Origin of the sequence: Sphingobacterium sp. UBA7249 (assembly GCF_002472835.1) — a bacterium.
GTDB lineage: Bacteria > Bacteroidota > Bacteroidia > Sphingobacteriales > Sphingobacteriaceae > Sphingobacterium > Sphingobacterium prati.
The window spans coordinates 634,386-681,501 of sequence record NZ_DKST01000001.1 but is presented as its reverse complement, the minus strand read 5'-3'; the positions used below and the strand labels follow the sequence as shown (position 1 = coordinate 681,501).

Below are 47,116 nucleotides of genomic sequence, written 5' to 3'. Positions count from 1 at the left end.
ATTTTTATGGGACACTAGTGAACAAATCTATTAAATAAATAAATTCGATATGAATATGTAACTTTGTAATGTTATGGCATTAAATCTAACAGTAGACATCGATAAAGATTCAGGCTTTTGCTTTGGCGTGGTATACGCTATCGATATGGCGGAAGAGATTTTGGAAGAGGATGGTTACCTCTATTGTTTAGGTGATATCGTACATAATGATGAGGAAGTGGCCCGTTTGAAAGCCAAAGGATTGCGTATTATTGATCATGCTGTGCTTCCGACCTTACAAAATGAAAAGGTGCTGATCCGTGCACATGGCGAAGCTCCGGAGACCTATCGTACCGCTTTGGAAAACAACATCACTTTAATTGATGCTTCTTGTCCGGTCGTGCTCAAGTTGCAGAACCGGATCAAGACCTCTTTTGACCAGGATGAGAAGATTTTGATCTTCGGAAAGCACGGGCATGCGGAGGTTATCGGTTTACAAGGACAGACCAATAATGAAGCGCTCGTTTTTCAGGATATTGCTGAACTGGATGATGCCGATTTACCAAGTTCATTTACCCTCTATAGCCAGACGACAAAAAGTGTGGATAAATTCTACGCCATCAAAGAGGAGCTGATCAGAAGAGGGTACGAAGTCAAGGCAAATGATACCATCTGTAGACAAGTTTCTAACAGGTATGAAGATCTTGGCACATTTGCAAGGCAATATGACAAAATTGTTTTTGTGTCCGGGAAAAAATCTTCCAATGGAAAAGTTTTGTTTGAAGTTTGTCAAAAAGCTAACCCTGAAAGTTACTTTATTTCTGATGCTGCCGAACTGGACGCGTCGGTTTTTGCCGAGGGCGACCGTATTGGTATATGCGGAGCAACTTCGACACCAATGTGGCTGATGAAAGATGTAAAAGCCGCTCTGGAAGCACTCTAGCCTAATCTACCCGTCATAGATATTTCATATTATCGCGAGTAAATCCGCAGTAAGTGCTTTTTTGTTTATTTTTGTAGGCTATGAGCAATAAAGCCAAAAAAGGTATTCTTTTAGTACAGTTAGGTACACCCGATAGTCCAACTACTCCAGACGTAAAAAAATATTTGACCGAATTCTTAATGGATCCCCGTGTCATAGATATCCCTTATTTCCAACGGACTTTATTGGTGAAAGGAATCATTGCTCGTACCCGTGCACCAAAATCAGCAAAGATTTACGAAACAATCTGGGATAAGGAAACTGGATCGCCATTGATGTATTATAGTATACTGCAGCGCGACTTATTGCAGGAATCTTTAGGCGAAGAGTATCATGTGGAATTGGCCATGCGTTACCAAAATCCATCCATAGAATCTGCGCTGAACAAGATGGAAGGTATGCTACTCGAGTCTATCCGTGTCATTCCATTATTCCCTCAGTATGCTTCGGCTACCTCCGGTTCAGTCATCGATCGTGTTATGGAACTCATTCGCAAGTGGAATTATCTTCCTGAGGTGAGTTTTGTAAGCAATTTTTGTACGGATGATTTGATGGCTGAGACCATTGCAGATCATGCCCGAAAACACGATCTTGCACATTTTGACCATTTTGTTTTTAGCTACCATGGTCTTCCTGTTAGGCAATTGGGTAAGGTGGACCCCTCGGGCAAACTAAAATGCCCTGAGTCTGGCTGTGATTCCTGTAAAACAAATGTCAATACATATTGTTATGTTTCTCAGTGTTATGCAACTACCCGGACCATCGTTGAAAAATTGGGCTTGCAGAAAGAGCAATATTCGCTGTGTTTCCAGTCCCGGTTGGGCAAAGAACCATGGATTCAACCCTATACTTCTGATTTGTTGCATGACCTCGCAAATAAAGGTTATAAAAAATTATTGGTCTTCAGTCCGGCATTTGTGGCCGACTGTATAGAGACGATTGATGAAATTGGCGTGGAATATGCTAATGAATTCAAGAATTTAGGGGGAGAGGAAGTCTGTCTGGTTGAAAGTCTCAATGACGATCCCAAATGGATCAAATCTCTGAAGCAATTGGCACTCAATGCCAAAAATTAAAACGAATTGATGATGTTGTTAGTAAATGCATGTGTTTTACTCATTTTAGATTTTTATATCTTTTTCGCCCTTCGCGCTACGAAGATTAAATTTCCCAAGACAAAAATATTCACCGTGTTGTGGTGGTCGTATACCGTCCTCCTGCTATTGGGTGTTTTTATATCTGCCAAATATAATATTCCGCTGATTGTAAGATCTGTTATTTTGGTTGGATTCTTTCTGACTGCAGCTTCAAAGATATTCTTCTTCCTGATCCTCCTGATCGATGATATCCGCCGGGGTGGAGTCTGGATCAAACGTTTATTCAGCAAGAAAGAGTCTGTTGAGGATCTTGTTGAAGATGCTGGCGATCCATTGCCTGAAAATCCGGTGAAGGGAATCAGCCGATCTGATTTTTTGACCAAGGCTGGTATATTAATAGGTGCTTCACCGCTTATTCCGCTGAGCTGGGGAATTATTTCCGGGTCATACGATTATCGTGTCAGGCGGGTGCCGTTATATTTACCTAATCTACCCAAAGCATTTCACGGCATGACCATCGCACAGATATCGGATGTACACTCGGGATCTTTCTATAACAAGACTGCTGTGACCGGCGGGATAGATATGCTGTTAAAAGAAAAGGCAGATGTTACATTCTTTACAGGTGATATCGTGAATGCGCAGGCATCTGAAATGCGGGATTACCAGGATATTTTTGCAAGAGTGAAGTCTGATCTGGGGGTATTTTCTACCTTGGGTAACCATGATTATGGAGATTATTATTACGGAAAAGAAGATTCTCCGGCAAAGCGAAAAAATTTAAAGGATGTGATCGATGTGCATAAAGTCATGGGCTGGGACCTGTTGATGGATGAGAATCGTAAGATCAAGGTGGATGGCGAAGAACTGTGCATTGTTGGGGTTCAGAACTGGGGAACTGGTCGTTTCCCAAAACATGGGGATATCAAAAAGGCTTTAGCCGGAACCGAGGAACAGGCTGTTAAATTGCTCTTGTCCCATGATCCTTCCCACTGGCGTGCACAAGTATTGGATACTGATGTGGATGTGATGTTTGCAGGACATACACATGGCATGCAGTTTGGTGTTCGTTCTGAAATGCTGCAATGGAGTCCTGTACAGTATATCTATAAGGAGTGGGCGGGATTATATCGTGCGCAGGAAAACAAGCGCTTATATGTCAATGTTGGATATGGATTTTTGGGTTATCCTGGCCGGGTTGGTATCCTGCCTGAAATTACAATCTTTGAACTGATCAAAGGACAGGATCCGAAATCTAAGGCTTAGTGTTGCATATTTTAATTTTTACTTTTGACTTAAAAAAGCTAATATTGTGTATTCTGTACACCAGTTATACATGACATGCAATCAACTTTAAACTTTGGGGACTCTCCTCACACACGCGTTAATATTCTTACCGGGGAAAAAGTACTTGTGTCTCCACATCGGAGTAAGCGACCTTGGCAGGGTCAAGTGGAAGATCTACCAGGTGATAATCGGCCTGCCTATGATCCCCAATGCTATTTGTGCCCAACCAATAAAAGGGCAGATGGTGATATCAATCCAGATTATAAAGAAAGCTTCGTTTTTGTCAACGACTTCTCGGCCTTATTGAAAGATACCAGTCAGCAGGAATTTAATGAGGACGAATTGTTTATTGCGGAGACTGAAAAAGGAATCTGTAAAGTTATCGCGTTCACTCCACGTCACGATCTTACGTTGCCTGAAATGGAACAATCTGCTATAAAAGCTGTTGTTGACCTTTGGCAGAAGGAATTTGAAGAACTTTCTAAGGTGGAATGGATCCGTTATATTCAGATTTTTGAAAATAAAGGCGCTATTATGGGCTGCAGTAACCCGCATCCACATGGGCAGATCTGGTCTCAAAATCATTTGCCGGTAGAGATTCAAAAAGAATGTGTCCAGCAAAAGAAATATTTTGACAAATACCAGCGTACCCTGCTATCCGATTATATCAACGCTGAATTAAGAAAAAAAGAACGTATTATTGATGAGAACGATTCTTTTGTTTCTTTGGTTCCTTTTTGGGCGGCTTGGCCTTATGAAACTATGATCGTCAGCAAACGATCTGTTCAGAACATTGCCGCGTTCGACGAAAAGGAAAAGGAGGATTTCGCAGCAATGCTCAAATTATTGACCACACGTTACGACAATCTGTTCAAAACTTCTTTTCCCTATTCTGCAGGAATGCATCAAGCTCCAGTAAACGATGGAGATCATCCTGAATGGCATTGGCATATGCACTTCTACCCTCCATTATTGCGCTCAGCAACCGTGAAGAAATTTATGGTCGGCTATGAAATGTTGGCAAATCCACAACGCGATATTACACCAGAAATTGCAGCAGAACAATTGCGGAGTTGTGCTACTATACATTATAAATCTATATAAGAATGATCGCAAAAGAAACTATAGTAAATAAATTTAAAAGCTTATATCAAGAAGATCCTATTGTTGTAACATCTCCGGGTCGGATTAATATTATCGGCGAGCACACCGATTATAACGACGGGTTTGTCTTACCTGCGGCTATTGATAAGGCGATCTATGTCGCTGTCAGCAAGCGCGCTGATGACAATATTGTGCTTTATGCCGAAGATTATCAGGAAAGCCATGAGGTCAAATTAACAGATATCGCTATTTCAGAAAAGCATTGGCCAAATTATATCCTTGGTGTGGTGGATCAATACCAGAAAAGAGGAGCAGCACTGGGCGGATTTAATCTTTATATTGATGGTGATGTCCCGCTAGGTGCAGGATTGTCCTCTTCGGCAGCAGTAGAATGTGCCGTTACTTTAGCGCTTAGTGAGCTGTTCGGTTTGGATGTCAAGCAGATTGATATTCCGCAGATCGCACAAAAGGCTGAGCATACCTATGCCGGCGTGATGTGTGGTATCATGGATCAGTTTGCTTCTGCCTTTGGTAAAGAAAAAAATGTCATTAAGCTCGATTGTCGCTCCTTGGGATTTGAATATGTACCACTTGACCTCAAAGGTTATGAAGTTGTTCTGTTGAATACGAATGTGAAACACTCCTTGGCTTCCACAGCGTACAATAAACGCCGTGAGCAATGTGAGCAGGCATCGGCATGGGTGCGGGAGAAATATCCGGACGTTAAAAACCTGCGTGATGTTACGGTGGATATGCTGGACGAACTGGTAAAAGAGAAAGATGCAGATATCTACGCCAAGGCAAGTTTTGTTGTCCGCGAGAACGAACGGGTAGAGAACTCTTGCGCTGCATTACGCTCGGGCGATATTGCTCAGCTAGGACAATATATCTTCCAGAGCCATGAAGGATTGAGCAAAGTTTATGAGGTCAGTTGCCCCGAGCTGGATTATCTGGTTGATTATGTCAAGCAATTCCCCGAAGTGATCGGCGCACGGATGATGGGTGGTGGATTTGGTGGTTGTACCATCAACATTGTTAAAGAAGGAGCTTTGGACTCTATTTTGCCGGCATTGGAGAGAGAATATCAACAAAAATTTGATAAGGAACTTTCGGTTATTCAGGTCAAGATTGCAAATGGTACGCGTGTACTTTAGATAAGAATCGCCTAAAACAAAAGAGAGTGGGTAGTATGATAACTATTCACTCTCTTTTGTTTTATCCTCTACCAGAAAGTAGGTCTCTAAATTTTTAACCAAGTTTCCTTAAGGCTTGATCTAAATCGTCAATCAAGTCTGCAGCATGCTCAATACCGACGGAGATCCGCAACATACCCATTGTGATTCCCGAGATTTCTTTTTGCGCTTTGGTATGGTGTCCACCCCACATGCTTGCCGGATGTACGATAAGCGACTCGACACCGCCCAGACTGGCGGCATTGATAAATATGCTGAGGTTGTTGATCAAAGCCTGCGCATTGTTGAAGGCCTTTTCTTCGTCCTGTCCATCAACCTCAAGGCAGATCATTCCGGAGAAGCCTTTCATCTGGCGGGTCGCCAGTTCATGCTGGGGATGGCTGGGAAGCCCCGGATAACTTACGCTCTTGATCTTCGGATGCTGATCCAAAAACTCAGCCAGCTGCAGGGCATTGGCATTGATCTGTTTGACACGCAAGCTCAATGTTTTCAGCCCGCGGAGCAACAGCCAGGAATCCAATGGAGCCAGCGATGCGCCCAGGGTCACGGATCGTTTCCAGACTTTTGCGATATATTCCTGACTTCCACAGACAATTCCGGCAGTTAGGTCACTATGACCGCCCAGATATTTTGTGGCACTATGCACAATGACATCAATCCCAAAATCCACCGGTGTCTGATTGATAGGTGAAGCAAAGGTATTGTCAACCATACTCAAAATACCCTGCCGCTTGGCAAGTTCGCCGATAGCTTTGAGATCGGTGATATTTAAATTCGGATTGGAAGGTGTTTCAATATAGATAAGTTTGGTATTTGCCTGAATAGCCTGTGCAAAGGCTGCGGTATCCGTTTGGTCCACGGCAGTGACTGTAATACCATAGTCGGTCAAGAATTCCTTAAAAAAAATCGCTGTACCAGAATAATGGGCAAGTTGTGCAACGATATGATCCCCAGACTTCACAATGGCCAATATGGCGTTACTGATCGCGGCCATGCCTGTGGCAAAGACAAGCGCATCTTCCGTTTTTTCCAGTTTGGCAACCACTGCCGCAACCTGGCTATTCGTTGGATTGCCATGCCGGTGATAGAAGTAAGGGTGTTTGGCTTCTGTCGCTGCTTTGATGTATTCCGCAGGATCACTGTCCGCAATATAGGTTGAAGTCTGAAAGATAGGGGCCGTTACTGCAGCAGTTGAATTGAAGTGTTGTCCTTCATGGACGAGAATCGTTTCGGTATTGGATGCCATGCTAATTTTATGGATAAGTGTTCTTTTTTTCGGTACAAATCAACTTGTTGCACGCTAATATTCAATGTGCTTGTTCCTGATAGCCAATCATAACCTTCCATAGCCCTTCAATGCAGCCTGCATGGATCGCTTTAGGAAGGTTTTGTTGCTTAATCAAATATAAATAAAATCTACGCAATAAGTAGATTTTATTTATAGCGCGTGTTGAGAATACTAGGATAACATCTGTTTGAGCAGGTTTAACGCATAACTTATTGTGTTTACATTGCTCAATGCAAGACGAAGTTGCCCTTTAACTTCTTTGAGGTTGCTGATCTCCGGGTGGGACTGTACAAAAGATAGCACCCGGCCAAATTGATCCGATTCGAAATAGCTCGATTTGGGGTTATTGACAAAATACCCTTTTAAAGTATTTTTCTTGTAGGATATCTTTTCAAACCCAATTGTTTTTCCAAACCATTGCAGGCGTAAAGTATTGAACAGTTCGAATACTTCGTGCGGGATAGGGCCAAAGCGGTCTTCGAGTTCTTTTTCAAAAGCCGCGAGCTGCTGTTCGTTTTCAAGTTTGGAAAGTTCTGTATAGAGATTATAACGTTCGGTAATATTGGTCACATACTCATCGGGGATCAATACCTCCAGATCTGTGTCTATTTGTGTAAAATTAACGTATTTGCGTTCTTGCTCATCGGCAAATACCTCTGAAAACTCATCATCTTTTAATTCTTGAATAGCCTCATCCAGGATTTTATGGTACATCTCAAACCCGATTTCAGCGATAAAGCCCGATTGCTCACCACCCAATAAATTTCCTGAACCCCGGATATCCAGATCGCGCATAGCAACATTAAAGCCCGAACCTAATTCCGAAAATTCCTCGATGGCCGAGAGGCGTTTATAGGCCTCAGGGGTCAATGTCGATAACGGTGGACTCAATAGGTAACAGAATGCTTTTTTATTCGAACGACCCACACGACCCCGCATCTGATGCAGGTCACTGAGGCCGAACATATGGGCGTGATTGATGATAATCGTATTGGCATTCGGAATATCCAGACCAGCTTCGATAATTGTCGTTGCAATCAGCACATCAAAGTCATGATTAATAAATTTGAGCATTACATCTTCCAATTCATCCCCCTCGAGCTGCCCATGAGCAACACCAACGCGTGCTCCGGGAACGAGCTTGCGAATTAAATTGCCTAGCTGGGGAAGATCTGCGACACGGTTATGGATAAAGAAAACCTGCCCGCCACGATCGAGTTCATAGCTGACCGCTTCTCCGATCAATGCCTCATTAAAGACATGCAGCTCGGTCTGTACAGGTTGCCGATTGGGGGGTGGTGTTGATATAATGCTTAGATCTCGCGCTCCCATCAAAGAGAAATGTAAGGTCCTTGGGATCGGAGTCGCTGTTAGGGTCAGCGAATCGACATTGGCGCGCATTGCTTTTAGTTTCTCTTTAGCGGCGACACCAAATTTCTGCTCTTCATCAATGATCATCAGACCAAGGTCTTTGAATTTTACATCCTTGCTCACCAGGCGATGGGTACCGATAATAATGTCTATTTTTCCTTCCGCAAGCCGGGCCAAGGTATCTTTTATCTGTTTTGTCGTTTTGAAACGATTGATGTAATCAATGTTGCAGGGAAGCCCTTTCAGGCGCTCTGTAAACGTGCGATGATGTTGCAGGGCCAGGATCGTTGTCGGAACCAAAACAGCAACTTGTTTGCTATCTGCTACAGCCTTAAATGCCGCGCGGATAGCAACCTCTGTTTTTCCAAAGCCGACGTCCCCACAGATCAACCGATCCATTGGGTGCGGTGACTCCATGTCTTTTTTTACATCTGCAGTAGCCTTTTCCTGATCTGGCGTATCCTCATAAATAAATGATGCTTCCAGCTCATTCTGCAGATAGCTGTCCGGCGAGAAGGCGTTGCCATGTTGCGCCTTCCGTTTCGCATAGAGCATAATCAGGTCGCGGGCAATATCTTTGACTTTCTTTTTGGTCGTTTTCTTTAATTTGTCCCAGGCATCTGTACCGAGCTTGTTCATCTTTGGAACCGTGCCTTCCTTGCCGGAATATTTTGAAATACGATTTAATGAGTTGATATTGACATAAAGGAGGTCATTGTCCGCATAGATCAGTCGGATCATCTCCTGTGATTTTCCATTGACATCGACCTTTTCCAGTCCGCCGTATCGCCCCACGCCATGGTCAATATGCGTAATAAAGTCTCCCGGTTTGAGATCCCGTAGATCTTTCAGCGTGATCGCCTGTGAGCGTTCATAAGCTTTTTTTCGTTTGTATTTGTAATAGCGGTCAAATATCTGGTGGTCGGTATAACAAGCCAGTTTTAACGTGTCGTCCCTAAAACCTTCACGCAGCGCTTTGTGAATAGGGATAAAAGTAGCCGCCTTGTCGAGATCTTCCAATATCGTATAGATCCGTTCGACCTGTTTTGTCGAATCTGAAAAGATCAGATTCTGGATCCTTTGGCGCTCATTTTCTTTAAAATTGTGAATCAGCAGATTAAAATCCTTATTAAAAGAAGGCTGTGGATGAATGTCAAACTTGAGTACAACTTCCCCTTTATAGAAAAACTGCTTCCCGAATTCAATGATCGGGAATTCAAAAAATAAGGCGTTGAGGTTTTTCTCGTCGGTAAATTCGTACTCGGGATTATGCCATTCGGGATTTTCTTTCTTCTGTTTGTCACTCAGGCTCAGCCACAGCTGTTTTGCTTTTTTTAGTCCATCCTTGACAATATCAAGTGTGAATTGGGCATCTTTGATCCAGATCGAAGCATCCTGATCGATATATTCCAGCAGGGAGATATGTTGTGAGGTCAGGAACTTGGCCTGCACATTTGGCACGATGGTGACCTTATGGATTTTATTGACCGAAAGCTGAGATTCAATGTCAAATGTTCGTATGCTTTCGATATCATCACCAAAGAATTCGATACGGTAGGGAAGGTCGTTGGAGAAAGAAAAGATATCTACAATACCGCCTCGTATAGCAAATTGTCCGGGCTCATAGACGAAATCTACCCGGTCAAAATCATACTCGATCAAAAATTCATTGATGAAATCAATACTTAAAGCCGTATTTTCTGTAATCTCTAGGGTATTTTTCTCTAGATCCGTACGATTGATCACCTTTTCGGCAATCGCCTCGGGGTAGGTGACCACCATCTTGGGCAGCTCCGAGGTATGGTTGAGCGAACTTAATGTTTCGGCACGCTGTAATACATTTGCAGAATCCGTCTGTGTGAAATCAAAGGCTTTTCGATAGGAAGAGGGAAAAAAAAGTACCTGCTTGTCCAGTAAGCTCTCCAGATCGCTTAAAAAGTAAGAAGCATCTTCGTGCGTCGGTAAAATAAAGACTATCGGACGCTCCTGCAATTTATAGGATGAAACGGCAATAAATGCGTCCGCAGAACCGATGAGACCTTTGAGCTGAATCTTTTGGTTTTTGGATTGCATAGCCTTTGTAAGCGATTGGACGGATTCGCTTTGACTGTATTTTTCTAGTATTTCTTGAATTCCCACGAGCAAAAATTTCGAATAATTGCGAATTTAATTAAATCCTCTTAAGTATGTGGTATGTTGTGCTAAGTTTTTTGGTAAAAACTTATCGAATGGAACATTATGGCTATTAGGACAAAGAGGGAGGTGTCGCCCGGATTTAAGCAGGGGTAGGGTTTGACAAAAGATAAAATAAGGTGATTTGTCTCGAAAAACTATTCATTGAACCTGTTAAGTAAGCTATTTTGCCAGATGAAGTGTATAGACGAAGGCCAATAACGCTAAGAGGATCGCTAAATAGATTAATTTATGTTGCTCGTAAGCTGTGACACGATAGGATCCAATTTTAACACGATTTTTGCTGTTTCTCATAATTAATTCAGGTCGAGATCAATTCTCTGCTCACTAATATAGCTTTTTAATGTTGTATTACCAAAAGCGTTGAGTGTGTTTTGGAAATCTTCCCGATAATCGAATTGAAAGTCCTCATGGAGCTTATCATATTTCCCGACGGCATGTTTAATACGGCCTGTGATATATTTATGTAATTTATGGGCTGCCGATTGGTAGGATGAATCAAATAGTCGCCCATAATCACTTATGACCCGTTTTAGAATATAAAAACGAAATTCAGCTTCACTCGTTTTGTCTTTCGTAACTTTCTCATGCTCATTAACCAAACCGCTTGCCTGTTTGACCAGCTTACTAAGTGAAATAAAATTGCTGTGATGTGGTGTATCGGCAATCTGACTTGTTCCGATGTCAAATAATTGGGCGAGCTGCTTACGCAATTTCTCAATACGTTCTTCCAGATCATATTCATTTTCCAGCAATTGAAAATGCAATTGTTTCATCAGCATTTTGTCCTTACTGACTAGGCGGACAAGCAATTTGTCTTTTTCCTTTTGTGGCAGTTCAAGGATAGCTTTCTTTAACTCGGCATCTTGATGTAGAGACATAATGTTTACGTAAAAATTATTTTGTTATTAGAGATTAAAGAACAAAGATGAAAGACTCCTGATTGTTCAGCTAATAGTCCGTCATCTTTGCTCTTTAATCCATTATCTTATTTAATTGGAGTCACCATCATGGCGTAGATACCCGATCCAATGATCTAATACAATATTCTAAACTTTATCGTATTTTCAATCTGTTTCAATTGCTTCAATAGATCTTTATCATATTCACCTTGTATATCGGTGACAGCGTAACCGATATCACTTTTAGTCATCAAGAACTGTGCAACGATATTGATATCATTCTGTGCATATACCTTATTGATTTGGGCCATAATACCCGGAACGTTTTTATGGATATGCAGCAATCTTGTCACCTGTTTTACTTTTGGTAAGACCAAATTCGGGAAATTACGGCTTAAATATGTATCACCGTTGTTGATAAATTCGGCCATTCGACGTGGGATAAATTCCGAATTTTTCTTCTTGCTTTTTTTATCATCAAAGACGACAATTCCTTTGGCATTACAGATATCCTTATTGATATGCCCCTTGATATCGCCCAGATATCCGATCGTTTTTAGTTTATCTGCCTGTTGTAGTTGTTCATCGGTAATGTCGATATTGTTACCCAGCAAAAGCATCCCAACATCCTTCACATATTTTTCTTCGAAAGTCTCTTTTGTGCGAACCGAGAATCCATCTCTCTTTAAAATATGCGCTGCAATCTCTGGTACATCGCCGACAATGAGGCAAAGAATCCGATTTTTGGGGTAAGAGATCGCACGTGGTAAATCATTCACGTACAAGAATTCATCAAAGCTCGGTGTAATGAAGTCTGCTTTTTCAGTGACACTTTTGCGCTGGATATTCTCTGTAAAGGCAAAGAATTTTTCAATCAATCCAGATTCTTTTAGCTGGAAATCCGAATAACCATCGCCGATGCCAAAAAGCCGTCCCTCGATATTGAGTTGTTTAAGAAGTTGTACTTTTCCACCTTCATTGGACAAAGGATTTTCTTCATCAAACCCGATAATATTACCCTCCGCATCGAATCTGAACGTATTTGCATAGATATTCTCGGTTTTGATATGATAGGGCGTCACAACGGGGGTGATAAATTCCTTAAAACCTCCAGAGACGATCCAAGCCGTATCTGAATGTTTTTTGAAAAATTCGCGGTTACGGGAGAAGGATGTTGATACCTTTTTCTTGAGGTGAGATACCAGTTTGTCCAAGTGACTTCTGTTGGCATTCAATAATTTTACCCGACCGGCAAGTGCTTCGCGGAAAGAAAGTTTGCCTTCCATCGCAAGGTTGGTATATCGTTCGATTTCTTGATAGATGGCTTCGCGGTCAGGATGATTTTCAAGTGAGATCCGGGCGAGCTCATCGAGCGCTTCTACTTGTGTAAATGTACTATCAAAATCAATGATGTAATAATTTTTCATCGTATAACTTGTTTTTTAATGGTGATGAAGCGATCATGAACGGTACGTATCATTAATCGTGATTTGGTTAAACTCATGATGGTTTCATCGTAATAACTTTTTTTTAATGACGATGAAGCTATCATGGGCAACTAATCATTCCTTAATAAGCATTGGAGGTTTGTGATTGTTTCACTGGAATACTGTTTAGCAAATGAATCAATCATAAACATGCAGGCTTTATTTTTTTATCGGATAGTTTGATACGCTCATGACGGGTTCAGGGTTCGGTTGTTTATTATTTATATCGTTTTACTGTTTGTTGTACAAATTTGCAATTTCTTTTAATGTTTGTTCCAATGGACGATAGCTGTGGTTCAAGAGTGATTGGACCTTTGCATTGGAGTATTGTAATTTAGCACTTGATGCCGCGGCTGTTTCTTTGGTCAGCGAAGAGCCCGATTTCTTGAAAACAGATAACATACCCGAGACAGTGGATGCGATCTGAAGAAGTGTTTCGGAAACTTCAATCGTAGGCTCAGGCTTGTTCATCAGGACACTGGCTATACTGAGTAAATCTCTGTTGAGGATGTTGATGTGATTGATGATATAACGTTCGGCGGTAATATCACTTTTTTCCATTAATTGGATCATGATTGTTGCAACATCCTCTACGTCAACTATCCCAACACTCCCCTTGGGATAAAACTTCAATCCTTTATTGATCATTGAGAACAATGCTCCTGATCCCTTGTCTTTGGCCGCTGCCCCCAATATGACAGATGGATTCACAATAACAGCGTCCAGCCCCTCTGTAATACCGCGCCAGACTTCCATTTCTGCCTGATATTTAGAAAGCGAATAATTGGAAGTCGTCGGACTGTGCTCCCAATGGTCTTTCTCCGAGACTGGCAGGTTGTCCTTATTTGTCCCCAAAGCCGCGATTGAGCTGACATGAAGCAAGCGAATGCCCTTTTCTAAACATAGATTGACGATATGTGCCGTCCCTTCTACATTGACCTTAAAAAGTGATTTAGTGTCTTTCTTCTGATAGGAGACCAGCGCCGCGCAATGATATACTTTTGTCACTCCTTCCAGCGCATCTTCGAGCTCAAAATAATTATTGATATCTGCATCAATCCATTGAATCAATGATGAGGACAGTAGGGCTGCCGGAATAGTCGATTGAGCTCTTTTGATGGCAATGACGTCAATTCCGCGGTCTATCAATTGTTTGATTAGCGTAGACCCTAAAAAACCTGTTCCTCCAGTTATTAATATCACTTGATAAAGATACTGTTAAAAATAATGTTTTCAAAAGTTAGTTAATAAATGGATATTTGTGTGAGTTGCATCCCAAAAAATGAGGTGTCTTAAACAAACTATAGCTTATGTCGTCATTGTCCGTATTTTTCAGTCCGATCTCAACTACAGGTATCTCCCCTGAGCATGGTTTCCTGAACTCCCAGTTAGGGAATGTGATCCAGGCTTATGAGACTGATTTTCCTACTTGGGAGGAAAGTGAAAAACCCCAGTTGGCGATTGTCGGTGTACAGGAAGATCGGGCATCCATCAATAACAATGGGACCGACAAAGCTCCTGATGCGGTACGCAAACATCTTTATACGCTGTATCAAGGTGATTATAAGATGAATATAGTTGATTTGGGCAATATAAAAGCGGGCAATACCATACAAGATACCTATGTCGCATTGAAATCTGTGGTAGAGGAATTGGTGAAAGCCAGCATCCTTCCAATTATCATTGGTGGCGGACAGGATTTGACTTATGCACAATATCTAGGCTATCAGAATTTAGAACGAAAGATTGAGCTTGCTATTGTGGATCCGCGTTTTGATCTCAACCAGGAGGAAGCTGAAAATGTCAGCCTCAACTCGCGGTCTTATGTTAATCACATCATCCTACATCAACCTGATTATTTGTTTAACCTGAATTCCATTGCTTATCAGACCTACCTTGTCAGCAAGGAATCGATCAATATGTACGACAAGCTGTTTTTCAACGCTACGCGCGTGGGTATGATTGCAGGTAAAATGGATCAGTCCGAACCCCTTATCCGTGCTGCCGACTTGATTAGTTTTGACATTGGCGCCATCCGCGCCTCAGAAGCCCCTGGAAATGCCAATGCGATTCCAAATGGTCTGTATGGCGACGAAGCGTGTCAGCTGGCACGCTATGCCGGTATGTCGGACAAATGCACCTCTATTGGTTTCTATGAATTGAATCCCACGTTTGACCCCATGGAACAGACTGCGATGCTGGTTTCACAGATGATCTGGTGCTTTATTGATGGCTATTACAACCGAAAGCAAGATACCCCGTTATATCCTAAATCGGCCTATATCATTTATCGTACTACACTGGAGAATGAGGAACATGAATTGGTTTTTGTGAAAAGCAAAAAATCCGACCGGTGGTGGATCCAAGTACCTTACTTTGGGTCAAAATCAGTCAACGAACGTTATTATCTCGTGCCCTGCCGTTACGAAGATTACCAGCTGGCTATTTCTGGCGAGATGCCCGATCTGTGGTGGAAGACGCATCAGAAACTACAATAGGTAGCAACACAGGGCGATCTATCGTCATTAAAAGATTAAAAATTCATAGCAGCTAAGCGGTCAATAAGAAGCAGAAGCTGTTATTCTCCTAAAATATAAATCATGGAAATATTTTTCTTTGCAGGAATTGTTTTGCTGTTGGTCGTTTTGATCATCTTGGTATTGAAAAGAAGTGGGGCTCCTGCTGTAGATATTGGTCAGCGTAAAGAAATAGAGACGTTGAAAATAGAACTGGCGCGTTCCCAGCAACGGGAACAAAGTTTGTTGGAAGAACGTCTGATGCTGAGAGATGAATTGGACAAAGAACGTGAAAGTGTGTTGGTTGCCGAGCGTTCGCTGGAAAGTACTCGTTCTTTTTACGAAGCGCAGCTCGATAAATTTCAGGAGCAAAAGAACGAAATAGCTGAAATTAAAAGACAGTTCAATACCGAATTTCAGGTGATTGCCAATAAAATTTTGGAAGAGAAAACCCAAAAATTCACCGAAACGAACCACCGTTCGCTCGGCCTGATCCTCGATCCTTTAAAGGAAAAAATCAAATTGTTTGAAGAGAAAGTCGATAAAAATTATAACCAGGAAGCGGCTGAACGCAATTCCCTGAAGGGCGTTGTATTGCAATTGGTCGAACAAAGCCTCAAAATAAAAGATGAAGCCAATAGCTTAACCAAAGCGTTAAAAGGAGATACGAAAAAACAAGGCAATTGGGGTGAGGTAATTTTGGAGAGGGTATTGGAACGTTCGGGACTGATGAAGGATCGTGAATTTAGGCTACAGGTTTCCTTGATGGATGCAGAAGGCCGGAGAATGCAACCCGATGCGATTATTGATCTTCCAGAGGATAAACATCTCATTGTAGATTCTAAAGTGTCCTTGATCGCTTACGAGCGTTGGGTAAATGCCGAAACCGATGAAGACCGGGCGATTTTTGCGAAGCAACATGTTCAGTCCGTTGAAAATCACGTGAAGGAACTGTCCGCTAAAAACTATCATGAGCTATACGGAATAGAATCGCCCGAGTTTGTGTTGTTGTTTATGCCGATTGAATCGGCCTTGAGTATGTCGGTTTTGCAAAAACCGGATCTATTTAGTGATGCCTGGGACCGCAAAGTCGTGATCGTAAGTCCATCCACGCTGCTGGCGACATTGCGTACCATAGCCAGTATCTGGAAGCAAGAACGCCAGACACGTAATGTCATTGAAATCGCCAAGGAAGCCGGCAGTTTGTATGATAAATTCGTGAGTTTCCTGACTGATATGGAACAAGTCCAGAATCAGCTGGAACGTGCTTTGAGGAGCCATGAGGATGCGACCAAAAAACTGTCAACAGGTGCTGGAAATGTCATCGGGAAAGTAGAGAAGCTGAAACGCTTAGGTGCAAAGGCAAACAAGCAGATCGACGCTAAATTTCTGGACGAAGACGAATAATGAAGTCCTCCTGTCCGACAGGTTCCGCAGGAATAACAACAAAGATTGAAGAGCTGATCATAAAAGCGCTTGGCTTCTTGCAAGCAAGCTCTTCAATCCTCAAGCTAAGGTCGTAAGCCGAAGGCTTGACCCTACTAAAGTCTCAATACTCATATCTCCCTACAGTTCTTTCATACGTTTATTGATTGAAACATCCACATAGGTATCCTTTAAGCGATCGACAGCCTCTTTCTCGACATTGAGGTTCGTATCCGATTCGTAATCATGTAAGGTTCTTAGATTTTGAATAGCATTGTCATAAGGATCACGTCCGGCCAAAAGCTTGACAATGACAGGAAGACATTCCAGAAAGACAAAGAGCAGCGCGATAAAGAAAACCGCATTTGCATTGGACTCGTTGACCTTGCCGTTGGCGTCGTAGCGTAGATTGCCCAGTGCCGAATTACGGTCCGCAAAACCTGCTACATTGACTGCGCTGTCCAAAGACGCATTTGATAAAACCTTGTGATCCAGTATCCCTTCAAATTTTTGCTTTTGACGGATGGCATTTTGTTGCCCCGTTATTTTGTTACGTAAGGTATCCAGATAAGCTTCTTTCTTTTTAAGCTCTTCTTCCTTCATTTTAGCGTACGGACCATAACCCATCACACCTGATGTCTCTGTCGTTTTATTGCCGAAGATTTCATAATTCAATTTGGTTCGGTCGGTTTTGATACTTGATTCCAGTGAATCGCGTTCTACGGTCATCGTTTTTAGCTGATTGACCTCATTGCTGTATTTTTTATTGAATGTACTGTTAAGGGTATCAATTTTTGCACGCTGGTCGGCAAGGAAACGTACCCGCAAATTCTCCCGGATCTCTTTGTCGAAAATTTTCAACTCCAATGGTCGTGAAATGACCAAACCAATTAAAATAGCCAACAAAATACGGGGCAAGGCCTGTAAGAGCTGCATCCAACCACTTTTGGATTTATTGATGCTCAATACGATATATCGATCCATATTGAAGATCGCCAAGCCCCAAATGATGCCAAATGCAATCGCCAGAAGCCAATCTAAGGTTCCTCCGCTGAATACAAAATATAGCGCATATCCACCAGAAAGACTGGCAAATAATCCGGTAAAGAAGATAGTAGCACCTATGGCTGTGTACTTACTATGCTCCTCGGGATACTTTTCAAGAGTTTCTTGATGTACACCTGCACACCCCCAAAAGAAACGGTTAATAGCGTTCATTAAAATATTTTTATCCAAATTGACAGAATATTTTTAACAAGATTTGCGAATAAGTTTTTGTTTTACAATAGGATGACGGTTTTTAGGGTGCTTGCTGATGTCCAGAAGAGCAGTCCCGTATTTGCCTAATTTTATTATCTTTGAAAAAAAAATCAGGAATAATCAGACGATATGAAGAAAAGACAACTTTTGCCATTCTTAATCATAGTGGCAACTGCATTTGTTGGTTGTGAGGAAAAAAAAATGATGACAGATAATCCTCTTTTATTAGCCTATGAAACGCCCTTTAATGTTCCACCATTTGACAAGATCAAAACCGAACATTTCAGACCTGCCTTTGAAGAGGCAATAAAAGTACATAATCTGGAGATTGACTCTATTGTCAACAACTCCGATAAAGCGACTTTCCAAAATACGATAGTAGCCCTCGAAAATGCGGGAGGTTTATTAAACAACGTATCTACTGTATTTAATAATCTCAATAGCGCCAATACCAATGATAGTATTCAAGCTATTGCAAAGGAGCTAGCTCCAGTATTATCGAGTCATTCGGATGAAATTTCGATGAACTCCAAGTTATTTGATAAAATCAAAACGGTATGGAACAGCCGTAATACGCTTGGCTTAGATTCTCAGGATAATAAGCTACTAGAAGAGACTTATAAGAGCTTCGTACGTTCAGGTGCAAATTTGAAAGATGCGGACAAGGAAAAAATGAAAAAGATCAATGCCGAGCTTTCGACATTGACAACACAGTTCGGCCAGAATCTATTGGCTGAAACCAACGCTTATCAGCTTGTGGTTGATTCAGCCAGCCAGTTGGAAGGCCTACCCGAGTCACTGAAGACAGCGGCTGCTGAAGAAGCCGTCGCCAAGGGTAAAAAGGACAAATGGGTGTTTACCTTACAGAATCCTTCGATCATGCCTTTCTTGCAATATGCCAAAAATCGTGAGCTGAGAAAGCAGATCTGGGAAGCGTATCAGATGCGTGGTAACAATGACAATACGAATGACAACAAAGCACTTATTCAGAAGATTGTTAATCTGCGCCTTCAAAAAGCTAAACTATTGGGTTATTCTTCGCACGCAGCTTATGTGCTGGAGGAATCCATGGCCAAGACACCTGAAAATGTATATGCCTTATTGAATAAATTGTGGACGCCAGCTTTGGCGAAAGCAAAAGGCGAAGAAGCCGATATCGCCAAAGAGATAAAAGCAGAAGGGGGCAGTTTTGCGGTAGCACCTTACGACTGGAGATATTATACGGAGATTATCCGTAAAAAACGCTTTGCTTTGGACGAGGATGAGATCAAGCCTTACTTGAGCCTACCAGCCGTCCGCGAAGGCGCATTTGCTGTGGCAAACAAACTATATGGTCTGACATTCGTTGCTTTAAACAATGTACCAACTTATCATAAAGAAGTTGAAGTATATGAGGTGAAGGACAAAGATGGTTCACATTTGGGACTTTTATATGCGGACTTCTTTCCACGTGAATCTAAGCGTGGCGGTGCCTGGATGACGTCTTACCGCAATCAATCAACAAAAGATGGCAAACGTGTTGCTCCAGTAATTTCTATCGTATGTAATTTCACAAAACCTGTCGGAAAGAATCCGGCATTACTGACATTTGACGAAGCGACTACCTTGTTTCACGAATTTGGACATGCCTTACATGGTCTGCTCTCCAATGTGAGATACAGATCAATGGCCGGAACTTCAGTACCACGTGACTTTGTGGAATTGCCATCCCAGGTCATGGAAAATTGGGCTGCAGATCCCGAGGTATTAAAGACCTATGCGAAACATTTTAAGACCAAAGAGGCTATGCCAGATTCCTTGATCCAAAAAATGGAAAAAGCAGGAACCTTTGATCAAGGCTTTGCAACAGTAGAATATCTTTCAGCAGCATTGCTGGATATGAACTACCATGCCACAACAAAAGAGATTTCCAAAGATATCAATGCGTTTGAAAAAACGGCAATGAAGAAAATAGGCATTATTGATGCAATTATTCCGCGTTATAGAAGTACTTATTTTCAACATATCTTTGCCGGGGGTTACTCTGCAGGGTACTATGCGTACATTTGGTCGGAAGTATTAGACTCAGATGCTTTTGCTGCCTTTAAGGAGAAATCTTTATATGATCAGGCAACAGCAGACTCATTCCGTAAGAATATCCTTGAAAAAGGTGGAACGGATGATCCGGAAAAAATGTACCGTATTTTCAGGGGGACAGATCCTGATCCGAAATATTTATTGATAAAAAGAGGCTTGAATTAGTCTAGCATTCACAAAAAAGAGGCTGTCACCTATGTTTGTATTGAGCAAATGTCGGAGACAGCCTTTTGTATTTTTATCCTTTATAAGGTTTTTTGGCAGCTTCGATGAGCTCCTTCATTTCTAATTTGATATAGTCCACGTTTGGCGTAGATCCGGTCAGAAAGTAACGAATATTTCCTTCTTTGTCTATGATAAATTTGGCTGGAATACCTTTGACGCCAAATTTCGCTGCCATGACCTCACCAGTTTGCGGATCTTTTTGATCGTCGTAAAGCACTTCAAACGGATAATTATTTTTTGTGATAAAGGATACAACATTTTCTTTATAATTCTTATCGCGTTCCCAAGTGTTCATGAATAAGAATTGTACATCTTTATCATTTGCATAAGATTCTTGAGCCGCTTTCATACCGGGGAATGAGCGGACACAAGGTTGACACCAAGTTGCCCAGAAGTCTAAGACTACAACTTTTCCTTTTAGACTGGCCAGAGATACTTTTTCACCCTTTAGATTGAGTAGTTCAAAATTGGGCGCTGGTTTAAAGGTTGCCATCTCCTTGATATGATTACGGATATTTTGGGTCAACTCCTTTTTCAGTGAAGCATTAAAGTTCTCGTATCCCTGTATTGATCCATTCAATTCCGTATATAGTTTTTTAAGATCATTTTCAATAGCAAACTGTCCTTTAGCATACAATTTGGTCAAGATGTTGTATGCTTCCAGCTTTCTGCCTGTACCCATTAATGATTTGTAATACACCATGGCAAGACCGTCCGCTTGCTCTGGCGCAGCTTTGAGCGCATTTTCAATATAAGTTAGCGCGTCAGCGTATTTTTTCTGAGCAACAAGAATATTTACATAAGCTGACATGGAGCTTGCATACCCCATCGCTGCAAAGCGAGCTTTATTGTCTTTTTGATCCTCGGGAAGGGTTAAATAGTAATAGCTATCATCCATAGCGGTCTTTAACAGTGGAGCCGCTGTAGTCGTGTCGCCTGCGCTCAATAGAATTTGACCGACAGGGATATATCCATTTCCACGCCAGAATCGTTCTTTCATTTCCCCTAGGTAATGAACTGCTTTTTGTGCATCTCCGTCGTTGGCAAAACTCTGTGCCAGATTAGCTAATACATAATCGTATGTCAACGGTTCTTCGCTAAAGGTTTTAATTGGCCATTTTTTTAGGAGCTCATTATACGCTTTTTCTTTCTGTACTGGCATACTTGCATTGTAATAGACATCTGTGATAAAGGCATCACGTGTCAGTGATCCTTTTGGATATTTTTTCTTTGCCAATGTTTCTACCGAAGCCTGCATATCTTCTTTACCTAAAGAGCGTAAAACGTTGATCGTGGTGCGATAGTCTTCTTCTGATTTATATGTTTTTAATTCGCTCATCAATACATTGGCGAGTGAATCCTTTTGTACCAACGTACCTTTTTCAATAATAGGCAGGTATTGTTGGTATTTGTTTTTTGCAGGCTGCTGCGCAAAGGCTGCCGTCAGCGAAAATGCGAAAGCAGCCGTTAAGATGTTTGTTTTCATTTTATAATTTTTAAATTCATTAATCTTCGTATCCCGGATTCTGTGTCAAGTTCCTGTTGATCAAAATCTGTGTTTGCGGAATCGGGAATAAGACATCTGTGGCTTGCCAGTTTGATTTGATCGGTGAAAGGACAGCCGTAGCGCGGTCGGTCCGCTTGAGATCAAGCCAACGATGGCCAAATTCACCAAAAAATTCATGGAGGCGTTCGGTCTCTATTGCAGGCAATAATTGCGTTTGGTTTAACGCTTTACTAAGCCCAGCAAGTCCGGCACGCGCACGCACGGCGTCCACATCAGTCCGGGCTTCGGCAAGCTTCCCTAGTTTGGCTCTTGCTTCAGCCCGAATAAGATACTGTTCGGCTAGGCGAAGCACGATGTGATATTCGGATCCTGTTCCCGAGGCTACTTTATATTTGGTTATGGCATAATAGATTTTGTTTGAGACCGTCTTTGGACTTGTCCAATTTGTCTTTCTTAAGTCCATTGTAGGCGAGGTCTCAAAGCTGTTGTATACTGCATCAGGCAAGGTGTACCCCGGTGCAACTGTGGCTGTCGTTATGTAATTGGCACCAAATGTGGTCACTCCACTCTGGCTCGCAAGTTGTAGAATAACCTCATTACTTGAGTTGACAAAGTTTTTGTCTGGTGTAGGCATACCATAATCAGATGATTGCAGCACTTTGGTTGCGTATGACTCTGCATTTTGATAGTCTTTTTGATAAAGGTAAACTCTCGCTAATAGTGCGCTGGCGGCAGCTTTGTTGGCACGGCCTCTTGGACTTGCGGTTGCGTCATAGGTGGTAGCCATTTTGCTCTCCGCATCTTTTAGGTCTGCAATGATTTGATCATACACTTGTTGTACAGGAGCCCGTGAAAGCGTTGCGTCTTCAAAAGCGTGTAGGTCGTCGCGTAATTGCAAGGGCACATCGCCGTAAAGATTAGCGAGATAGAAATAGGCATAAGCCCTGAAAAATTTAGCTTCGCCCAAAAGCTGATCTTTGACAGCTGGGGTAAGAGTATTGGATGCTTCGAGACCTGAAACTGCATTATTTGCATTCTTGATAAGTTGGTAGCAATTTGACCAGAAATTTACGACATTGCCATTCGTGTTCAATAGGTTATTGCTGGCAAATTCGGAGGTATTCGGATCAGCATTATTGTATTGAAGGTCGTCTGCAGCAATCCCCGTATAGAAGGTTGAAGTCCCGGCGAGATTGATGCTTAGTGTTGTGGCATATAATCCACGTATGACGCTATTCGCGGAAGCGTCTGTAGCGAATGCTTCGCCAGCGAGTACCTGATTTGGAGGAGCACCCAACTCCACAAATTTTTCGCAGGAACTGACAAGAAGAGTTCCACTTGTAATGGCTAATAGTAATATATTTTTATTGATGTTTAATTTCATGATCTCGAGTTTTAAAATTGACAGTTAAATCCAAATACAATGGTGCGCAATGGAGGCAATACCTGGGCGATCGTTCCGGTACCTAGACCAGATGGCCCCCCTTGGACGGTTGTTTCGGTATCCAGAACATATTTATTCTTGGCCCAGGTAAAGAGATTTTGTCCTTGCATAAAAACATTACAATTGGACATTTTTAATTTCGAAGTCCAGCTTTTCGGTAAGTTGTAAGATAGATTGACAGATCTTAATTTAATATAGGAAGCATCACCATAAACTGCGTCGGAGTTGGTATATTGATTGTAAGAATTGCTTAGCTCAGCTCCATCATTCGACACGCCAGGTATTGTTGGAATAATAGCACCTGGGATGGTTGCGTTGGTGTTCGTTGGTGTCCATCGGTCCAACCAGTAATCGTTTTGGTTGACCAAAGCGCCAGGTCTTGTATTGAGGATTTTGGTCACACCAAAGCGGTGGTTAAATTGAAAGAATACGCCCAGTTCAAAGCCTTTGTAGGAAAAGGTATTGTTAAATCCGCCATAGAAAGGCGTACCTAAATCTGCTACATAGCGGTCGTCAGCTGTAATAGCTCCATCACCGTTACGATCCTCAAACAGTGCTCTTCCTGTTGCCGCGTCCACACCTTGATAGTGATACAAACGAATCATATTGAGCGGCTCACCAACTAGAAAATTACTTGAGTAGAATGTGTTTTCAAGCCCAGGAAATTCTACGAGCTTGTTTTTATAAAATGTAAAGTTAGCTGATGTTTTCCATGTAAAATTTTCATTTGTCACATTGGTGGTATTCAACTCCAATTCCAAACCTGTATTTTGGATCAACGCAGGTAGGTTTTCCATATAACTATTGTAGCCTGTCTGGGTACTCAAAACTAAATCAGTGATTTGATCAGAAGAACGATTTCTGAAAAAATTCCCCGTAAATAGGATTCGATCCTTCAAGAAACCCAGATCGAGTGCAAACTCCAGTTTTTTTGTTGTTTCCCATTTGATATATTCATTGGGAAGCCTCCCGATATTCATGGAAGGATTGTTTAGATAAGCCGATGACGTAGAGTAGAGTGGGAGATAGAGATAATTGGGAATCTGATCGTTTCCTGTTGTTCCGTAGCTCGCTCTCAATTTACCAAAGCTCAAAAATTGGAGATTATCCTGCACAAAATCTTCTTTTCCAAATACCCATCCAAGTCCTACGGCACCGAAATTTCCAAATCTATTTTTAGGACCAAAGCGAGATGAGGCATCTCTTCTGAACGTTCCATTAAACAAATATTTCGCTTTCCAGTCGTAATTTACTTTTCCGAATACTGCATTGTATTTGTAGTATACGAGGTTGTTGCTGGCGGTGAATGATCCTGCGGCACTGAGTGAACCCAAAAGGGCATCGTTTGAATAATTGGAACCATTGGTTGTCTGAGAGCGCGACGAATTCTGCTGAAAACTTGTTCCGATCAAAGCCGTCAATTTACCCTCGCCGATATTTTTTACATAATCCAATGTCGGTTCAATAATCCAATTTTCGGCCTTTGTATTGGAGAAACTGGAAAAACCAAGCGGGTTGGAGACGGTATTGTTTAAGGAAGTAATTGGCCGTTGGTCATTTTGATTCAATTGTGTGATGGTATAACCAAAATTTGCTTTTGCTGTCAGTCCTGGTACTATTTTGTAACTTAAGTTAACATTTGAGATCAGATTATTGGTATTGCCAAAGTATTTCCGTTCAAGCATGGCGATGGGATTGTCTATAAACGCCGAGGATGGTAGCCAATAGTATTTTCCATTGTCGCCATAAATTGGATAATTTGGCGCCAAATTGTAGAGTGATGTCACATCCGATGAAGGCATATCCGAATTATCATTGGCATAGCTAACTGATAGGGCGGCATTGAATTTTTTGTCGGAAGAGGTGTGATCCAGATTTAAGCGGGATGTAAACCGACTATTTTTGCTGTCCCCATAAAATACGGTGCTTTCACGTCTATATCCCGAATTGAAGAAAAAGCGGGTGGACTCGTTTCCGCCAGACATATTCGCCTGCACGTCGGTTATATGGCCTTTGTTTCCAATCAGCATTTTCTGCCAGTCTGTCGATTTGTTCTGATCCCATAGCATAAGATCCGGTGCATTATCGGCAGTGGGCGTAACTCCAGCATTGGCAAAAGCTTCTTTTCTTAAGGTCAGATATTCATCCAGATTTAACATGGGGATAAAGCGGTTGACCTCAGTAAATCCCGTATTGAAGTTGACACCGATACGGGTACGGCCAGCTTGACCTTTCTTGGTTGTGATTAATACAACACCATTAGCTCCGCGGCTACCGTAGATCGCTGTGGCATCTGCATCCTTCAAGACATCGATGCGTTCAATATCTGCGGGATTGATCATGCTGAACGGGCTTAAACCACCAGAAGAAGCTGAGATACCAAATGAATTGAGGTTATCGGTAGCTGGTTGTCCACCATTAAAATTGGTGAAAGGAACCCCATCAACAACATATAATGGGATTGATCCTGAAGTTGTTCCACTTAATGATGCCTGGTTTCTGATCTGAATCTGAACAGCACTTCCGGGTACACCGTTGTTTTGAGCGATTAATACGCCAGACATTCTTCCGGAAAGCGCTGCAAGGGGATTACTTACAGGTTGGGAAGCAATGTCTTTTGCAGTGATCGAAGCAACTGAACCTGTATTCAGTCTTCGTGTTGTTGTACCATAGCCGATAACGACCACTTCTTCCAAACTACCTTCTTCGGGTTTAAGCTTGATCGGGGTAGGACTAGTTATAAGTTGTTTCGCTGGTATATCAATCTTTTGATACCCTATAAAAGAAAAGGTTATAATGACATTGTCATTTGGAATACGGAGCCCCCACTGCCCATTGACATCAGTTGCGGTACTGGTTTGCATATTGCGGTATTCTGCTTTTTGCCAGTCTTTTATCATGACCGACACGCCAGCTAGGGGCGTTCCATTTTCGTTGACTACTTGACCCGCTATGTGTTGCTGATTTTGTTGTTTTTCCTTTACAGCGATGATATTGTTGTCCAATATTTCCCATGTTAAGTTGCTCCCTGCTAGCGATTGGGAAAGAATATCTTTGATACTGATTTTCTTTCCTACAATATTGACCGTCGCATTAGGTAGGCTCGCTTTGCTAAAGAACATTTTGTATTTGCTCTTGTCATTGATTGTTTGAAAGACATCTTCAAGCTTTCCGCCTCGGATGGAGACATCAATTTTTTCAGTTTGAGAATAGGCAAAGCTCTGTACATGCATGGTGCTTAGACAAACGAGCAGTAAAGCCAATCTCGATTCTTTTCTAAATTTGGGTTTTGTTTTGTTCATGGAGTTATGTAGGTTGATTGTTTTTAAAATAGCTGTAGTTGATTTTTCCCCGTTGTTTTTATTTGAAAGTAATTGACAGTTTGTAATGCTTTTAAGATATTTTCAAGTTGTTCGTTCTCGAATGTCGCTGAGTAGCGTTGGCTAGCGATTGCTTTATTTGTAATTTTGATCTCTACTCCATACATGCGCTCTAATTTCAGCGCGATATCAAGCAATCTTTCATCTTGAATTGTAATTCGATTTAATAACCATTCGGTTTCTAAAGCAGAACCATCCTTTTCAGATACAGAGAATGGTTGGATAGCTATAGCCGTAGGAGTTGCTACAGTTTTAAAATCTGTATCGGCGGATTCCTTAACAGATCCATCTAACTTTGTGATCACAAATTTTTCTTTGGGTTTTAGTATAAATTTCTGATCGTGGCTCCCTGTTTTCCAAATAGATACTTTACCACGCACCAAAGCTGTTTCGGCATTGTTTTCTTCAGCATAATCACGGACATTGAATGCAGTACCCAATACACTGATTTCCATTCTTGGTGTGTGAATTAGGAAAGGTTTGGAAGGATTTTTTGCGACATCAAAAAATGCTTCTCCTATTAAGGTAACTTCACGTGTATTCGAGTCCTTGAATGAAGTAGGGTAGATTATCTTGCTCGAGGCATTTAGTGTAATCTTTGTGCCATCCTCAAGCACAATTTGACGTTGTTGTCCATTGGTTAGCATGATTTCTTGATTGTTGGGCGCTTTTATTTGGTATAAATATAGACTCGCAAAAGCGAAGCACAAGAGGGCAGCAGCTGCGGCAATTTGAGCGAAACTGAATGTACGTTTCTTTTTAGGCGCTAGTTTGTTCATAATGCCACTATGAATACGTGTTTTCAGGGCTTCCTGTACCTCATCAGGAAGTGTTTTGAGTAAATTTGGCCGGGATGAGAATGAATCGAAAAAACGTTCTACAAGCTCTACTTCTTCCGAACTGGCTTCGCCGTTTAAGTATTTGTCAATGAGCTTTTCAAGCTCTTGGTTAGGGTATTGCATAGGATTAGTACAAGTTCACTTAAATAGTGCCCCTGAGTGAGGAAAATGTACTAGTCTAAATAGATTTTTATTTGTAAGTAGCTTATTTACAGGTGTAAAAAATCATAAGTAATGTCAAAAAGTGCTGGAGAACAAGTTTCTTTAGTTTTTGAATCGATACACCGAGATGATTTTGGACGGTGTTTTGGGAAGTTTTCGTCAGGTCGCTGATTTCTTTTGTTGTGAGTCCATCCAGATATCTCATTTTAAAAATTTCTTGCCTTTTTTGCGGAAGATTAGATACCCATTGTTCGATAAGCGATTTTAGATCCTTTTCCCCATAGGTATTGCCATCCACAACTTCCTGACCTTGATAGAGTTGCTTATTTTCCGCTATCAATACATTTCTGCGTTTGCTTTTTTTATACGTTTCGAAGACCTTGTATTTCATGCAGGTAAAAAGATAGGCCTCCACATTAAGGATTTCTCTTTTTGAACAGTGTTCCCAAAGGTCGATAAATACATCTTGAACAATCTCCTCACAAGAAGCTAGATCTTCGAGCCTTTTGTAGGATTCATCTAGCAGCACAGACCAATACCTATTATATAAAATATTGAAAGCCTCTAAATCGCCTTCTCGAAGCCTTGCTAATAGGCTTATGTTATTATGAGACGCATATTTATCGTTTTTCATGATGTGGTAGTGTGAAGCTGAGTTCCTTAGATTGGTAGTTTAAAGGAATGTAACTTTTTTCAATTATACAGATTTTATTAAATAAGGTCAAGGCCTGTTTATAATTTTTACTTAATATTAATTGATTGATATACATTTTTTTATCAATGTCAAGTGGAGATGGACAACGGTTAGTAATAAATGCCAGCGAGGGTATCTCCATAAGTAAACATTTGATATGTTTATTTGGGTTTATTCATAATACATTGGTTTCTAGTCTGTAATTATTCAAAATTAGGGTTAATTACATGAAAATGGAATTCACTTTTAATTTTTTGAATAAATTGTCAAATAACCATTTATTTATGTCAGCATACTGCGTTTTGTTTGGTTTTTTGATAAATCACAATAAAATTTCCAGTTTTTCAATATTAAACACAATCAATGGCTTTTTTTAAAAAAATACTTGTTATTCTAAAAACAATGCTTACATTTGGATGTTATTTATAATGAGTCTAAATAAATATGTATAGTATGTGTGATACCAAGATTCTAAGTCAACGCGGAGATACCCACATTAGTGTTTGCCATAAGTGCAGAACATATTATATCTGGCAGCAAAGTTTTGTACTGACATTTACGCAGAATAAGTTTATCGATTTTCTCAATATTATCAAGAGCAATGGGGATGAACTTTTTTTCAGTACATTTCCTGATGGTGAATTTCGCTTGATTATGAAGACACCTTATCCCGATATTGTTTTTTCATTCGATGAGGAGCAATGGCAAAACTTTCGGGATGCGCTACAAGAATCTTATTACATGAACGAATTTTATGGCATGTTAAACAATTAAGATAAAAAGTCCTGTTGCTTCGCTTGTGTTTCATCTCTCTTTCCTTATGCGTTGCTAACAGGCACAAACAAAACCCTCAGCGCTATCCATATTTTAAATACGGATAAAACTGAGGGTTATTTTTTACCTTTGCAAAGGTTATTCCCCAATTGCGTAGTATTTAAAATCAGGTCTTCAAGTTGTTTCCTATTCAATCACTTCCGTCCATCAAATACAAAAGCAGGTTTCTTCATCTCATCTTTGATTTTTTTCGAATCATAGGTTTTAAATTCATCCCATTCTGTCAATATGGCGACAGCGTGCGACTCGTTACAGGCTTCGTAAGCTGTATCGACAACATTAATTAATGCCCTGTTTTCTTCAGACGAATGTGTTCAGATAATCTAAGTCCGCATAGATTCGTTTTGCTGTACTTTCTGATCGTATACCGTAATTTCGGCCTGTTCATTTAAGAGATAATCGGCAACATAGATCGCTGCTGATTCACGGGTATATTGGTTTCTTTTTTGAATGTCCAGCCCAGAAAGGCAATCTTTTTCCCTGACACTGTATTGTATAGCGTTTTGATAATGTTGTCGGCAAAGCGGTGTTTTTGGTAATCATTCATTAAGATGACCTGATCCCAGTATGTAGCAACTTTCGTAGGTCCATAGCTGCGTGCGATATACACAAGATTGAGGATGTCTTTTTGGAAACAAGAACCCCCGAATCCAACAGATGCTTTTAGGAATTTGGAACCGATACGCGTATCCATACCAATAGCTTTGGCGACCTCATCTAAATTGCCCCCAGCTTGCTGCGAGCGCCATTCTTATGCCCCTCCGTAGATTAGCTGGCAAGCTCCACGCTGGACAACGCCGAAGAATCCCTTTGGAACGATTTGATTATAACAGAATAGGTTGGCATAAATAATTGCATTGCAACTGAAATCTATCAGATTTATATTATTTTTACATTAAAATAGGAGCACGATTTTGATAAAGCAAGAGGTTATTGATAAAGTACTGGAAACGGCACGGATAGAAGAAGTGGTGGGTGACTTCGTTGATTTAAAGAAGCGTGGTACCTCATTGATCGGAAACTGTCCATTTCACCACGAAAAGACACCTTCGTTTCACGTTTCTGTCTCAAAAGGTATTTACAAATGTTTCGGTTGCGGTGTTGGGGGCGACTCGCTCAAGTTCGTCATGGAACTAGAGAAGTTTTCCTACCCTGAGGCGATTCGGTACCTGGCTGATAAATATTCTATTGAGATCGAAGAGGTTGAACGCTCTCCTGCGCAGTTGGCAGCCCAAGATAAAAGAGAAAGCCTTTATGTGCTGAGTGCCTGGGCAGGCAAGTTTTTCGTGGAGCAACTCTGGAAAAGCGAAATGGGGCAGGTTATCGGACTTAATTATTTCAAAGAACGCGGATACCGCGAGGATATCATTAAGAAATTCGAACTGGGCTATTCGCCAGAAGAGTGGACGGCCTTGGTGGATAAAGCACAGGAAGCGGGCTTCCATCCGGATTACCTGGTAGCAGGTGGACTTGCTATCGAGCGTGATGATAAGTCGCTCTACGATCGTTTTAGGGGGCGCGTCATGTTCCCTATCCATAATTTGACGGGACGTATTATCGGTTTTGGTGGTCGTACGCTAAAAACAGATAAAAAGGTAGCCAAATATGTAAACTCTCCAGAGAGTGAGATTTACCATAAGTCAGACGTACTCTATGGCTTGAACTTTGCCAAAAAGGCGATTATGGAAGAGGACAACTGCTACCTTGTCGAAGGTTACGCAGACGTCTTATCTGTACACCAGGCAGGGGTGGAAAATGTGGTCTCTTCTTCAGGAACTTCCCTGACGACAGGGCAGATTAAATTAATCTCAAGGTTTACCAAAAATGTAACCATACTTTATGATGGTGACGAAGCTGGTATAAAGGCTTCATTACGCGGTACCGATATGTTGCTCGAGGAAGGTTTGAACGTCAAAGTATTACTCTTTCCGGACGGAAATGACCCCGATTCATATGTGCAAAAATATGGCGCCACAGCGTTTAAGGACTATGTGAAATCCCATCAGCAGGACTTTATCTTCTATAAAACCAATATTTTACTTCGCGATGCCAACAACGATCCGATCAAGAGGGCCGAAGTCATACGGGATGTAGTTGAAAGTATTGCGCTAATTCCCGACGAGATTAAGGTTTCTGTTTTTATTCGGGAGTGTAGTAGCTTATTGGATATTGAGGAGCGGATTCTGCTTGCCGAACTCAACAAAATAAGGTTGAATAAAGCAAAGAAAGCGGATAAGGATGCCGCGCGCAAAGCACAGAGCAGTTCCGCAAATACAGGGATGCCTCCTTTTGGAATAGACGGCCCACCACCTGATTTCTTCATGACGGATGATGAACGGGGCGGCATGCCGGCCATAGAAGCGACAGAACAACCTACACAGTTGACTGCTGAGATCCTACAGGAACGTGAAATCATCCGCATCTTGATCAACTATGGGGATTACCTGGCGACCTGGGAGGGAGACGGTGATATTCCTGTTGCAGGTGTATTGTTAGGAAATATGAGCGATGTTGTCTTTAAAGATAAGGCGGCGGCATTTATTTTGAAAGCATATCGGGATGCTGCCGAAAATTATGAAATTCCCGATCCAAAATTATTTTATTCTAATGCCGATGCGGCAGTTTCTGAATTGGCAATTAATTGCGTGGCAACGAAATATTCGCTCAGCGAAAACTGGAATGATGATAAACGTAAGATCTATGTAAGCCAGGAGTATGAACATCTCAAACAACTGGTTGTTACGGCCATCTATCGGATAAAAAAACGTAAGATCGAGGCTGAAATGCATCATATTCGTGAGGAAATGAAACAGGAACAGGATGTTGCTAATTTGGAAGTGCTTATCTTTAAGTATCAAAAGCTCAAAGAAGCAGAGCGTCTTCTGGGGGGATTTTTGGGTAATACGATCGTAAAGTAACTGTATAGTATGGCAAAACATCTTGAAATAGGAGCGCAGGGTGAACAATTGGCTATGGAGTATCTGATCAGGATGGGCTGTAAAATTGTGTTAAGAAATTGGCGATATAAGAATTTAGAAGTAGATTTGATCGTCAAGGATGGCGATACGCTGGTATTCGTGGAGGTGAAAACAAGATCGAGAACAGATTTTGGCGAACCTTTTGAATTTGTGAATATCCCGAAACAGCGGCGGCTGATTCGAGCAGCTCAGGCGTATATCTTAAAACATGCTTATGTCGGGGAGGTAAGATTCGATGTTGTGGCTGTGACTAATGGAGCGCATTCCGAACTTACTTATATAAAAGACGCATTTTGGGATGCCTGATATGCTTCGTAAATTATTAGATTTAGGATGAGCCCGCTCATGTTACATTCAAGTAGCTTACATACCGTCTTTTTTGAGTTTGAGTTTTTAAATTATAGAAATGAAGCCATTGTATTTTTATTTGAACACCCAGCTGTGCGAATAAATCAGATCGTTTCATCCGCTTTATAAATAAATTATATAGATGAAAAAAATCACGTATTTTATAGCAATAGCAATACTTGCTTTTACTTCCTGTAAATCGAAAAAAACTGCCTTGGAATTTGCATCTCCAGAAGCGAACCAGGCCGTGTTAAAAGGCAGTCAAGTACAATTAAAATTAAAATTTGACGCAATTACCATGGATTCAGTCGCTTATTTTGTGGACGATAAACACGTGGGTTCTACAACCGATACGGTGGCCATTATGGTAGAAACCAAAGATATGGCCTATGGTACGCGTAATATTTCTGCTACGGTCTACAGTGGTGGTAAGGCCGATTCTGTATCGAGCACTTTCTACGTAGTTCCAGCAAGTGCCAAGAACTATGGGTTTGAGGTTGTCAATAGATACCCGCACGACACCACGGCATTTACCCAGGGGCTTCAATTTGCCGATGGAGTACTATATGAATCAAATGGGCGGTATGGTGAGTCAAACCTCAGAAAAGTTGATCTCAAGACTGGTAAAGTATTGAAAGAGATTAAATTCGATGAAAAAACCTTTGCTGAAGGAATGACATTAGTGGGTAATAAACTATTTATGTTGACCTGGCAGCAAGGCGAAGGATATGTATTTGATAAAAACTCATTTGCAAAAGAGGGGTCGTTCAAATACGAAAATAGCAAAGAAGGCTGGGGGATTACTTATGATGGAAAACACTTGATCAAGTCGGATGGTTCCAACAAATTATTCTTTTTGGACGCAGTGACGGGAAAAGAACTGAATGTGATTGGTGTATATGACGAGAATGGACCTGTTGATGAACTGAATGAACTGGAATATATTGATGGAAAAGTTTATGCCAACGTTTATCAGAAAGACGTTATCGTCATTATCAATCCGGCAACAGGCGCCGTAGAGAGTAGGATTAACCTAGTCGGGATCTATGAGCATACCTCCGCTTATGACAATGAACTGAATGGGATAGCTTATGATCAAGCAAATAAACGTTTGTTTGTGACGGGTAAGCTCTGGAATACCTTATATGAAATCAAAGCGATTGAAAAATAGTGGTAGACCAGGTAAAATATTTTGAAAAGCCATATCCTCGGATATGGCTTTTTTCTTTTGACACCATCGATATATCGGCGGTACATTCGAAATAATGAAATCATTTGAATATATATTCCCTTATGACACTTGACGTGGCCGAAGGAGCTTTATTTGAAGCCGAAGCGATGCCCCCCCTGCACAGGGGGATCATCGCTTCGGCTAAAGGTAACTTCGCAGTAGTCATGAAGATTTCTATTGGGTTCCTAATATAGGAGTCTACGAGTGAAATTGATTCGGATATCTGTTTGAGCCTTCGAAATACAGCATCAATCAGCATAAAAAAGGGGGATGAAAACTTAGTTTTCATCCCCCTTTTTTATGCTGATTTTAGTTCGATTAATAAATCGGAGTAAACATCCAAGTATCGTCAAAACGAGTCGATCCGTTCAGACCCGTAGTTACATAACCATTGTTTTGTACTGCGAATCCAATTGCATCCTGACGTGCTGAACCAGCAAAGTTGCCATTGTCATTTGTCCAAAAATCGCCACCGATATTATATTTCCAAACGCTATTGATGACCGCATTTTTGTAGCCACCCACAACAAATGGAGTACCATTAATCGCAAATGCAGCAGCACTAGAACGTGTTAAATCATAAGTGTATGAGTTGTCAGCTCTGTTTAAGTCGTTCAATTTAGTCCATTTGCTACCATCAAATTTGTAGAAATCTTTCGGGTAAGAACCATTTGAAATACCACCACCAACGTATGCTACATTACCTACCACGAAAGAGAATGCTGATTTTCTTTTTGCAGAAAAAGGTGCATCACTGATCGCCTGCCATGTGTTTGCAGTTGGGTCATATTTATAGAATTCATTTGTATTAGTTATTCCACCGTTAACAACAGTTTCACCTGTACCCACATATGCTGCTCCATTTAATGTAAATGCAACTGCATTTGATAAGGCAATTGGTAGGGGAGCAATAGGAGACCATGTACCTTTGCCACCATCAGCTGTAGGATCAAATTTGTAAAAATCTTTTAGGTTATTGGTTCCATCATTTCCACCGCCAATATAACCGATATTACCGATAGAAAAACCGATAGCGCCATTTCTTGCTACACCAGTAAAAGGAGCTTTTTCTGCCCAGGTATTGGATGCAGCATCATATGCATAAGTATCTTGAACACGGAAAGGTTTACCTCCAGCATTACTTGCTAAACCTGTTGAAACATAAGCAATGTTATTTATCAAAAAGCTTGCAGCAGATGAAGTTTGTGGCCCTTTAAATGCAGCTTTTTCAAACCATTCGTCTGATTTATCAGAATCGTTATCGTCGTCACTTTTTTTACAAGAAGAGAAAGTTGTAACTGTAAATACAAAAGCTAATAAAACGAGTAGCCAATTTTTCTTGTTCATAAATTATTAAAATTTAGTATAAAGGATGTTTAATTTAATTTTAGGATCATTCTCATTATCTTTTGCCAGGATTAATCTGTTTCCTGTTGAAAATAGCTCCGATGTTGGTAAAGATAGATATAATGATGTGTTTTTATATGCTGTTGTTTTAATTTTTGTCAAATATTCAATCAAATTGAACGTATACTTGCCATTTGAACCGAAATCGTTGCCAGGAACTAATGAGGCAGCTTGTATACTTCGAGTATCAGTAGCATATGGTGTTAATACAATACTGATGGGATTCCCATTGTTACTAGCAACCATTAATATCAGATTTTTTGGCTGTGCAAAATTTGTCGAAGAAGCATTTTCCACTTCGATTATCAGTTCAGCCTTATTTATAGAAACCGAAGGATTATTCACTAATTCTAATAACGTAGGGAATTCCAGTTTTGCTACAACACCCGTAGATCCTTCTAAAAATGTATCACCATCAGTTTGTTGACTTGAGAGTTGTGGATTCACCAGTGTCAATGGTGCAAACTTTGTCGCTGAGCGGTCAGTCTCAATCTGATTATACTGGTAGGCTTTGTTGTCTATTGAAAAGTACTGTTTTCCACTGGACTTTGTCCCTTCATTGTTTAAAAATGAATAGTGGACCTGTAAATAGACTGTGTCTTTAAAGCCAATAAGTGTACTATTGTTATTATCAGGCACAAGTGCCAAACCTTTGAAATATTCTTGAAAGCTTGTGTTGCTCTGAATTCTGTTGTCGTTGTTTTTGATCATCGTAAACAGCTCATTGCCGATCGTATTGTTAAATCTAAAATGTAAAGAGTCAATTGATTTAACACGGGGTTTGAATGAAAGTTCTGCCAAAGCAGCATTGTCAAAAGCAAATTTTTGTTTACTGAATATCGCTGCTGAAGTGACAAATACAGGGCGTTCGTCAGCAGGTTTTGTCAGGTCAATCTGTGTTTGGGTAATTTCTTCTGATACGCGATGGACAGAAATTTTTTGAACCTGAGTCGTATCACCGTAATAATATTTATTTAAAGGAACGACTAAGCTAACTGAATCCAATACTGCGTCATCAGGGATGCCCGCACTATTTACTGTACCAATTCCCAAACGCATATAAGACGTTGATTTGGTGCTTCCAGTAACCAAATTGCTGTTTTTTCCGACCAAAATCGTCCCTGTGGCTGACGTCGGAATGTTGTCCAATTGATAAGTCGAAACTTTGACTGAAACCGTATCAATTGGTACTACGCCAATCGTTTCATCTCTTGAATTATCCAAAGAAAGTGAAATGTCCTTATTACAACCGACAAAGGCTGCCAGCGTAAAAATTGGAAGTAAAAATTGTATACTACGTCTCTTAAAGTTTTTGATCATATTAATTTTTGAATAGTGCAAAAGTAATCAATGCTTACTGTTAATCAGTGTTATATTTTGTTAAATATGGTTAATTACCACAGCGATTGCAAATCTAGTAATTTAAATTTGTTTTCATTATGGGTAGAAGATTTAAATTACTGATCAGCTTGATCGTATTAATCGGTATAGGAATTACCATTGTGCTGGGGATTTGGCTTTATGGAAGTTACACCAATCGTCGGGATCTTTTTCTGTCCACTGCCGAACGTTCACTTTTTAACGCTGTACAGGAAGTGTATCAGGCTGAAAATGGCAACCAGCGTCTGGATGGGCCTGAGGTCGAAAGAGATCGCCTGCTAAGCGACGTGAAAAAGGAACTTCTAACCTTTCTATCCGAAGCGCAACTTGATCAAGCCTTGCGAAAAGTGCGCGCCAGCCAGCCCAAAAAAGAACATGGTTTTCGGGATGATTCAAATCGAAAGGGAAAGATGTATTTCAAAGACCGCGATGGCCAGAATGCCATTATTCCTCCCTTTTTGTTCCGTGATTTTGAGATGAACAAAACCAATCTGCACCTGATTGACAATAAATTTAAGGAGTCACTCAACAATAAGGGCATCTCAGTGCCCTACGAATTAAACATCGTTACGATCCCACGCGAACAGGTAAAAGATATGCGGCGCCAATACCGGGAAAAAAACTTGGCTTGGACACGGCCAATGATGGTCAATCCTTTAAAAAATCAGTTCCTGGTGGTCAAATTCCAGGAGGACTGGAAATACCTCCTGTATAGCCTAAGCTGGCAACTATTGATTTCGCTGCTGCTGATTGGACTTTTGTTAGGTACTTTTTTCTACCTCATGAAAACTATTCTTAACCAAAACAAAATGGCCGAACTGCGAAAAAATTTTGTGGATAATATGACCCATGAGTTGAAAACTCCAGTTTCAACCGTGATGGCGGCGATTGAAGCCATACAACGCTACGGTGTACGCGAAGATAAGGAAAAGATGGACCGTTACCTCGAGATTTCAAAGAAAGAACTTGACCACCTTTCCGGCATGATCGAAAAAGTATTGCAGATGGACATCGATGCCACGAAGGGCATTGTTCTCCAACGATCTGACTTTGATATTGTCGCGATGATTGAAAGTGTTATTGAAGTGGCACAACTCAATAAAACAAAAATAGTTGACGTCGAACTACTTGCCGATCCGGATTCGATTTTAATCAAAGGGGATGAATCTCATTTGAAAAATGTCATCAATAATTTATTGGAGAATGCCATTAAATATGCTGGGCACCATGTTAAGATCTGCGTGGAAATCAAAGGCGGCAAAGAATATGTGCAGATCCGAATTACGGATAATGGGAAAGGCATCGCTCCGGAATACCATCAGCGGATTTTTGATATGTTTTTTAGGGTCCCCTCAGGGAATTTACATGATGTGAAAGGTTTCGGATTGGGGCTTGCTTATGTCAAGCAAGTGGTGAAACGCCACGAAGGTAAGATCAGCGTTGAAAGTGAATTGGAAAAAGGAAGTACTTTTATCGTTCGATTACCATATTAACGTAAACTATGCTATCTTCAGCAACGTGATGGCATGGAAAATTAAATTGTTATTGGACTACATGAGTTATGATTGATATTTTATATGTAGAAGACGAGCCAAGTCTGGCAATGATCGTCGCGGATAGCTTAGAAGCAAATGGTTTCCATGTTGTGCACTGCAATAATGGGCAAGAGGCTTTGGAGTCATTCAACACTGCAAGACCCGACATTATGGTGGTGGATGTGATGATGCCCGTCATGGATGGTTTTACATTGGCGACAAAAATTCGGGAGATGGACACATTGCTCCCTATTATCTTCTTGACGGCTAAAGTACAGACAGAGGATGTGGTTCGGGGATTTCGTCTGGGTGGAGATGACTATGTCAAAAAACCATTTAAAATCGAGGAACTGGTAGTCCGGATAGAATCTTTGTTAAAGAATAGTCCCAAAATGCTGTTTGGACAAAAACTGATGATCGGAAATTACACCTTGGATAGCCTGAAACATCAGTTGATTTATCAGGGAGAAACACTGAAATTATCCTTTCGTGAAAGTGAACTCCTTCGTAAACTGTACGAGCAGAAAGATAAGGTAATCCCTAGAGAAGAGATTATGCGTGCCTATTGGAGCTATGATAAGTACTTTACTGGGCGTAGTCTGGACGTGTTTATTAGTCGTATCCGAAAGTATTTAAGCCAGGATCCTAGAATCAAAATTACCAACGTCCGCGGCGTCGGATATATGCTGACAGTAGATTAAAAACGGTGTTTCACGTGAAGATTTTTAATCTTTTCGCGGGCGATTTGATTTTCCGCCCATACCCCTTATATGATACGTAAAGCTTAAGATTGCATAACGGGTAATCGCGTTGGACTGTGATACACGTACCCAAAGGTCATTGACCTGTTGATTGACGTTTTTATTATCGTTGAAAATATCAAAAACAGTCAGATTAATCTCCGCATTTCTCCTTTTGAATAATTTCTTCCCAATAGAGACATTCCACAGCAAGCTTGTGGTGCTTGGGGCATTGAGGATGCTGCCGTTGTATAGGTAATTGAATGTAGAATTTAACGTCCAACTTTTCAACAATGTCAAAGCAATGGAATTGCCGATTGTATGCTTGTAAACAGAATAGTTGGATTTCTCCGTTGCAGAGTTTTTTGAATAGGATAAATTTCCGTTGTAGTCCAGCCCAATAATGACATCTTTGCTGAAAGCGGTATTCACCCCGACACGTTGATTTATACCGTATGTTTTGGCGTTTACTTTTTCCAGATTCAACAACGTGTAATTCTGATTGAAATATACATTGTTGTTGAGGTTGATATTCAGTTTTAATGGTTCAACCCGATAACCAAAACTATTATGCCATTTCAGGTTATATACCCCGTCAAAGTTTTCCGGTTTGATATACTGGCCTCCCGGTCCGAGTATGATATCCTCGGCGATGGCAAATGCGGAATCTGTCGTAAAGATGGTTGTTGAAATTTTATTCTGAATAAAATCGGCCGTAAAATCTGATGTAAAGCTTCTACCCGAAGCTTTGTTGATAGACCTAAATTGCATGACCAGGTTATGGTCATATTCTTGTTTCAGGTTTGGGTTACCCGAACTGATGCGCAATGGATTTTGATTATCGATAAAATCTTGCAGCTGTTCAATAGCCGGTGTATTGGTTTTAGCATTGTACCGTATCTCAATACGGGTTTCTTTATTCCAATTGTATTGGAAATTTAAGTTGGGCAATAGGCTGTTAAAATGACTTTTGGTTTTCAATGTGTTCGGAAATAGTTTGTCATTCACCTGATTTGCTGCTTGGTAATCCAATCCAATTTGGAAACGTATGCTGTCTTTTTTATGAAATAAATAAGATAGGCCAGCACTATGGTACACAAAGTCATTGCGAAATTCATTCGATAGCCGGTTTTTTAATTCCCCCAATTGCTCAGTCTCCGCGAGGAATTCATAGGTTTTACGGTCAGAATACCGTGCCGTATTCCGAAAAGTATAATTAGCCTGCAAACGCGAGTATTTGCTCAACATTTCCGTATAGGCAATTTTTGTGCGAAAGCCGTTGTTGTCTCCGTTCGAGTAATTGCGGTTGTCTACCGTGTCAATCCGTTGAGGTAGGCCATCCCGATAATAGGAGTTGAGGGCATAATTGGCAGCATGGCTTTTGTTGGTACTGAAAGAACCGTTGAAATTGATGCTGAGCGTACGACCAGGTTTGTTCAGTCTGCGCATATAAGTCAGGTCTCCGCCCCAATTAAAGTTCTCACCGAAGCTTTTATTGTTGCGATTTGATCTATTGAGCGTGTCCTGCAAATTTAATAGTGTATTGCCCATGGAGCCACCAAGCCTATCGTTGCTCTGGTAGGAGAAATTAGGCTGTATATCCAGCCTTTGGATAGAATCTATCTTCCAGTTTGCGCGCAGGGAAAGGGCATGATTATTTGTGTACGTACTGCCAAATTGCTGCTGATTGTTGATTTGATTAGCTCTGTTGCCTGCGGTATATTCCGTTTTGCTTTGGCTGATCGTATTATTGTCGGTATAGTTGTAGGTGTAATTGGCGTTGAAATCCATACGGTCTGCCAAAAAGCGGTCGAGGTAGTTGAATCCGGCATTGAATCGCGTTGTAACTCCCTGTCCTGTACGTCCGCGCGTGTTGCCACGTGGCGCAAAACCATTGGGCTGGTTGACGTTATTGGTGTTGATATCGATGGAATACTGCCGCTTCGGATTCATTTTGGTGACTTGCGTATTGACTGCATATTTGTTGTCCGGGCCAGCTCCGCCACTGATCTTGCCAAAGTAGGATTTCCTCTTATCCGGTTTGGTGACAATATTGATCACTTTCATGCGCTTGCCATCATCAAATCCGCTGAATTTTGCTTGCTCGGTCTTGTCATCAATAAGCTGAACTTTGGCAATGACATCTGCCGGCAAGTTTTTGAGCGCAACTTTGGGATCAGTGCTGAAGAATTCACGACCATCAACAATAATCTTACTTACGGCTTCCCCCTGCGCCTTTACATTACCGTCTTCATCAATTTCTACACCGGGTATCTGTTTGACCAGTTCGTCGGCATCAGCAAAATCCGGGGTGACATATTTTTTTGCGTCAAATTCCAAGGTGTCGCCCCGCACCTGTATACTCGTTGGCGAGATACTGATTTCATCTAGCACGATCTCCGAGCTGTTGAGCTTAAAATTGATGTCTATGGGTTTGCCCGCTAATTTTATTTTTCGAATGTCCGCAGTATAGCCCATTGGCTGTACCGATACGAGATAATCCCCATCAGGAAGAGCCGTACTGACAAACTTGCCCAAAATATCGGTTGGTGTTTGCGTCTTACTGGAATCCTTTAGCGCGATAATGGTAACACTGGCGCCTGAAATAGGGTTCGAATTGTTGCTGTCTGTAAGCTTTCCAGCGATATGTTGCTGGGCATGAGCATTCATCTTTATTAGCATTAAACTAAGCGAAAGGATAACAATTGTCCAGGTGTTGATTTTCATTGATTGAGGTTGTCTGCGTCGTTTAATGCGCTGTTATTGGTTGTAAATATTTATTTGTCAAATTTATGCGACTATTTGATACGAATTACTATCATTTTAGTTACAATAATCCTAACTGAACGGAAAGATTAGATATATTTGCAGTAGAATTAAAAATCAACTGAACGGCATAGTATATGAAAGAAAGTGTTTTGAGTAGAAAAGAGCGTATTATGAAAGAAGCGTTGTTGCTTTTTTCAGACCAAGGCTATACCAATACCTCTACCAAAACAATAGCACAGAACGCTGGGGTTTCTGAGGCGTTGATATTCAAACATTTTGGTAACAAGGACGCGCTTTTGGTCTATTTGATTAAATCGGGCTACCGTAAAGTCCTCACCCATCACCGTGGAATGATGACTTACCGTGAACCAAAAGAGTTCCTGCGGACGATGATCAATCTACCCAACAAATTGGTTACCGCCGAACCCCTATTCTGGAAATTACAGGAGCGTCTGTCGCACCATCCCTTTTCCAAACAACAGCACGAGCAGTTCATGAAACCCGTGCAACCTATTATTCTTCGTGCCTTTCAAGATCTGAACTATGAAAATCCAGATCTTGAAACTCAATTTCTCTTGTTGATTATCGACAAGTTGTGGAAAAAGGAGGCAATCGGTGAATTGGAAAACGTGATGGAATTGACTCTTTTTCTAGAGAAAAAATATAATTTGATTTAGTATCTAGTATCGAGATTCTGGTTGATTAAGCTTATTGCAGATACCTAGCCTTCTCTCCTTACACCAACTCTTGTCTACGCGTTGCTTTAGCGTTGACTTTCTTCTTCACTGCGATTATTGAAACCGCATGGCCCAACGAACCCCAATGATAGAACAAGGCAACTATTCGCCATCTCAGTATGCACATAATCGCTATTAATTACATGATATCCATAACGGAACTTATTATGGAATTGATTCACATAATCAAGGACAAATAACAGGTATAGCTTGCATCTCTTCTTATTAATTCGAGCATGCTGTTTCATACAGTCCTATGTGAATTGCGTCTTTATGCGTGTTTATATGAAATTGTTGCAAAAACAATTTCATATTATCCAAAATAATAGCGTTATTAGTAATCTATTTAAGACATTATACAAACTAATTTATGTTCAAAAAATTCAGTCTGGGCCTATTGGCATTGGTCGGTGCGCTATCCATTGCGAAAGCACAGGACAAGAAAGATTTTGTAAAATACATCAATTCCCAGCACGATTGGGTGGATGCCGTATTTAATATCTTGACGCCAAAGGAAAAAGTAGCACAGTTATTCCTCGTGCGGGCTCATACCAATTTAGGTCAGAAGTATATTGATTCCGTTGCGCAGGTTATTCAGGACGAACATTTGGGTGGTCTTGTTGTTTTTCAGGGTGGTCCCGTGCGTCATGTGGACATGTTCAACCGCTACCAATCTCTTTCTAAAGTACCTTTGATGATGACTTTTGATGGTGAATGGGGGCTTGGTATGCGTATGCCGGATTCTACCTTATCTTTCCCTTACCAGATGACACTTGGTGCCGTGCAGGATAATCAATTGATCTACCGCATGGGACGAGAGGTCGCACTGGACTTTCATCGCATCGGTATGCATTTCAATTTCGCACCGGATGTGGATATCAACAACAACCCGAAAAATCCAGTGATAGGGATTCGCTCTTTTGGCGATAATAAATACAATGTCACCCAAAAAGCAAAAGCCTATATGGACGGCATGGTGGATGGCGGTATACTGGCCTCCATCAAACACTTTCCAGGACACGGTGATACAGACGTAGATTCACATTATGATCTCCCACAACTCCCTTTTGATAAAAAGAGATTGGACTCACTTGAAATGTATCCCTTCAAGGAGCTTATTAAAGCAGGTGCCCCCGCAGTTATGGTTGCGCATATGAATATCCCCAGCTTGGATGACACCCCTAATATGCCGTCCTCTATTTCTAAAAAAGTTGTTACCGACCTACTACGGAATGAGCTTGGTTTTAATGGTTTGACAGTCACCGACGCCATGGATATGAAAGGCGTTAAAAAGTTCTTCCCGAACGGTGAAGCGGATGTACAGGCGATCATTGCTGGGCACGACTTGCTGGAGGTCTCCGAAAATAGTAAACGGGCAATTGATCTTATCCTTAAGGCGATCGAAGAAGGCCGTATTTCGCAGGCGGATATTGATGCAAGGGTGAAAAGAGTATTGGCTGCCAAACTATGGTTAGGATTGGATAAGTATCAGGCTACAGCTCAGCAAAACTTATATGCCGATCTGCACAGGGCATCCGCCGTGCAGTTGATCGACGAACTTTCCAATGCAGCCATTACGGCACTCAATTCAACCGAAAAATTGAAATCCTTCAACAAAGAGCTGCCTACTGCGATTATCAACATCGGTATTTCTGCCAATCAAACCTTTCAGAATGAACTGGCAACTGCATTGACCAATGAAACGCAATATTTTGTACCCGACAGCTTGAGTAAAGAAGACATGAAACGTCTTGTAAAAGAAATCAAGAAAAACAAACAATACGTCATCGCAGTACACGATACCAGACTACGTCCACGTCCAACAATGCAGTTACATGAAAACGTGCAGGACTTGATGAGGAAGTTTGCGAAGAAATCCATTTTGACACTATTTACAAATGTATACGCCTTAGATGCTGTCGAAGCCTCGAAGAAAGCAAAGACCATATTGCTGGCTTACCAAAATGATGCTTTTATGCAGAAGGCTGCTGCCAAGACCATCCTAGGGCAGAATATTGCGACAGGGAAATTGCCTGTGACCATCAACAAGAAATTCAAATACGGGCAAGGTAAATAGATTCGCTTTAAAATCACACTAAATAAAAGAGCCTCCTAGATTGCTAAGCTGACAACAGCTGCGATTTGGGAGGTTTTTTGCAATCATTAGGTATCTTCATTTGCCTGCCGACTATCTGAAGGGCGGCTTTCATTTTTCATTCGGTCTATCGCTGTGACGACATATTTATACTGTTGATGTTGTTTGATGTCATCGTCGGTGTACTGAAGTTTATCGGCATTGTAGGTGATAAAAATAATTTTGCTGGGGTCCTTGATGTTAACGCGTTCGCCAACCGCAAAGCGGTACACAACATAACCATATGCTGATTCACCATCGCTAGCGGCATCTGGTTTCTGCCAAAAAAGCGTATTCATTTTCCCGTTACCGGATGGTTTTACCAGTAAGCCGAAAGGAGCATTGGGTGGAATGCTATCCAGCCAGGGCATTGTTGGGGGAAGAGCAGGTGTACGATACAGGTCATTGCGCATAGAGTCTTGCAGTCCAACCAAATTGTCGGTGAGGGATTTGGAACTGAAATATATACTACCCGCTACATCATGTTCCTCCCGTAGATGGCGTACCTGTCGTGGAATCTGACTTTTGTCCGTCCATCCGGCCTTATGCTCTGTTACCCGGTAAGCACCATGCCCGACATAAAAATGCCGCCCATAGGTATGCTGCTGCCACCAGGATACCAGCACCTCATACGCCGCGGCACGATTTTTAAATGGAAAATAAATCTGGGGGTTGATGTAGTCGATCCAGCCTTCCTGCATCCATTTTACTCCATCCGCATACAGCTCCCGGTAAGCACTTAGTCCGCGAGTTTCCGAACCCATATGATTATTTTCTTTGTTGTCCCATACACCACATGGACTGATGCCATATTTGACATAGGGCTTTATTCTTTTGATGGCGATGCCAAGATCGCGCACAAGCATGTTCACATTATTGCGCCGCCAGTCTTCAATATTTTCAATTCCATTGTTGTATCGAGCAAAGGTCAGTTGATCCGGTACGGATGTATTCCGGCTGTCTGGATAAGGATAAAAATAGTCGTCAAAATGGACGCCATCGATATCGTAATTTTTAACAACATCCATGATAACATCAATGATATATTTGCGGACATCAGGTAGCCCGGGGTTGAAAAGCTTTTTTCCGGCATATGTAAAAAACCATTCGGGATGGCGCTTGGTAATATGATCTTCTGAAAAATGAGCCGGATTCAACGTTGTTGAAGCGCGGTAAGGATTGAACCAGGCGTGCAATTCCATTCCTCTTTTGTGTGCTTCCTCAATAGCAAATTGCAAAGGGTCATAGAATGGGGCTGGGGCCTGACCTTGTTTTCCGGTTAAATATCGGCTCCAGGGCTCCCGGCTTTTAGCATAAAATGCGTCTGCAGCAGGCCGTACCTGTAGGATGATCGCATTTAAGCCAGCACTTCGATGCTGATCCAGCAGGTCGATAAATTCCTGTTTTTGCAGGGTTACATTGTTGCTAGCTCTGACAGAGGGCCAGTCTATATTGCCTATGGTGGCAACCCATACACCACGAAACTCCCGTTTAGGTAGCTGTTGGGAATATGTTCTAATCGAAAATAAACAAATAAAAAAGGTAAAAAATGAATATAAATATGTTTTTCCCGTCATGCTATGAATTGTAGCCAACAAAGATAGGGAAGCATTTCTTACTTTTTCCCTAAAAAATGTAAGATGTTTGTTGGATACTTGTTAAAAGAATGTCAGCTTAGTTCTCAAAATGATAATAATGCAAATACAGTAACATTGTACACTTATTTGTGCTAATTTAGATGCGGTTTTCACAAAAGCTATGGAAAGCGAGCTAACCGCAACAATAAAGATGATGAGCAAAGAACAAATATCCGTTTTTGATATGTTTAAGATCGGTATCGGACCTTCCAGTTCGCATACCTTAGGCCCTTGGCGTGCAGCCCAGCAGTTTACGCGTGTCCTGCAGGCAAAAGGAGTATTGAATGAAGTGGAACAGGTCAAGATTTTGCTTTATGGATCTTTAGCCAAAACAGGAGCTGGACATGGTACGGATATCGCTGTATTGCTTGGATTGAGCGGAGACGACCCGGTTACCTTTGATGTAGATCGCGTAACACCAAAGGTGGCGCATATCAAAGCCGTTGGTGAACTTGAAGTTGCTGGTCAATGGACGGTCCCATTTTCCTATCAAGAAGATCTTCTTTTTTTATATACCGAAAGTTTGCCTTTCCATCCAAATGCTGTCACATTTCAGGCTTTCCTATCGAATGGTAAGGCCATTACCGAAACCTATTATTCTATAGGTGGTGGCTTTGTTGTTCAAGAAAATGATACTGAAAGTGTCTTGTCCGAAGTTGACCTTCCTTTCCCGGTAGACACTGCCCAGGAGCTGCTGCATTGGACTATGAAAACGGGGCTGAAAATATCGGAGCTTGTTCTTGAGAATGAGTGTGCCTGGCGCGAGGAAAGTGAGACTGTTGCAGGTGTTTTGAATATCTATAAGACGATTTATGAATGCATCTATCGCGGTTGTCATACAGGAGGAACATTACCCGGAGGTTTGAATGTAGAGCGTCGGGCGGCTAAACTAAATAAAAAATTGATGCAGGGACGCAGCTATCAGGATTATGAATCTTGGGTTACAGCGATTCGTGAAGGAGGACAAAACTTTCA

36 protein-coding genes (1 of these 36 running past the window's edge) are annotated in these 47,116 nt (G+C 41.3%); 18 read left to right on the top strand and 18 right to left on the bottom strand.

Translation table 11 applies throughout. The features are described from left to right. Positions 1-73 precede the first annotated feature (73 nt). The 5 genes from B4A24_RS02380 to galK all read left to right on the top strand — a co-directional run bounded on the left by B4A24_RS02380 (position 74) and on the right by galK (position 5,603). Positions 74-922 carry a 4-hydroxy-3-methylbut-2-enyl diphosphate reductase gene (locus B4A24_RS02380; protein WP_293942209.1) on the top strand — a complete coding sequence of 283 codons (849 nt, stop codon included), beginning with the start codon at positions 74-76 and terminating at the stop codon, positions 920-922. Positions 923-1,002: 80 nt separating this feature from the next. Beyond that, positions 1,003-2,037, top strand: a complete 1,035-nt coding sequence (gene hemH, locus B4A24_RS02375) for a ferrochelatase (protein ID WP_293942206.1) — start codon at positions 1,003-1,005, stop codon at positions 2,035-2,037. Between the two features lie 12 nt (positions 2,038-2,049). Continuing rightward, positions 2,050-3,324, top strand: a complete 1,275-nt coding sequence (locus tag B4A24_RS02370) for a metallophosphoesterase (RefSeq protein ID WP_293942230.1) — start codon at positions 2,050-2,052, stop codon at positions 3,322-3,324. A 75-nt stretch (positions 3,325-3,399) separates the two neighbouring features. Then, complete coding sequence (locus B4A24_RS02365; RefSeq protein WP_293942204.1) at positions 3,400-4,449, top strand: UDP-glucose--hexose-1-phosphate uridylyltransferase; 1,050 nt, start codon at positions 3,400-3,402, stop codon at positions 4,447-4,449. A 2-nt stretch (positions 4,450-4,451) separates the two neighbouring features. Beyond that, entirely contained in the window at positions 4,452-5,603 is a 1,152-nt protein-coding gene (galK, locus tag B4A24_RS02360; protein ID WP_293942201.1) for a galactokinase, read from the top strand. 94 nt (positions 5,604-5,697) lie between these two features. Here the strand turns inward: galK and B4A24_RS02355 are convergent, their stop codons facing one another. The 6 genes from B4A24_RS02355 to B4A24_RS02330 all read right to left on the bottom strand — a co-directional run bounded on the left by B4A24_RS02355 (position 5,698) and on the right by B4A24_RS02330 (position 14,086). After that, a complete protein-coding gene (locus tag B4A24_RS02355; RefSeq protein WP_293942198.1) occupies positions 5,698-6,888 on the bottom strand; it encodes a trans-sulfuration enzyme family protein in 1,191 nt (396 codons plus the stop codon). 213 nt (positions 6,889-7,101) lie between these two features. Then, positions 7,102-10,440: a transcription-repair coupling factor gene (gene mfd / locus B4A24_RS02350; protein ID WP_293942195.1), complete on the bottom strand. Its 3,339-nt coding sequence runs from the start codon at positions 10,438-10,440 to the stop codon at positions 7,102-7,104. Positions 10,441-10,656: 216 nt separating this feature from the next. After that, on the bottom strand, positions 10,657-10,788 hold the full coding sequence (locus tag B4A24_RS02345; protein ID WP_281358896.1) for a hypothetical protein: 132 nt from the start codon (positions 10,786-10,788) through the stop codon (positions 10,657-10,659). A gap of 2 nt (positions 10,789-10,790) precedes the next feature. Continuing rightward, entirely contained in the window at positions 10,791-11,375 is a 585-nt protein-coding gene (locus B4A24_RS02340) for a hypothetical protein (RefSeq protein ID WP_172396033.1), read from the bottom strand. A gap of 155 nt (positions 11,376-11,530) precedes the next feature. Beyond that, positions 11,531-12,823, bottom strand: coding sequence for an HAD-IB family phosphatase (locus B4A24_RS02335; protein ID WP_293942187.1), 1,293 nt, complete (start codon positions 12,821-12,823; stop codon positions 11,531-11,533). Positions 12,824-13,114: 291 nt separating this feature from the next. Further along, the gene (locus tag B4A24_RS02330; protein ID WP_293942184.1) at positions 13,115-14,086 is read right to left on the bottom strand and encodes an NAD-dependent epimerase/dehydratase family protein; all 972 of its coding nucleotides are present in this window, start codon (positions 14,084-14,086) and stop codon (positions 13,115-13,117) included. A gap of 107 nt (positions 14,087-14,193) precedes the next feature. Between B4A24_RS02330 and B4A24_RS02325 the strand changes: the two genes are divergently transcribed. Both B4A24_RS02325 and rmuC read left to right on the top strand, forming a co-directional pair. Continuing rightward, positions 14,194-15,381, top strand: coding sequence for a formimidoylglutamase (locus B4A24_RS02325; protein ID WP_293942181.1), 1,188 nt, complete (start codon positions 14,194-14,196; stop codon positions 15,379-15,381). 102 nt (positions 15,382-15,483) lie between these two features. Further along, positions 15,484-16,806, top strand: a complete 1,323-nt coding sequence (gene rmuC / locus B4A24_RS02320; protein WP_293942178.1) for a DNA recombination protein RmuC — start codon at positions 15,484-15,486, stop codon at positions 16,804-16,806. Positions 16,807-16,965: 159 nt separating this feature from the next. On the opposite strand, the gene B4A24_RS02315 is transcribed toward rmuC, so the two are convergent. Continuing rightward, positions 16,966-18,042, bottom strand: coding sequence for a DUF4407 domain-containing protein (locus B4A24_RS02315; protein WP_293942175.1), 1,077 nt, complete (start codon positions 18,040-18,042; stop codon positions 16,966-16,968). A 171-nt stretch (positions 18,043-18,213) separates the two neighbouring features. On the opposite strand from B4A24_RS02315, the gene B4A24_RS02310 reads away from it, so the two are divergent. Further along, the gene (locus B4A24_RS02310) at positions 18,214-20,325 is read left to right on the top strand and encodes a M3 family metallopeptidase (RefSeq protein ID WP_293942172.1); all 2,112 of its coding nucleotides are present in this window, start codon (positions 18,214-18,216) and stop codon (positions 20,323-20,325) included. 73 nt (positions 20,326-20,398) lie between these two features. Here B4A24_RS02310 and B4A24_RS02305 read toward each other — a convergent pair whose 3' ends face one another. The 5 genes from B4A24_RS02305 to B4A24_RS02285 form a co-directional block, all read right to left on the bottom strand. Then, complete coding sequence (locus tag B4A24_RS02305; RefSeq protein ID WP_293942169.1) at positions 20,399-21,871, bottom strand: TlpA disulfide reductase family protein; 1,473 nt, start codon at positions 21,869-21,871, stop codon at positions 20,399-20,401. Between the two features lie 19 nt (positions 21,872-21,890). Next, complete coding sequence (locus tag B4A24_RS02300) at positions 21,891-23,276, bottom strand: RagB/SusD family nutrient uptake outer membrane protein (RefSeq protein ID WP_293942166.1); 1,386 nt, start codon at positions 23,274-23,276, stop codon at positions 21,891-21,893. An 11-nt stretch (positions 23,277-23,287) separates the two neighbouring features. Then, the gene (locus tag B4A24_RS02295; RefSeq protein WP_293942163.1) at positions 23,288-26,638 is read right to left on the bottom strand and encodes a SusC/RagA family TonB-linked outer membrane protein; all 3,351 of its coding nucleotides are present in this window, start codon (positions 26,636-26,638) and stop codon (positions 23,288-23,290) included. A 23-nt stretch (positions 26,639-26,661) separates the two neighbouring features. Next, positions 26,662-27,678 carry a FecR family protein gene (locus B4A24_RS02290; protein ID WP_293942161.1) on the bottom strand — a complete coding sequence of 339 codons (1,017 nt, stop codon included), beginning with the start codon at positions 27,676-27,678 and terminating at the stop codon, positions 26,662-26,664. An 82-nt stretch (positions 27,679-27,760) separates the two neighbouring features. After that, positions 27,761-28,351: an RNA polymerase sigma factor gene (locus B4A24_RS02285; RefSeq protein WP_293942158.1), complete on the bottom strand. Its 591-nt coding sequence runs from the start codon at positions 28,349-28,351 to the stop codon at positions 27,761-27,763. A 513-nt stretch (positions 28,352-28,864) separates the two neighbouring features. Between B4A24_RS02285 and B4A24_RS02280 the strand changes: the two genes are divergently transcribed. Next, entirely contained in the window at positions 28,865-29,185 is a 321-nt protein-coding gene (locus tag B4A24_RS02280) for a hypothetical protein (protein ID WP_293942155.1), read from the top strand. 194 nt (positions 29,186-29,379) lie between these two features. On the opposite strand, the gene B4A24_RS23790 is transcribed toward B4A24_RS02280, so the two are convergent. After that, positions 29,380-29,529 carry a UDP binding domain-containing protein gene (locus B4A24_RS23790; protein ID WP_349681724.1) on the bottom strand — a complete coding sequence of 50 codons (150 nt, stop codon included), beginning with the start codon at positions 29,527-29,529 and terminating at the stop codon, positions 29,380-29,382. Positions 29,530-29,633: 104 nt separating this feature from the next. Beyond that, on the bottom strand, positions 29,634-29,939 hold the full coding sequence (locus tag B4A24_RS02270; RefSeq protein ID WP_293942152.1) for a hypothetical protein: 306 nt from the start codon (positions 29,937-29,939) through the stop codon (positions 29,634-29,636). A 220-nt stretch (positions 29,940-30,159) separates the two neighbouring features. On the opposite strand from B4A24_RS02270, the gene dnaG reads away from it, so the two are divergent. The 4 genes from dnaG (at position 30,160) to B4A24_RS02250 (ending at position 33,996) form a co-directional block, all read left to right on the top strand. Next, the gene (gene dnaG / locus B4A24_RS02265; protein ID WP_293942149.1) at positions 30,160-32,163 is read left to right on the top strand and encodes a DNA primase; all 2,004 of its coding nucleotides are present in this window, start codon (positions 30,160-30,162) and stop codon (positions 32,161-32,163) included. A 9-nt stretch (positions 32,164-32,172) separates the two neighbouring features. Then, positions 32,173-32,529, top strand: a complete 357-nt coding sequence (locus B4A24_RS02260) for a YraN family protein (protein ID WP_293942146.1) — start codon at positions 32,173-32,175, stop codon at positions 32,527-32,529. Positions 32,530-32,713: 184 nt separating this feature from the next. Next, positions 32,714-33,742 (top strand): glutaminyl-peptide cyclotransferase, encoded by a 1,029-nt coding sequence (locus B4A24_RS02255; RefSeq protein WP_293942144.1) that lies wholly within the window; start codon positions 32,714-32,716, stop codon positions 33,740-33,742. A gap of 122 nt (positions 33,743-33,864) precedes the next feature. Beyond that, entirely contained in the window at positions 33,865-33,996 is a 132-nt protein-coding gene (locus tag B4A24_RS02250; RefSeq protein WP_293942141.1) for a hypothetical protein, read from the top strand. A 124-nt stretch (positions 33,997-34,120) separates the two neighbouring features. Here B4A24_RS02250 and B4A24_RS02245 read toward each other — a convergent pair whose 3' ends face one another. Both B4A24_RS02245 and B4A24_RS02240 read right to left on the bottom strand, forming a co-directional pair. Further along, entirely contained in the window at positions 34,121-35,149 is a 1,029-nt protein-coding gene (locus B4A24_RS02245) for a Kelch repeat-containing protein (protein ID WP_293942138.1), read from the bottom strand. A gap of 6 nt (positions 35,150-35,155) precedes the next feature. Beyond that, the gene (locus B4A24_RS02240; RefSeq protein ID WP_293942135.1) at positions 35,156-36,529 is read right to left on the bottom strand and encodes a DUF4270 family protein; all 1,374 of its coding nucleotides are present in this window, start codon (positions 36,527-36,529) and stop codon (positions 35,156-35,158) included. A gap of 119 nt (positions 36,530-36,648) precedes the next feature. Between B4A24_RS02240 and B4A24_RS02235 the strand changes: the two genes are divergently transcribed. Both B4A24_RS02235 and B4A24_RS02230 read left to right on the top strand, forming a co-directional pair. Further along, entirely contained in the window at positions 36,649-38,082 is a 1,434-nt protein-coding gene (locus tag B4A24_RS02235; protein WP_293942133.1) for a sensor histidine kinase, read from the top strand. 68 nt (positions 38,083-38,150) lie between these two features. Continuing rightward, positions 38,151-38,825: a response regulator transcription factor gene (locus B4A24_RS02230; protein ID WP_293942130.1), complete on the top strand. Its 675-nt coding sequence runs from the start codon at positions 38,151-38,153 to the stop codon at positions 38,823-38,825. A 24-nt stretch (positions 38,826-38,849) separates the two neighbouring features. Here the strand turns inward: B4A24_RS02230 and B4A24_RS02225 are convergent, their stop codons facing one another. Further along, positions 38,850-41,591 carry a TonB-dependent receptor gene (locus B4A24_RS02225; RefSeq protein WP_293942128.1) on the bottom strand — a complete coding sequence of 914 codons (2,742 nt, stop codon included), beginning with the start codon at positions 41,589-41,591 and terminating at the stop codon, positions 38,850-38,852. 176 nt (positions 41,592-41,767) lie between these two features. Here B4A24_RS02225 and B4A24_RS02220 point away from each other — a divergent pair, with 176 nt between their 5' ends. Beyond that, positions 41,768-42,310: a TetR/AcrR family transcriptional regulator gene (locus B4A24_RS02220; RefSeq protein ID WP_293942125.1), complete on the top strand. Its 543-nt coding sequence runs from the start codon at positions 41,768-41,770 to the stop codon at positions 42,308-42,310. Between the two features lie 430 nt (positions 42,311-42,740). Then, on the top strand, positions 42,741-44,447 hold the full coding sequence (locus B4A24_RS02215; RefSeq protein WP_293942122.1) for a glycoside hydrolase family 3 protein: 1,707 nt from the start codon (positions 42,741-42,743) through the stop codon (positions 44,445-44,447). A gap of 86 nt (positions 44,448-44,533) precedes the next feature. Here B4A24_RS02215 and B4A24_RS02210 read toward each other — a convergent pair whose 3' ends face one another. Then, complete coding sequence (locus B4A24_RS02210) at positions 44,534-46,081, bottom strand: glycoside hydrolase family 10 protein (protein ID WP_293942119.1); 1,548 nt, start codon at positions 46,079-46,081, stop codon at positions 44,534-44,536. 214 nt (positions 46,082-46,295) lie between these two features. Between B4A24_RS02210 and B4A24_RS02205 the strand changes: the two genes are divergently transcribed. Then, positions 46,296-47,116 carry the 5' portion of an L-serine ammonia-lyase gene (locus tag B4A24_RS02205; protein WP_293942224.1) on the top strand. Its footprint extends 607 nt past the window's final position, so the window shows 821 of its 1,428 coding nt (coding positions 1-821); its start codon is at positions 46,296-46,298; its stop codon lies beyond the right edge, outside the window.

What these genes read in the sequence shown, in the direction of transcription:
- B4A24_RS02380 (WP_293942209.1), top strand. Translation starts at nt 74, where the DNA reads ATGGCATTAAATCTAACAGTAGACATCGATAAAGATTCAGGCTTTTGC.
- hemH (WP_293942206.1), top strand. Translation starts at nt 1,003, where the DNA reads ATGAGCAATAAAGCCAAAAAAGGTATTCTTTTAGTACAGTTAGGTACA.
- B4A24_RS02370 (WP_293942230.1), top strand. Translation starts at nt 2,050, where the DNA reads ATGTTGTTAGTAAATGCATGTGTTTTACTCATTTTAGATTTTTATATC.
- B4A24_RS02365 (WP_293942204.1), top strand. Translation starts at nt 3,400, where the DNA reads ATGCAATCAACTTTAAACTTTGGGGACTCTCCTCACACACGCGTTAAT.
- galK (WP_293942201.1), top strand. Translation starts at nt 4,452, where the DNA reads ATGATCGCAAAAGAAACTATAGTAAATAAATTTAAAAGCTTATATCAA.
- B4A24_RS02355 (WP_293942198.1), bottom strand. Translation starts at nt 6,888, where the DNA reads ATGGCATCCAATACCGAAACGATTCTCGTCCATGAAGGACAACACTTC.
- B4A24_RS02345 (WP_281358896.1), bottom strand. Translation starts at nt 10,788, where the DNA reads ATGAGAAACAGCAAAAATCGTGTTAAAATTGGATCCTATCGTGTCACA.
- B4A24_RS02340 (WP_172396033.1), bottom strand. Translation starts at nt 11,375, where the DNA reads ATGTCTCTACATCAAGATGCCGAGTTAAAGAAAGCTATCCTTGAACTG.
- B4A24_RS02335 (WP_293942187.1), bottom strand. Translation starts at nt 12,823, where the DNA reads ATGAAAAATTATTACATCATTGATTTTGATAGTACATTTACACAAGTA.
- B4A24_RS02325 (WP_293942181.1), top strand. Translation starts at nt 14,194, where the DNA reads ATGTCGTCATTGTCCGTATTTTTCAGTCCGATCTCAACTACAGGTATC.
- rmuC (WP_293942178.1), top strand. Translation starts at nt 15,484, where the DNA reads ATGGAAATATTTTTCTTTGCAGGAATTGTTTTGCTGTTGGTCGTTTTG.
- B4A24_RS02315 (WP_293942175.1), bottom strand. Translation starts at nt 18,042, where the DNA reads ATGAACGCTATTAACCGTTTCTTTTGGGGGTGTGCAGGTGTACATCAA.
- B4A24_RS02310 (WP_293942172.1), top strand. Translation starts at nt 18,214, where the DNA reads ATGAAGAAAAGACAACTTTTGCCATTCTTAATCATAGTGGCAACTGCA.
- B4A24_RS02305 (WP_293942169.1), bottom strand. Translation starts at nt 21,871, where the DNA reads ATGAAAACAAACATCTTAACGGCTGCTTTCGCATTTTCGCTGACGGCA.
- B4A24_RS02300 (WP_293942166.1), bottom strand. Translation starts at nt 23,276, where the DNA reads ATGAAATTAAACATCAATAAAAATATATTACTATTAGCCATTACAAGT.
- B4A24_RS02295 (WP_293942163.1), bottom strand. Translation starts at nt 26,638, where the DNA reads ATGAACAAAACAAAACCCAAATTTAGAAAAGAATCGAGATTGGCTTTA.
- B4A24_RS02290 (WP_293942161.1), bottom strand. Translation starts at nt 27,678, where the DNA reads ATGCAATACCCTAACCAAGAGCTTGAAAAGCTCATTGACAAATACTTA.
- B4A24_RS02285 (WP_293942158.1), bottom strand. Translation starts at nt 28,351, where the DNA reads ATGAAAAACGATAAATATGCGTCTCATAATAACATAAGCCTATTAGCA.
- B4A24_RS02280 (WP_293942155.1), top strand. Translation starts at nt 28,865, where the DNA reads ATGTGTGATACCAAGATTCTAAGTCAACGCGGAGATACCCACATTAGT.
- B4A24_RS02270 (WP_293942152.1), bottom strand. Translation starts at nt 29,939, where the DNA reads ATGGATACGCGTATCGGTTCCAAATTCCTAAAAGCATCTGTTGGATTC.
- B4A24_RS02260 (WP_293942146.1), top strand. Translation starts at nt 32,173, where the DNA reads ATGGCAAAACATCTTGAAATAGGAGCGCAGGGTGAACAATTGGCTATG.
- B4A24_RS02255 (WP_293942144.1), top strand. Translation starts at nt 32,714, where the DNA reads ATGAAAAAAATCACGTATTTTATAGCAATAGCAATACTTGCTTTTACT.
- B4A24_RS02250 (WP_293942141.1), top strand. Translation starts at nt 33,865, where the DNA reads ATGACACTTGACGTGGCCGAAGGAGCTTTATTTGAAGCCGAAGCGATG.
- B4A24_RS02245 (WP_293942138.1), bottom strand. Translation starts at nt 35,149, where the DNA reads ATGAACAAGAAAAATTGGCTACTCGTTTTATTAGCTTTTGTATTTACA.
- B4A24_RS02240 (WP_293942135.1), bottom strand. Translation starts at nt 36,529, where the DNA reads ATGATCAAAAACTTTAAGAGACGTAGTATACAATTTTTACTTCCAATT.
- B4A24_RS02235 (WP_293942133.1), top strand. Translation starts at nt 36,649, where the DNA reads ATGGGTAGAAGATTTAAATTACTGATCAGCTTGATCGTATTAATCGGT.
- B4A24_RS02230 (WP_293942130.1), top strand. Translation starts at nt 38,151, where the DNA reads ATGATTGATATTTTATATGTAGAAGACGAGCCAAGTCTGGCAATGATC.
- B4A24_RS02225 (WP_293942128.1), bottom strand. Translation starts at nt 41,591, where the DNA reads ATGAAAATCAACACCTGGACAATTGTTATCCTTTCGCTTAGTTTAATG.
- B4A24_RS02220 (WP_293942125.1), top strand. Translation starts at nt 41,768, where the DNA reads ATGAAAGAAAGTGTTTTGAGTAGAAAAGAGCGTATTATGAAAGAAGCG.
- B4A24_RS02215 (WP_293942122.1), top strand. Translation starts at nt 42,741, where the DNA reads ATGTTCAAAAAATTCAGTCTGGGCCTATTGGCATTGGTCGGTGCGCTA.
- B4A24_RS02210 (WP_293942119.1), bottom strand. Translation starts at nt 46,081, where the DNA reads ATGACGGGAAAAACATATTTATATTCATTTTTTACCTTTTTTATTTGT.